This is a genomic window from Pseudoflavonifractor hominis, assembly GCF_014288125.1.
Classification (GTDB): Bacteria; Bacillota; Clostridia; order Oscillospirales; family Oscillospiraceae; genus Pseudoflavonifractor_A; species Pseudoflavonifractor_A gallinarum.
The window spans coordinates 114,156-171,388 of record NZ_JACOPR010000006.1; the positions used below are offsets into that span (position 1 = coordinate 114,156).

Consider the following 57,233-nt stretch of genomic DNA (forward strand, 5'->3'; position numbering starts at 1 on the left):
GCCGCCGCCAGTAACGCCGTCCGTCCAAACCACAACGCCGCTGCGCTGGGCAGTCACTTTTTCCGCCTTAATGGTCACAGAGCCTTTGATGGCCTGGGCGGAAGTGATGGTGAGCTGGTTGCCATCCACAGAGAAATTCAGGCCGGTGGTGCTGCTGGAGAAGGTGTAGTCACCCAGCACACCGTTGGTATCCGTGAGAGTGAGGGAATACTGCTGGCCATCCCATTTCAGCTCATAGGAACCGGCGTCTACGGTGCTGCTGAAAAAGCTGGGAAGCATAGTATGGCGCTTGACCGCGCTCTCAATGGCGGAATACTGGCTGAAAATCTCGCTGTACAGGGGATGGTCGGCGCTGATATATTCCGTCACGTTATTTTTGCCCTGGGCGTTGGCGTCCACATGGTTAAACTGGCTGTCGCGCTCACCCACGACAGTTTCCCAAACAAGAAGCTGGGTAGCGATATATCCCGCGATCTTGCTGGCGTCCTCCGGGTTCCCACTCATCCATGAGGTGCTGGCGTTGCCCTGCCAGCCATAGGTCATAATCCGCCCGATATATTCTTTGATGGTATCCGGCGGGATGGTGGGGTTCAGGTTGGACGGGTAGTTATCCCAGAAATCTTCGCCCCGGCCCGTGTACTGGTCGCCGGTATTCACACCGACGCCCGGCTCAATACAGTAGATGGCCCTGCCATTGAAGGCGTCCTGGGTGTGGACGGAAAAGCTGTCGTTCTCTCCGGTGGACCAGCCGCCCAGGAAATTCAGGGCGGGATGGCCCCATCCGGCCTTGTTGGGGTCGCTGGCACGGGGCAGGTCGATCATATACGTCGTCATGGTTTCGCCTGCGGCAAAAGCCGTGGTTCCTGTCCCTACGAACACGCCCAGGCACATGAGCAGGGCCATGAACAGGGACAGAGGCTTTCTCAATGCTTTCATCGTGTTACCTCCTTGAAATGGCCGCAAAAAAAGCACATCGCTCTGGATGTGCTGCTTACGGCTGGATTCTGTTTACGTTCTAAAAAAGAGAGGTGCGCCAGGCGTTCTCCACCTCATCCGTTCTATCTGCCAAACCTGTGGATTCTTGAAAGAACCAGCCTCCCCAAATATCTTCTTTTTTAGGCTGTTTAGGTGGTACGAGGGGGTGAGGTGTGGAGAGGGGGAACAGCGAAAACGCCAGTTCCCTGCAAATGGGCGCACTGCTCCCTTGGTAGTGGACTATCTCTCTAAACTGCGCTGGCGCTTGCGGTAGACTTCCAGCGCCTTAACAATGGTGTCCTCGATCTTCTGCGTGGGCGTCCCCGGCGCAAAAAACCGGCTGATTTTTTCCTTTGGGATTTTGAACTGTTCTTTTTGATTGGGCTTTTCCTCCTTCATAATGGAAACAAGGGCGTCTTTGGCCAGCCGTTCCCCTCCAGTCTTGGCTTCGGACATCTGGCGCATTTTGATGGCCTGGGCGTGGGACGGGGTACAGTCCATCTCGTCCATGATAGCGAACAAGTCGGCCTGTTCATCTTTTCGCAGGTAAGACAGCTCCACCGCAGGACGTAGGGCAATCTGAAGCATTTCCTGGTCTTTCAGGACCGAGTTGTCTACCAGCTCCAGAATTTCCGGGATAAGGTGGGTAAGGCGGATATATCGCTGAATTTGCCTTGCGCTATCTGGTACATCCTTAGCAAGCAACTCGTCCGAACGAATACCTATTAAATCTGCGCCCACTGGGCGCGAATTATCTTTGGGTGGCCGCCCAGCCTGTCTTTTCATAGCGTCCAGCTTCATCTTGTAGGCAAACGCCTTCTCCGAGGGCAGAATCTGCTCCCGCTGCAAGTTGGAGTCCACCATGATAATCGTGGCTTCATCATCGGTGAGCTGTCGCACAATACAGGGGATTTCCGCAAGCCCCGCTAAATCCGCCGCCTTTTTCCTGCGGTGTCCGGCCACCATTTCATAGCCGCCCGACCGTTTGGGACGCACCAGGGCAGGGACCAAAACGCCGTACTGCTTCACGCTTTCCGTCATTTCCTGCATGGCTGCGTCCATGCGAACCTTAAACGGGTGATTCGGGAAGTCGCTGATTTCCGAGGGCGAAAGATTGACAACTTTTTCAAGCCTTGCCTCAGCCCGTTCTTCCTCCGTGGAAAACAAATCATCGACTGAGGGAAGATTGAAGTTTAGCCCGTTGCTTTTCGCCATCCGCCAGCACCTCCTTTGAAAAATCCGCGTAAGCCTGGGCCACCTTGCTCCCCTTGTCGTAGGCGTAAATACTCTTGCCTGCGGCGCTGATCTCTGCGGCTTTGATGGCTACGGGAATCTCGGAACGATAAATTTTCAACACGCTCCCGTAACTCTGCCGCAGGGTATCCGCCGTCTGTCTGGCAAGGTTTGTGCGCCCATCCACCAGCGTGAGCAACACCCCGTCCACCTTCAGGGTCGGGTTGATCTGCCGTTTCACTTTATTGATGGTTTTCATAAGCTGGGTCATACCCTTGGCGGGGAGATAGTGGGCCTGCACCGGGATAATCACGCTGTCCGCCGCAGCCAGGGCGTTGATCGTAATCATACCCAGGGACGGCATACAGTCAATGAGAACTACGTCATAGTGCTTCTTGGCTTCATTGATATAGGTTCTCAGCGTAAACTCCCGGCTCATGGCGTTGACCAGGCTCATTTCCAGTGCGGACAGCTCAATGTTGGCGGGCATAAGGTCTACGCCCTCGCTGTGATGCAAAATGCCCTCATCCGTGGTGAATGGCTCATCCCGGATCACCTTTTCCATGACGGTGGCCAGGGTGGTGGGCAGGCTGTCTTGGTCTTGCCAGCCCAGGCAGGTGGTGAGGTCGCCCTGGGGGTCTGCGTCAATAAGCAGCACCTTTTTCCCCAGACGGGCTAAACCAATGCCCAGGTTCACCGTCGTGGTGGTTTTGCCTGTGCCGCCTTTCTGGTTGGCCAGCGCGATCACGCGGCCATCCCTGGGGCGGCTTCTCTGTTCCGGCATTTTCATGTCCTCCTTCTTCATAGATTTAGCCGCCCGTTGGCAAGACGGACGGCTATGTATGGGGGAACTCCGAAAGATGGGCATGAAAAAAGCCGCTTACTCTTGCTGAAAAGAATAAGCGGCTCATTAAGCTGCGATATGTAATTTTACATCTTCTTCACCGGGGAGCACATGGCTTTGAGCAGAAGTTCATCCAGGCAGCCGGTGTCCTGGTTTTCACGGAGCATAGTATTGCGCAGGTGGTTGAGGCTCTGAATCACAATACTGTTCTCGGCTGGGGTGAGGTATATCTTGAATTTCCGTTTTTTCATAGGGCGTTCCTCCTTTACGCTTTCATTATATGTAGAAAGAACGCTACACCGCAAATGTGCGAGTTCATCCACTTAAAACGTAACAGCGGCAACCCAGAAGGACAAGATAAACTGGATTCGGTTTGGTCAAATCCTGACAAATCAGGACATCCCCTTCAAAAGAAAAACCTTTCACACAGGCCGTCATGGGATCGAAAAAATGAAGGGGAAAATGCCCTCTAAAACACCCCGATTTCGGCTCGCAGTTGCCCCATTTTTTAATCATAACGGGGTCAAAAAGGGTCTGTTGCCCCATTATTAATCAAGAAAAACCGGGTCAGGCGAGGTCAAATCCTTCCAAAATCGGACAAAGGACAACAGACTTTTTGGAAAGGAAAAAGCCCGGAAAACCGCATGGTTCCGGGCTTTTTGAGCATTTTTGAATTGGTTTGTCGGGCCTGTTATCTCTTGGAGAACTGGGGCGCGCGACGAGCGGCTTTGAGGCCGTACTTCTTGCGCTCCTTCATGCGAGGATCGCGGGTGAGGAAACCGGCGCTCTTCAGAGCAGCGCGGAACTCGGGGTTCATCTCCAGCAGAGCGCGGGAGACGCCGTGACGGATGGCGCCGGCCTGGCCGGTCACGCCGCCGCCGGTGACGGTAGCAACGATGTCCACCTTGCCCAGGGTGTCGGTGGTAGCCAGAGGCTGACGGACCAGGAGCTTCAGGGTCTCCAGGCCGAAGTACTCGTCGATGTCACGGCCGTTGATGGTGATGGAGCCGGTGCCGTTGGGGAACAGGTGCACACGGGCCACGGAGGACTTACGGCGGCCGGTGCCGTACAGGTAAGGCTTCTTGCTCTTATACATTCTCGTTTACCTCCTGCTTAGTTGAAAGCCCAGGGCTCGGGCTTCTGAGCGGTCTGCTGGTGCTCCGCGCCGCGGTAGATGTGCAGGCGGGTCAGGCTGTCCTTGGTCACGATGTTGCGGGGCATCATGCCGCGGATGGCCAGCTTCATGGCCAGCTCAGGCTTGTCCTGCATCAGCAGGCGGTACTTGGTCTCCTTGAGGCCGCCGGGATAACCGGAGTGAGTACGGTAGTACTTCTGCTCCAGCTTCTTGCCGGTCAGGATGGCCTTCTCGGCGTTGATGATGACCACGAAATCACCGCAGTCGGCGTGGGGGGTGTACTCGGGCTTGTGCTTGCCGCGCAGCAGGGTGGCAGCGGCGGCAGCGGTCTTACCCAGGGGCTTACCGGCCGCGTCGAGGATATACCACTTGCGGACGATGTTTCCCTTGTTGGCCATAAAAGTGGACATGGTGAAACCTCCAATTTGCTTTCAAGTTCTATGATGAAATTTGGCTTTACAGAACACATGCCCCGCGTGTAGAATAGAACCTACGAACGGAGCGTATTGCATTATATTACAGTGTTTGGCCGGTGTCAAGGCGTTTTTGGGTAGTTTTTATTTAAAAAGTAAAAAGCTCTTTTTTTCTCTTGAAAGCTCTTGAAATCTCTTGATTACTCACTTTCGATTTTTCTTTTAATGCGCGCGAAAAGTTCTGCATTTTCATCCGGGAGGGACATTATGAACAAAATCCTATCCTATGTCCGCCGCTGTGTGGAGGATTATGACATGATACAGCCGGGGGACAAGGTCGCGGTGGGTGTGTCGGGGGGAAAGGACTCCCTGGTGCTCTTGGCCGCCCTGGCCCGGCTGCGGGAATTCTACCCCAAGCCCTTTACCGTGGAGGCCATTACGCTGGACATGGGGACCGGCATGGACTTTGCGCCGGTGGCGGAATACTGCAAGCGGATCGATGTGCCCTATACCTGCATTCCGACGGAGATCGCCCATGTCATCTTTGATGTGCGGAAAGAAAAAAATCCCTGCTCCATGTGCGCCAAGATGCGCCGGGGGGCCCTTCACACCGCCCTGCTGGAGCGGGACATCCATAAGATCGCGCTGGGACACCACTTCGACGATGCGGTGGAGACCTTCTTCCTCTCTCTGTTCTATGAGGGGCGGCTGTCCTGCTTTCAGCCTGTGACCTGGCTGGACCGGACGGGGATCTCCCAGATCCGCCCCCTGCTCTACTGCGGGGAGGGGCATATCCGCCATGTGGCCCAGCGGGAGGGGCTCCCGGTGGTGCACAATCCCTGTCCCGCCAACGGCTTTACCAAGCGGCAGGAGGTCAAGGAGCTGGTGAAGGAGCTGGGGGAGCGCTATCCCAATCTGAAGAGCCGGGTATTCGGGGCCATGCAGCGGCTGCCCCTGCCCGAGTGGGGCCCGGTGGAGCACCGGAGAATGCCGCCGCTGGAGGAGGACGAGGACTGACATGCTGAAAGTGATCCACGGGGCGGATTTCCACCTGGACGCCCCTTTCCACGCGCTGCCGCCGGAGAAGGCGGCGGGCCGCCGGGCGGAGCAGCGGGAGCTGCTCTTCCGCCTGGCCGAGCTGGCCAACCGGGAGGGGGCCGATCTGGTCCTCCTGTCGGGGGATCTCTTTGACGGAGCGGAGATCTACGGGGAGACTCTGGAGGCCCTGGAGAAGGCCCTGGGCTCCATTCGGGGACAGGTATTCATTGCCCCCGGCAACCACGATTTCTGGTCGGCCCGCTCCCCCTACGCGGCGCTGGAATGGCCGGAGAATGTCCATATCTTCACCGAGCCGCACCTGGAGACCGTGGAGCTCCCGGAACTGGGATGTACGGTCTACGGTGCGGCCTTTACCGGGGCGCACCGAAGTGACCGGGTGCTGGAGGGATTCCATGCGCCGGAGGACGGGAAGATCCACCTGCTGGTCCTCCACGCCGACGGCACACCCAACAGTACCTACGGCCCCATTACTGAGGAAGATCTGGCCGGGAGCGGGCTGGACTATGCCGCGCTGGGGCACATCCATGCCCGGATCGGCCCCCGCCGCGCCGGAGCCACCGTCTGGGCCTATCCCGGCTGTCCGGAGGGACGGGGTTTTGACGAGCTGGGAGACAAGGGTGTCCTCTGCGGCAGCGTGGAGCAGGGGAATGTACAGATGGATTTTGTGCCGCTGTGTTCCCGACGCTATCTGATCCGGGAGGTGGATGTGACCGCCCGGATGCCGGAGGAGGCCCTGCGGGAGGCCCTTCCGGAGGGGGAGAGCCCGGACTTCTGCCGCATCCTCCTCACTGGAGAGCGGGGCATGGAGGGGCTGGACCTGGAGAAGCTGGAGGCCCTGGCCCGCCCCCACTATTACAGTGTTTCCGTCCGGGATAAGACCCGGATGCGCCAGGACCTGTGGGCCCGGGCAGAGGAGGATACCCTGACCGGGCTCTTCCTGCGCGCCATGCGCCGCCGGCTGGAGGAGGCCCATGACGAGGAGGCCCGGGCCGCTGTGGAGCGGGCAGCCCGCTTTGGCCTGGCCGCACTGGAGAATCGGGAGGAGCCGCAATGAAGATCAAACGAATGACAGCCACCTTTGGGCGGCTTCAGAACGAGACGCTGGAGCTGGGAGAGGGGCTCAACCTGATCCAGGCCCCCAACGAAGCGGGAAAATCCACCTGGTCGGCCTTTATCCGGGCCATGCTCTACGGTATCCCCACCAAGGAGCGGGACCGGCAGGGCTTCATTGCCGAGAAAAACCGCTATCAGCCCTGGAATGGCTCGGCCATGGAGGGGCGCATGGAGATCGAGTGGAACGGGCGTCTCATCACCCTTCTGCGCAGCCAGAACCGCACGGTGCCCTTTGGCAAGTTTGAGGCGGTGGACACCCGGACGGGGGAGCCCATTCCGGAGCTGACGGCGGAAAATGTGGGAGAGACCCTTATCGGGGCGCCCCGGGAGGTCTTTGAGCGCTCGGCCTTTGTGGGACAGGGAGCCACTGCGGTGGACGGCTCTCCGGCGCTGGAAAAGCGCATCTCCGCGCTGGTCTCCTCGGGAGAGGAGGATGTGTCGGGGGCCCAGGTGGAGCGGAAGCTCAAGGACTGGCTCAACCGGCGCAAGCACAACAAGACCGGCTGGATCCCCGAGCTGGAGCAGACCATCACAGAGTTGAACGAGGCCGCCGGGCGGCAGTCCAAGGCCCATCGCACCGCGGAGGAGGCCCTGCTGAGTCTGGACGGGCTCCGGCGGGAGCGGGACACCCTGGCGGTGGAGCTGGCCTATCACAAGGCGGCGGCGGAGCAAAAGAAACGTACTGCCTGGGAGCAGGCCCAGTCAGAGCTCTCTCAGGCCCGTGCGGAGGAGGAGAAGTACCGCGCGGAATTACGCAGGGACGGAATGACCCCCGACCGGGAGGTCCTGCGCCGGACCCAGGAGGAGCTCAACCTGCTGCGCAATGTGGAGCAGAAGCTCAAGCAGGCTGAGCGGGACTATGAGGCGGCCATCCAGGCCGCCAATCAGGCCCGGCAGGAGGCCTCCGACCCCCTCTTTGCGGGGATGTCGCCCCAGGAGGCATGGGACAAAGCCAATCTGGACGCCGACGAGGTGGATCTGGAGGAGCCGGCCTCCGGGGGAACCCTTGCGGCGGGGCTTCTGCTGCTGGCCGGAGCCCTTGCAACGGCTGCCGCAGGGGTATTGCTGACCCCCTTTGCCTTCCTGGGCACGGCGCTGCTGCTCGTGGGGGGGATCATTCTGCTGGTCCAGAATGTCCGGCTCAAGCGGCAGGCTGCCACCATCCAGGAGGAGCGGGAAGAGATCCTCACCTGGTACGGCGTGGAGGATTCGGAGGAAATCCTGGCCCTGGCGCGGGAATACCGTGCCGGGTGGGAGAGCGCCCATGAGGCGGAGCGGGAGCGGCAGAATGCCGAGCAGACGCTCATTGATCTGAAAAATGAGCGGGAGCGCCTGCGGGCCCAGGTCCTGCCGCTGGTGCAGGGATTTGCGCCTGGGGCGAAGGACGCCTTTACCCTCTCGGCGGCCATCTCCAAGGCCCTCTTCCTCCAGGAGAAGCTGGAACAGGCGGCCATCCGGCGGGAGGGTGCGGAAAAATTGGTCCAGCGCCTGCCCGCTCCCCAGGAGGTCCCGGAAGCGGTCCCCGATGTGGAGCCCCGATATGACGGCACCTATACCGCCGTGCGGCTGAGCGCGGTGGAGGGCGAGATCGGGCGGCTCAACAGCGTGCTGGCCATGGCCCAGGGAGAGCTCAAGACCCTGGGCGATCCTGCCCAGACCCAGGCAGATCTGGAGCGGGCCCAGGAGACGCTGGCCCTGCGCCGGCAGGAGTATGAGGCCATCACTCTGGCCCTGGAGGGACTGGAGGAGGCCAACCGCTCCATGCAGGCGCGCTTTGCCCCCGCCCTCAACGAGCGCGCCGGGGAGCTGATGGAACGCCTGACCGGCGGCCGCTATGACCGGGTGACCCTCACCCGGGAATTTGAGGCCATGGCGGAGGAGCGGGATGGGATGCTGCCCCGGCGGGTGCTCTCCCTCTCCCGGGGAACGGCCGATCAGCTCTACCTGGCGGTACGCCTGGCGGTGTGTGAGCTGGCGCTGCCCGATGCCAATGCCGCGCCCCTGGTGCTGGACGACGCGCTGGCCAACTTTGATGACGGCCGGATGAAGCTGGCCCTGGATGTGCTCCGCTCTCTGGGCAGAGAGCGGCAGATCCTTCTCTTTACCTGCCACAGCCGGGAGGGAAATTATCTCTCCGACGCCTACGACGTCCAGCATATTCCCTTGTCTTCGCGGGGCGAAGGGAGTAATCTGGTATGAACGGCGCAGAAGGAGGGGAGGCCATGATGAACCAGGCTGGCCAGGAGGAGGGGCTGACCAATGGTCAGGCACTTCGGCTGGACCTGTATTTCTGGCTCCAGGCGCTGGTCATGGCGCTCATTGCCCTGATTTTGGTCTTTACCTTTGTGGGCCGGGTCGTGGGCGTGGACGGCAGCTCCATGGAGCCCACCCTCCGGGACGGAGATATGGTCCTGCTCCAGAGTATCGGCTATCAGCCCCGGCAGCACGATGTGGTGGTGCTGACAAAGCCCTTTGGAAAGGTCAACGGTCCCATTGTCAAACGAGTCATTGCGGTGGGCGGACAGCATGTAGCCATCGACTACGATGCCGGTACGGTCACGGTGGACGGGGAGATCCTGGAGGAGCCCTATCTCAATGAGGCGATGGAGCGCCCGCCCGAGGGATCCCTGCGCACCATCACAGAGGTCACGGTCCCCGAGGGGAGTATTTTTGTGATGGGGGACAACCGCAATCACTCCGATGACAGCCGCAATGAGCTGCTGGGCGTAGTGGATGAGCGGTATGTTCTGGGGCGGGTTATCGCAGTGGTGCTGCCCCTGTCCGACTTCGGTCTATTGGAATAGAAATCAAAAAGATGCGCCCGTCGGCCTTGGCCGGCGGGCGCATCTTGGCGCATAGGGACAGGATCAGCAACATCAGCGGCGGAGGATCACATGGATGTAGCTGAGCTGCCGCTCAATCAGGGTCTGGTTATCCAGGGCGTCACCCATCTGGATCTTCTGGGTGAGCAGCTCCTTGAAGCAGTAGAGAATGATCTCATTCATGGACTCCCGCTCCTCCAGCGAGAGGGAGGCCCCCTCCAGAACGGGCTGGAGCATCTGCCAGTTGCGCTCCACCAGAGAGCCGCAGGTGAGCATCTCCAGCACGCTGTCATCCAGTTCGCCCAACTCCTCCGGGAAGACCTCGTAATAGGCGTGGATGATTTCGGTGAGCTCTCCGCTGTACTTTCCATAAAAGAGGTTATAATAGGCGTGGGGATGGCGGAATGCCGAGGCGCAGAAAAAGCGCCACATGAACAGAAAACGCTGGAAGGCATCCTGCTCGTCGGCCAGATAGCGGGCCAGGTTCCGGTTGTAATCCTCAAAATATTTCATTGAGGCGTAGACCGTCAGATGGTCCAGGTCCTTGAAGTAGTTGTAGAGCGTGGCGCTGTTGTAGCCCGCCCGCTTGGCTACCCGGCGCAGGGTGAGGGATTCCATACCCTCATTTTCCATTAACTCGCTGGCCGCATTGATAAAACAGGCGAAAATTTGATTGCGCTGTTCGGCCCGGTAAGGGGGTCTTGCCATGATAATGCCTCCTTAAAGTTCACCAGTGGCGCACAAAATTGCGCATGGTATCGTTCTGCCTTGATGGGATAGAAAATGAACTTATAAGTATGATTCCGGAGAGCGGAGCACTTTCCAATTCATTATACCGCGCCAATCAAATATAATCAAGATGATTATTCATTTATTTTTTTAATAACCGCGATTTAAAAGGGGTTTTTGCCATTGGGGGCAAAAAAATAGCTCTTGACTTTCTTGAAAAAGCATTATAAAATCACGCTGAAAGAATTGATCGTTTCAATAAAATGCGTGATGGGGAAAGAAACATTTTTAGGCATTTTACTTAAGTAGAGTGATGCCTTCTTGTGCGCCGTCCACACACGTTTATGTCCCGCAGGATCCAAAATGGAAGTTTGTAGGAGGCATCATACCATGGATAAGATTTATGACGTGATCGTTCTGGGTGCCGGCCCCGCCGGCCTGGCCGCCGGTCTGTACGCCGGTCGCAGCCGTCTGAGCACTCTCATTATTGAGAAGGGCAAGGATGGCGGTCAGATCGCCATCACCGATGAGATTGAGAACTATCCCGGCCAGATGGTCGAGGGTGAGAGCGGCCCCAGCCTGATCGCCCGTATGACCGAGCAGGCCAAGAAGTTCGGCGCTGAGCGCGCCAACGACACCATTCTCAGCGTGGAGCTGGAGGGCGATGTGAAGGTCCTCAAGAGCGCCAAGAATGAGTATCGTGCCAAGGCCGTCATCGTGGCCACCGGCGCGTTCCCCAAGCCCATCGGCTGTGAGAACGAGGCCAAGTTTATCGGTAAGGGCATCTCCTTCTGCGCCACCTGTGACGCTGCCTTCTTTGAGGACTTTGAGGTCTTCGTGGTGGGCGGCGGCGACTCTGCCGTGGAAGAGGCCATGTACCTGACCAAGTTTGCCCGCAAGGTCACCATCATCCATCGCCGCGACGAGCTGCGTGCCGCCAAGAGCATCCAGGAGAAGGCCTTTGCCAATCCCAAGCTCCACTTCCTGTGGGACACCGTGGTGCAGTCCGTGGACGGCGACGAGCTGCTGAGCAAGATGGTCGTGAAGAACGTCAAGACCGGCGAGCTCACCACCATCGAGGCCGATCCCGAGGACGGCCTGTTCGGTGTGTTCGGCTTCATCGGCTACAACCCCAACTCCAAGCTGTTTGACGGCATCCTGGAGATGGAGAACGGCTACATCAAGACCGACGACAACATGCACACCAACATCCCCGGCGTCTTCGCCGCCGGCGACATCCGTGTCAAGAGCCTGCGCCAGGTGGTCACCGCCGCTGCGGACGGCGCTATCGCCGCCATGCAGGCTGAGAAGTTCATCAACGAGTAAATGAACGGCGCGGCAGCCGCCGCACCGAACAATGAAAGGGGTATATTACCATGCTGGAACTGACTAAGGAAACCTTCGAGGAAGAAGTGCTGAAGGCCGAGGGCAAGGTCCTCGTTGACTTTTACGGCGACGGCTGCGTGCCCTGCCAGGCTCTGATGCCCCACGTGCATGAGCTGGCCGAGCAGTATGGCGACAAGATCAAGTTCTGCGCCCTGAACACCACCAAGGCCCGCCGTCTGGCCATTGCCCAGAAGGTGCTGGGTCTGCCCGTGATCGCCATCTACGAGAACGGCGCTCAAATCGCTTCCTGCGTGAAGGAAGAGGCTACTCCCGAGGCTGTCAAGGCCATGGTCGAGGCCAACATCTAATTTTCTTGTGTAGTATGGGCATCCGCCCTTGCTATAAATCTACAAAGGAAGGAGAGAAACACCATGGGAATGCTGGAAGGCAAGAAGGCCATCATCATTGGTGACCGCGACGGTATCCCCGGTCCTGCCATCGCCGAGTGCGTGAAGACCGCCGGTGCTGAGGTCGTGTTCAGCTCCACCGAGTGCTTTGTGTGAACCAGCGCTGGTGCAATGGATCTGGAGAATCAGAAGCGGGTTAAGGACTTCTCCGAGGAATTCGGCCCCGAGAACGTTATCGTTATTCTGGGCGCTTCCGAGGCGGAGGCCTCCGGTCTGGCGGCTGAGACCGTCACCGCAGGCGACCCCACTTTCGCCGGTCCGTTGACTGGAGTCTCGTTGGGACTCAAGGTTTATCATGTGTGCGAGCCCGAGATCAAAGATGAAGTTGATCCCGCCGTATACGATGAGCAGGTCAGCATGATGGAAATGGTTCTGGACGTGGATGAGATCATCAATGAGATGAAGTCCATCCGTGATCAGTACTGCAAGTACTAATTGCGCTGTGAACACAAAAGTGGTGGTAGGACGCGGCGCGCCCTGTCACCACTTTTGTCGTTATTCCGGCAGTTTCCGGGTATCTCTTATCCCGAAACGCAAACGACGTATCCCCGCGCGAAACGATGCGCATTATTACAGCCATAGATGGAAAGGCGGTTATTCACATGAACAGTGTTGTCAAGGGAACCGGCTATATCCTGGTTCATACTCCCGACATGGTGATCCACAACGGCACCACCCAGACCACCGAGCGCGTGGTCAATCCTGAGAGCGAGTACCTCAAGGAGCTGCCCAGCCACCTGCGCAGCTTCCAGGATGTGCTGGCCTACTGGCCCAACCAGACCTATATCGGCAATGTGACCCCCGCTCAGCTGGCTGAGCAGGGCACCTCCTGGGTGGACATGAAGTGCTCCGTTACCGATCGCCACGGCAAGTACGGCGAGATCATGCCCCAGGCCGAGTTCCTGCTGCTGATGCAGATCTGTGACTGCTTTGACGTGGTCAAGCTGGAGAAGGCTTTTGTGGCCGAGCACAAGGCTGCCATCGCCGAGCATCCCCTCTTTGACGAGGAGATGGTGGGCCGCCTGAACGAGGGCGTGGAGATCAGCGAGATTGAGCATCTGGTGAACGAGGAGCACGCTGAGGGCCTGTACCACAACAACAAGCTGGTGGGATGTGTCAAGCGCGCCCACGACATCGACGTGAACCTGTCCGCCCATGTCATGCACGAGAACCTGGTGTCCAAGGCCTCCAGCGTGCTGGCTCTGCTGCATGCCGTGAAGAACGCCGGCATCGACAAGTCCGAGGTCGAGTACGTCATCGACTGCTGTGAGGAGGCCTGCGGCGACATGAACCAGCGCGGTGGCGGCAACTTTGCCAAGGCGGCTGCTGAGATCGCCGGCCTGCCCAACGCCACCGGTTCCGATACCCGCGGCTTCTGCGCCGGTCCTGCTCACGCCATTGTGGAGGCCGCCTCTCTGGTCAAGGCCGGCACCTACAAGACCGTTATCGTCACCGCCGGCGGCTGCACCGCTAAGCTGGGCATGAACGGTAAGGACCACGTCAAGAAGGGCCTGCCCATCCTGGAGGACATGCTGGGCGGCTTCGCCGTGGTCATCTCCCAGAACGACGGCGTGAACCCCGAGATCGACCTGTCCATCCTGGGCCGCCACACCGTGGGCACCGGTTCCGCTCCTCAGGCCGTCATCGGCTCTCTGGTGGCCGATCCTCTGGCCCGCGCCGGTCTGAAGATCACCGACATCGACAAGTACTCCCCCGAGATGCAGAACCCCGACATCACCAAGCCCGCCGGCGCCGGTGATGTGCCTCTGGCCAACTACAAGATGATCGCCGCTCTGGCGGTCAAGAACGGCGACCTGGACAAGAAGGCCATGCCCGAGTTCCTGACCAAGCACGGTCTGGTGGGCTGGGCTCCCACCCAGGGCCACATCCCCTCCGGCGTGCCCTTCATCGGCCCCGCCCGCGACGAGATGCTCGCCGGCGAGCTGAACACCGCCATGATCATCGGCAAGGGCTCCCTGTTCCTGGGCCGCATGACCAACCTCTTCGACGGCGTGTCCTTCGTCATCCGCAAAAACAGCGGTGAAGTGGAAGAGGGCGGCGTCTCCACCGAGAAGGTGAAGAAGCTCATCGCCGAGTCCTTCCGTCAGTTCGCCGCCACTCTGGCTGTGGACGACGAGTAAGGAGGGAGACGCAATGGCTGACAAGACGAAAAAGCTGATTGCCGACACCTTCCTGGCCATCGCCGAGGGCCTGGAGACCGGCACGTTCGGCGCCAAGCCCAAGATCGCCGTCACCGCCATGGGCAGTGAGCACGGCGAAGAGACCGTGATGGAGGGCGCCGTCAAGGCCGCCCGCGCCGGCGCCGATGTGTATTTCATCGGAACCATCACCCATCCTGAGGTCACCACCGTTCCCGTGGCCGACGAGGACGAGGCCCACAAGAAGATGGAAGAGCTGCTGGAGACCGGCGCCGTGGACGGCGCTGTGACCATGCACTATCCCTTCCCCATCGGTGTGTCCACCGTGGGCCGCGCCGTCACCCCCGGCAAGGGCCATGAGATGTTCATCGCCAACACCACCGGCACCTCCTCCACCGACCGGATCGAGGGCATGATCAAGAATGCCATCTATGGCATCATCGCTGCCAAGGCCTGCGGCGTGGCTGACCCCACCGTGGGTATCCTGAACGTGGACGGCGCCCGTCAGACCGAGGGTGCCCTCAAGACCCTGAAGGAGAACGGCTACCCCATCACCTTTGCCGAGTCTGCCCGTGCTGATGGCGGCTGCGTGATGCGCGGCAACGACGTGCTCATGGGTTCCGCCGACGTGATGGTCACCGACTCCCTCACCGGCAACATCCTCTCCAAGATGCTCTCCTCCGCCTGCACCGGCGGCAGCTACGAGGCCGTGGGCTACGGCTACGGCCCCGGCATCGGCAAGGGCTATGACCGTCTGGTCATGATTATCTCCCGTGCCTCCGGCGCTCCCGTGATCGCCGGAGCCATCAACTACGCCGCCCAGCTGGTGCGGGGCAAGGTGTTCGAGGTGGCTGCCGCTGAGTTCGCCGCCGCCGAGAAGGCCGGCCTGGAGAAGCTCCTGGCTGAGCGCAAGGCCGCTGCCAACAAGTCCGCCGCTCCCGCGGAGGACGTTGTGGCTCCTCCCAAGGAGATCGTCACCGCCCAGATCCCCGGCATCGAGGTCATGGACCTAGAGGATGCTGTGAAGGCTCTGTGGAAGGAGAAGATCTACGCCGAGGACGGCATGGGCTGCACTGGTCCCATCGTCCGCGTGTCCGAGGCCAACAAGGACCGCGCCGTGGAGATCCTCAAGGCCGCCGGCTTCGTGTCCTGAATTTAATTGCATAGTTTATTCACAGATTGAGGGATTCCAACCGACCCCTGGGCGTAAATGCCTAGGGGTCGGTTTTTGTTTCTAAGAAATGAAAAAACTGTGTAAAATACGTGAAAAGATTCTGAAACTATTCTTGAAAAGGTGAAAATGGGGTGCTATACTGCCAATTGCAGTTGCAAAATAAGCTGTATATTTGAGAAAAGAAGGAAGTAATCTGGACATGAATATGAGCAAAAAGGTCCTGGCCGGCGTCCTGACCGGCTCTCTTCTGATGGGGGCGGCCCCTCTGGCCCTGGCCTCTCCCTACAATGACTCCAGCGTGACCGGCGGCAGCGAGGCCTGGAACGCATGGGTCGCCCAGTGGGACGCCGTCGCCACCGATTACACCAAGGTCTCCCTGACCCCCGGCGCCGATGAGACCGAGCTGAACTTCGCCTGGTACAGCAAGGTGGAGGACGGCAAAGCCGCCACTCCCGTGGTCCATTTTGGCACCGACAAGGAGAATCTGAAGACCTTTACCGGTACGGCGGATGCGGTGGACACCGCGCTCACCGACGGCGTGGCCTACCAGTACAACCATGTCACCGTCACCGGGCTTCAGGCCAACAGCACCTATTACTACACCGTGGAGCGCAATGGCGTCCAGTCCGACGTGGTTACCTATCAGACCCAGGACTTCTCCACCTTGAAGATTCTCTATGTGGGCGATCCCCAGGTGGGCGCCTCCAAGGGTCAGACCCAGGGAGATGTGACGCTCACTGCCGACTCCGGTGTGGGTAATTTGGCGGCCCGCAATGACAGCTTTGCCTGGGACCGTACCCTGGATATTGCCACTGCCCAGAACCCTGACCTCAACTTCATCATCTCCGCCGGCGACCAGGTCAACAAGACCGGTAAGGCCAAGGAGGAGGAGTACGCCGGCTACCTGAGCGCCAGCGCTCTGGCCAGCCTGCCTGTGGCGACCACCATCGGCAACCATGATTCTCTGAACGCCGACTATATGTACCATTTCAATAACCCCAACACCACGGAGTATGGTAAGACGCAGGCCGGCGGCGACTACTACTATTCTTACGGTGCGGGTCTGTTCATCGTCCTCAACACCAATAACTACAACGTGGCCGAGCACGAGAAGGCCATCCAGGAGGCGATCGCCTCTAACCCTGATGCCAAGTGGCGCATCGTGACCATCCACCAGGACATCTATGGCTCCGGCCTGGATCACTCCGACACGGATGGCATGATCCTGCGCACCCAGCTGACCCCCATCTTCGATGAGTACGACATCGACGTGGTGCTCCAGGGCCATGACCATACCTACAGCCGTACCAAGATGCTCTACGGTGACGGTCAGACCCATGGCACTTACGAGTTCCGTCTGAACGACGAGGGCACCGACTACGATTGGGACAACGCCTACAACACCCAGACTGACGAGAAGATCCCCCTGTACCCCGAGGAGGGTGACACCACCGGTACCGCCGCTCACGATGCCTTCCAGGCCGACAATGGCTGCTATACCATTGAGAGCACCAGCGGCAACACCGTGACGAACCCCAAGGGAATCCTCTACATGACCGCGAACTCGGCCTCTGGCTCGAAGTTCTATGAGCTCATTGCCTCCCAGCAGGACTATGTGGCCGAGCGTAGCCAGAACTGGCTGCCCAGCTATTCCGTCATTTCCCTGAGTGAGGACACCTTCACCATCGATACTTACCAGATCACCAACGACGGCAAGACGGAGAAGATCGACGATACCTTCACCATCCGCAAGACTGCGGACGGCGTGTCCGCCGCCACTCTGGATGTGGAGGGAGAGACCTACTACCGCCTGCGCGACGTGGCTGCCTCTGTTTCCGGCACCGACAACCAGTTTGATGTACAGTGGGACAACGGCGTGGTCGTCAATACCGGTAAGGCCTACACCGGCGCTGTGCCCACCGGGACCCCCGCTTCCGGCGCTGCTTCTGCGCTGAATATTACGGTGGACGGCAAGGCCGTCTCCACCAACGCCGTGCTGGCCGAGGGCAACTACTACGTGTCTGCGTCCTTCCTGGCGACTCTGGGTGTAAACCTGTAAAAAACGCCAAGCCCTGAACCAACCGACAGACAGCGGCCTCCGCGCCTGGTGCGCGGAGGCCGCTGTGCTACAAGAACGGAGTTTTGCCATGAAACAGAGAACCTTTTCCCACTTCCTGCTCCGCTGGGGCGTGCCACTTCTCCTTTTGGCAGTCTTTGTGGCTTTTGTTGTATCGATCAACCGGGTAGACAAAGTGCCGCTGGTCTCCCGGGAGGGCCAGACCTTTGAGAAGGGTGTGGTCACCCAGATTCTCCAGGATAATCTCATGCCTGACGGCAGCCGGGTGGGCGAACAGCGTGTGATGGTGCGCATGACGACCGGCGTCCGGGCTGGACAGGAGCTGGAGACAACCAGTTCTTCCGGCTATCTCTTCGGCGCGGGTTGCACCGTAGGTATGAAAGTGGTGGTCCTGCAGAGTGTGGCAGGGGAGTCCACCATTACCAGTGTGTACAGCCAGGATCGCGAGGGGGTCCTGTACCTCTTTGCCGCCCTCTATCTGGTGGTGCTGGTGCTGGTTGGCGGGAAACAGGGCCTCAAGGGCGCTCTGGGGCTGATTTTCACCTTTTTGTGTATCCTCTTTTTCTACTTGCCCCTGGTATACAGAGGATATTCCCCCTTCTGGGTGTCGGTGGGGCTGTGCGTGGTGACCACCGTGGTGACCATGTATCTGATCGGAGGACCCACCAAAAAAACACTGGTAGCCACCGGTGGTACGGTAGCCGGGGTGGTCATCGCAGGGGTGGCGGCCACATGCTTCAGCTGGGCCAGCGGCATCAGCGGCTGGAACGTGTCCGACATTGAGAGTCTCCTTACCCTCTGGAATGTGAACGGCATTCAAGTGGGAGGGCTTCTCTTCTCGGGGCTTCTCATTTCCAGTTTGGGGGCGGTAATGGATGTGGCTATGTCTATTGCCAGTGCGATTTCCGAGATCCATCAACAAAATCCCTCCCTGTCCAAACGGGCACTTTTTAAGGCTGGGATGCATGTGGGGCGGGATATGATGGGCACGGACTCCAACACGTTGATTTTGGCCTTTGCGGGCGGCAGCGTATCGATGCTGCTGCTGGACTATGCCTATGATCTGCCCTATCAGCAAATCATAAATTCCAACAACATTGGAATCGCTATCATGCAGGGCCTTTCTGGCAGCTTTGGCATCGTACTGAGCGTACCAGTGACGGTGTGTCTGGCAGTGCTCCTCTATACTTGGAAAGAAGAAAAGAGCGGAACGGAGCAGCCGTAAAACAGATCTGATTATATCCCCCGCCCATGTTGGGCGGGGGATATATTTTGGCAGTAGAAAAGGCGGTAACATTAAAAAAATCCCTTAAGAAGGACCCGGGAAAGAATGCAATCGCCTGGGTCCCCTTAAGGGATTTTATTTATATTCAGCTTATAATACGGGCCTGATCCAACCGCTGCCGAACCGGCAGAGGTGATGGATGTTTAGACGGTCTGGGCCTTGATCAGGTTGGTGGAGCCGCTCTTGCCGATGGGCACGCCGGCGGTGATGACCACGGTGTCGCCCTTCTGCACGGCGTCCTCCTTCACGGCCACTTCCACGGCCATGGAGAAGAGGCGGTCGGTGGAGTCCACGTCGCCGGTCAGGTAGGAGTGCACGCCCCAGGAGATGGACAGCTGGCGGCGGGTGCGCTCATTGGGGCACATGGCCAGGATGGGGCAGGCCGGACGGTAGCGGGAGATCACCCGGGCGGTATGGCCGGACTGGGTAGGAGTCAGGATGGCAGTGGCGTCCAGATCCATGGCGGTCAGGCAGCAGGAGTGGGTGATGGCGTCGTTGATGCCCTGAATGCCGGTGAGCACATGGCGCTGACGGAAGCGGTTCCAGTAGTTGATGGAGCCCTCGGCAGCGGTGACGGTGTCGATCATGGTCTGGAGGGCCTCCACGGGGTATTTACCGGAGGCGGTCTCACCGGAGAGCATCACGCAGGAGGTGCCGTCAAACACGGCGTTGGCCACGTCGGAGACCTCGGCGCGGGTGGGACGGGGATTGCGAATCATGGAATCCAGCATCTGGGTGGCAGTGATGACGGGCTTGCCCTGGCGGATGGTGGCCTTGATCATCTTCTTCTGGAGGATGGGCACCTCGTGGGCGGGGATCTCCACGCCCAGGTCGCCGCGGGCCACCATGATGCCGTCGGAGGCCGCAATGATCTCCTCCAGGTTGTCCACGCCCTCCCGGTTCTCAATCTTGGAGATGATGCGCACGTGCTCGCCGCCGTACTCCTTCAGGCAGGCACGGATGTCCTCCACGTCGCTGGCCTTCCGCACAAAGGAGGCGGCCACAAAGTCAAAGTCGTTCTCAGCGGCGAACTTCAGGTCGGACTTGTCCTTTTCGGTGAGAGAGGGGAGCAGGATGCTCACATTGGGGATGTTGATGCTCTTGTTGTTGGACAGCGGGCCGCCGTTTTCCACGGTGCAGACGATGTCGTGGCCCTCCACCTTCTCCACCAGCAGCTCGATGAGGCCGTCGTCCACCAGAATGCGGCAGCCGGGGCCCACTTCGTTGTGCAGGTTGGTGTAGGTGACAGAGACACGCTCGGCATTGCCCACGATCTCATCGGTGGTAAGGGTAAAGGTCTGGCCGCGCTCCAGCTGCACGGGATACTGCTCAAAGCTCTTGATGCGGATCTCAGGGCCCTTGGTGTCCAAAATGGTGGCCACGGGGACGCACATCTCGTCCCGGACATGCTTGAGCATATTCAGCTGGGCCAGGTGGCTCTCGTGGGTGCCGTGGGAGAAGTTGAACCGGGCGGCATTCATGCCGGTCTCGATCAGCTTGCGGATCATCTCCGCATTGGAAACGGCGGGGCCGAGGGTGCAGATCACTTTGGTCTTTCTCAAAGCAGTTACCTCCAAACCATGTAAATGGCAGTTCAATTCCAAAAAAACAGTCTATCCATTCTTACTTATCTTGATTATACCTTAGAATACGCGCGCGTGAGAAGCGTCAAAAATCACAAGAAACGGGGGGCGGACGCAGAATACTCCCCACGGCGTGACAAAAGAGAGGGAAAATGTTCCTTAAGTTTCTCCTTGCTGAAATATGAAGAGATCTTGGTTGCCGATAGAGCTCACGCAGTAGAGGGTCAGGACCAGATCTGGGTCGATTTCACGCAGCGTATCCAGCAGATCCCCGTCAAAATAGCGCAGATCAATGGTGGTCAGCTCCGAACAGGAGAGGGCCAGGAAGGGGGCCAGGGCGCAGGAGAAGGACTCCCGCAGCAAAACGATCTTCTTTCCGTCCGGGTTGAGGTGGTTGGTCATAGTGGCGATGCCGTAATCCCCGCCGGAGTAGAGGGTGTAGGGATTGCCGCCAAACCAGTCCCGCTCCGCCACGCGCTCGGGGAACAGGAGGGACTGGGAAAAAGTGCCGGTCCGTTCCTGGGCGAAGGAGGGAGAGGCATAGGTAAAGTTTGTCTCAAAGCGCGGGATATATTCCGTAATATCGTCGGTACCCGCGTAAAGTGTGCCGGTTCGCTTTCCCTGGCTGCCTAAAAAGTAATCCTCATAGACCTTAGTTTCATAATTGGCGGGGTCGGTGTACTCGCTCGGGGTATGGATGCCGTAGTCCTGAGCGAGAATGCCGGTCAGCTCCTGCCAGGCCAGGAAGGCGCCCTCGGGCTTCCAGTGGTGATCGGTGCGGAAGAAGAGGGAGGCATAGTCCTCCTGCTGTGCAAAGAGCGGGCGCAGGTCCCAGGTATCCGTGCCATGGGCCTGGAGACCGGCGAGCAGGCGGTCGGCGTTGTCGTTGGCGTAATCGTAGATACCGGGGGGCAGGAGCGCCTCCTCCTGTCCGTCCTGGATCTTCTGAGGGGCGGCCACATAGAGCAGAGGGATGTCCCACTGCGCCAGGGCGACGTGAAGGTCATTGACAGCCTGGATTTGGGGAGAGACATCCAGCGGCTGAGCATCCGGATAGGAGAAATTCAGCGTTCCGTTGGAGAGCCGGACCACCCGGGCCGCCTGGTTCACATCCTCCAGCATCCGCCGTCCGGACAGACGCTGAAAGCCGCCGTAGAGCTGGATAAAGCCGTGGCTTTGGTCCAGGTCCTCATTGAGGGCGGACTCGGCCTGTTCCACAAATTCCAGCACATAGCCCGGGTCCCGGCGGAGTTTGCCCAATTCCTCGCGCAGGGAGCTCTGGCCGGAGAGAAAGAGAAAGGCAATGTAGCACAGTCCCATGGCCAGCAGGAGAAAGAAGAGGACGGCAGTGATGGTCTCTTTCCGGTGTTTCATAGCGCGTCCTCCTTAGAAGTTGGAATAGATAAAGGGATTATAGGTTCCCTTGACAATGAAGCTGGCCGAAATCACCAGCAGCAGAAGCAGGGCCGCAGAGCAGCACAGATCCCGTGCCAGTGCGGCGCCGCCCTTCCAGTGGGCGGTCCGCGCCCCCAGCCAGGGGAGCAACGGGGCACAGCCCAGGACGGCCGCCAGAAGAATGGGGAGGTTGTCCGTGAGGAAGAGGGAGGCGTAGCCGTCCCACACACCGGCCGCGGGCGTAAACATGGCGTGGAGATAGGGCAGAGCCACGCTCAGCTGTTCTGCCCGGAAAAAGACCCAACCCAGATTGACCAGGAAGAAAGTAAAGAGCCACTGAGTCCACTTGGGCCAGCCGCGGCCCAGGCCGCAGAATTTCTCCAGAAATTGGAGGGCAAAATAGTACAGACCCCACAGCAGGAAGGTCCACGCGGCCCCGTGCCAGATCCCGGTGAGGAGCCACACCACAAAGAGATTGCGGATGTGCTTCCAGCGCCGGTCCACCCGGCTTCCGCCCAGAGGGAAGTAGACATAATCCCGGAACCAGGTGGACAGGGAGATGTGCCACCGATGCCAGAACTCGGTGACCGAGCGGGAGATGTAGGGGTAGTTGAAGTTTTCGAGGAAATGGAAGCCGAACATACGCCCCATGCCGATGGCCATATCGGAGTAGCCCGAGAAATCGTAGTAGATCTGGAGGGTGTAGCAGAGGGAGCCCAGCCAGGCCATCCCGGTGGAGAGGGCGTGGGGGGAGAGGCCGTAGGCAAAGTCGGCTACCACCGCCAACTGGTTTGCCAGGATGACCTTCTTGCCCAGGCCCACCAGGAAGCGGCATACCCCGGCGGAGCAGTCCTCCCAGGTCTCCCGGCGGCTGTCGATCTCTTCCGCCACCGTCTCGTACTTGACGATGGGACCGGCGATGAGCTGGGGGAAGAAGGAGATGTACAGGGCCACTTTCAGCGGATTGCGCTGGACCTGGCCCCGATCCCGGTTCACATCCAGCACATAGCTCATGGCCTGGAAGGTGAAAAAGGAGATGCCGAGGGGGAGCTCGATCACCGGGACGGTGAGGGAGAGCCCCAGCCGTCCCAGCTCGCCCAGCACAAAGGTGAGGTACTTGAAGACAAACATCAGTCCCAGGTTGGAGGCCACCGAGAGGACCACCGATACACGGGTGGACTTTCCACGGCTCTTTTGGGCGTGGACCCACAGGCCGAAGGCATAGTTGACCAGGATAGAGGCCATCATCACCAGGACGAACCAGGGCTCACCCCAGGCGTAGAAGAGAAGGGAGCCCACCAGCAGCAGCAGATTCTGGGCAGGGCGGCTCCACCGGCCCAGCAGGCGGCAGGGACCGTAGTAGCCCAGCAGCATCAGAGGCAGGAAGAGGAAGAGAAAGATGGAACTGGAAAACAGCACGCTTCAGGACTCCTTTTCAGCGAAAATCTCAGGTGATGAACCGCCCCACTGCCGGGATCTTGGACAGGAGCCAGGCCAACACAGCGGCACAGAGGAACACCAGCAGGGACAGCGCGGGCACGGCGGCCACCGGAGCAAAGGAGAGGGTGGAGATGCCGAGGTGGCGCAGCAGCATGATAAACAGATCGTGGCACAGGTAGATACCGAAGGTAATGGCGGAGAGCCCTGCCATCTGCTGGCGGCGGGAGCGCTCGTCACTCATGCCCAGGAGATAGCGGAAGAGCACAAAGACCGCCACGGCCATGGCGCACACCGTGGGAGAGAAATAGCTGTACAGGGTAAAATCCGAACTTCCGCTCCGGAGGGAGAGCCACTCGGTGCCCCATACGGTGACCGCGCCGCCCAGCAGACCCAGCAAATAGAGCAGCAGCTCCGTAATACGGCCCAGGGTGTAGGTTTTCAGATAGTAGCCTAGCACATAGTAGCCCGTGTAGCCCAGTACCAATTCCAGCTGCAGCTTGTCCATCCAGGTGGAGAGGGTCGCGCTGGGACGGATGCGCAGCAGGGTGGGCAGGAGCATGGCAAAGACAAAGACCAGCAGGAAGAAGAAGTGGAAGTCCGAGCGGGAGGCCCCCCGCACGAAGGCGCGCAGGAAGGGGGTGACCAGGTAGAGCCCCACGATCATGGGGAGGAACCAGAGATGATAGTGCAGCTTGCCCCACACCAGCTCCCGCAGGATTTGCATGAGTGCAGAGAGGGTGAGGGGCGTCCCGTTCAGGAACAGGGCAAAGAGCCCATATACCACGCTCCACACCACCAGTGCCACCACGATGCGCAGGATCTGCCGGAAGAAGAGGGAGCGGTAGGAGAGAGACTTCTTGGGATCCAGCAAAAACATCCCGGAGAGCATGACAAAAACCGGGACACACCAGCGGGTCAGGCCATCGTAGACGTTAAAGACCCGCCAGGCGCCGGAGGCCACCGGCACCTCGGAGATCCACCCGCCGGAGAGATGGAGGATCACCACCGCCAGGGTGGCGGCCACACGCAGCAGGTCGGCGTAGACCAGCCGCCCGCCCTCGCCCCGGGCCATGGCTCAGCTCCGCTGGGGGACGATCTCGATCCAGTACCCATCCGGGTCCTCGATGAAATATACCCCCATATCGCGGTTTTCAAAGCAGATGCAGCCCATATCCCAATGGCGCTGGTACATGCCGTCGAAATCGTCGGTGGTAAAGGCCAGATGGAACTCACACTCGCCCAGGTCGTAGGGCTCAGTCCGGCCCTTGACCTCGGTCAGCTCCAGGGTGAAGGAAGAGGAGCCGTCGCCCAGAAAGAGCAGACGGAAGGAACCGTCGGGGCCCTCTTTGGTACGGACGGGACGGAGATCCAGCGCCTTCTCATAGAAGTCCAGAGAGCGGCCCAGATCGAGCACATTGAAGTTGAAGTGGTTGAACTGAAGCATGGGAAACACCTCTTTGCAAAAGTGAAACTGCCCGCTCCCGATGGAGAAAGCGGGCAGTTTATCATATCATATGGGACGCTTCCGCGCAAGGGAAGGGGGGTTATGCCCGGTCCCGACTGCGCATGAATTCGGCCACCCGGCGTCCCGTGGGGGTGGCGGCCAGGCCGCCCTCGCCGGTCTCCCGCAGGGAGGAGGGGAGACTGGCGCCCACGGCGCCCATGGCGTCGATGACCTCATCGCAGGGGATCTGGCTGACCAGACCGGAGAGGGCCATCTCCGCGCAGGAGAGGGCGTTGACCGCGCCCATCACATTGCGCTTGACACAGGGGACCTCCACCAGACCGGCCACGGGATCACAGGCCAGCCCCAGGGTGTTGGCCAGTGCCATGGCACAGGCGTGGGCCATCTGCTCGGGAGAACCGCCCATCAGATAGACGATGGCGGCGGCGGCCATGCCGGAGGCGGAGCCCACCTCGGCCTGACACCCGCCCTCCGCGCCGGAGATGGAGGCGCGGCTGGCGATAACCTGTCCAAAGCCGGCGGCCACATACAGCGCCTCGATAAACCGGTCGTCGGGCAGGTCATAGCGCCGCTTCATGGGCAGAAGGACGGCCGGGAGCACGCCGCAGGAGCCGGCGGTGGGGGCGGCCACGATGCGGCGCATACAGGCGTTGCACTCCCCCATCTTGAGGGCGGTGGCGATGATATCGCGCAGGAAGGGGCTGCACAGGCCCGGGCCATCCCCGTCCAGCCGGGCGCCCTCGCCGCCCACCAGTCCGCTGGCGGAGCGGCGCTCGGGGTCATAGTCCTGCTCGGCGGCCTGCATGGCCTTCCAAAGGGAGGCCATCTTTGCCTTGGAGGACCAGGCCTTGACACTGCGGTCGGCCACATCGTCCTCCAGAATAACCTGCCAGAGGGGCTTTTCCTCCTTCATGGCGATCAGAAGCATGGAATCCACGGAAGTAAACATACTTATTCTCCTCCTCCGCCCACATCCAGGTAGGTCACGCTCTTAATGCCGGGGTAGGCACGGATGCGCTCCACGGTGGCGGGTGTGATGGGTTCATCGCTCTCGATGGTAATAATGGCGTCGCTCCCCCGGGCATTGCGGTAGAGCTGCATGGAGGCAATATTGACGTTGTAGGCCGAGAGGGTATTGCTCACGGCGGCCACCTCGCCTACGCGGTCCTCATTGCGGATAATGAGGGTATTTTTTTCGCCGGAAAAGACGGTGCGGATGCCGTCCACGGAGGAGACCTGAATGCGCCCGCCCCCCAGAGAGGCGGCCACCACCGCGATGCGGTGCAGATCCTGGTCCATGGCACGGATCTGTACAGAATTGGGGTGGGCGTCCTTGAGCACCCCGTGCCGGAAATGGAAGGAAAGACCCGCCTCTTCCGCCAGCTCAAAGCTCTGGGGGATGCGGGGATCGTCGGGCTCCATCCCCAGCAGGCCGGCGATCAGGGCGCGGTCGGTACCGTGACCGCTGCCGGTTGCGGCAAAGGAGCCGTGAAGGGTCAGCTCCGCGCCGATGGGCGCGCTGCCCAGCAGCTTGCGGGCGATCAGGCCGATCCGCACGGCGCCCGCTGTGTGAGAACTGGAGGGCCCCACCATGATGGGTCCCATGATGTCAAAGATCGTCATACCGTCAAAGTGCCTCCTTAGTTTTGGGACGGAGCGTGCCGCCCGACTTCATGCGGGCTGGGTCAGTCCGCTTTTTTATTGATAAATTCCGGCCGGAACTTACTATACACGATTTTTTGTTCCTTATACAGGCCGTAATAACCGGAGAGGGTGTAGGAGATCGCGATGCAAACGGCAAAGAGCCCCATGCTCTGGCCGGTGAACATGGCGCTGCTCCCCTCGCCGAAGAGCTCCAGGGCCATGAGCAGAGAGGTAATGGGGCAGTTGGTCACGCCGCAGAACACACAGACCATACCCAGTCCCGCGCCAAAGGAGGGGGAGAGGCCCAGCAGCGGCGCCACCGTACAGCCGAAGGTGGCGCCGGTGAAGAAGACCGGTACGATTTCTCCGCCCTTGAAGCCGGCTCCCAGGGTCAGCGCGGTGAAGAGCATTTTCAGCAGAAAGGCCTCCGGGCGGGCGTGGCCCTCCACAGCAGCATGGATGATGCTCTCGCCCGCACCGTTATAGTCGAAGGTGAAGGGGTTCCACAGCCAGACCAGCAGCGTGAGGGCAATGACCAGAAAGCCGCCCACCGCCGCCCGCAAAAAGGAATTTGGAAAAAACCGCTGGTAGAGGTGGGGAACCGTATGCATGATGCGGCAAAAGAGAATGGAGAGCAGGGCAAACAGTACGCCCAGGACGATTACCTGAAGAAGTGCCACCGGACTCAGGTCGGGGATGCCGGTCAGTGGGAAGGCGGTGGCCGGAACGTGGAAGAGCTTGGCCACCCACAGGCCCATGATGGAAGAGACTGCACAGGGGACGATGGCCGCGTAATAGAGCACCCCCACGCTGACCACCTCCATGGCAAACATGGCCGCTGTGATGGGGGTGCCGAACAGGGCGGAGAAAGCCGCAGCCATGCCGCACATGGTGATGATACGGCTGTCCTTGTCATCCAGCTTCATCCACTGGCCCACCTTGGAGGAGATGGAGCCGCCGATCTGGAGGATGGCGCCCTCCCGGCCGGAGGAGCCGCCCACCAGGTGGGTGAGGATGGTGGAGAAAAAGACCAGCGGCGCGGTACGCAGACGAAGGGGGACATTTTCCCGTACCGCCACCAGCACAAAGTTGGTGCCCTGGTCCTTTTCCAGGCCGCACAGGCGGTAGAGGGCCACAATACAGATGCCCCCCAGCGGCAGCAATCCGATCAGCCATAGGTGGGTGGTGCGGGCAGACGTCGCCCAGAAAAAGGCATGGTAGAAAGCGGCGCTCACACAGCCTACGATCAGTCCGATCAGGCCGGAAAAGATCAGCCATTTCAGCACACTTGCCGGTTCCGCCACCAGAGCGGAGAGCCGGTTCTTCCAGTCTTCCATGAAACAGACTCCTTTCCTGCGCGGGTGCAGGGAGGCTTCAAATTTGCCGGAATGTGATGCTATACCGCACAGTCTGTCAGTTGCCCTCATTATAACATAGGAGCGGGAGGAAGAAAAAGTTTTTTGCGGTTTTTCGTGGAAATATTCCTCTATTGTGCTATAATGGTACCGATTGAATAGACTGCAGCATAGGTTGCCCACGTGTGAAAGGGCCTATGATTCGATAAAGAGATGTCCTTTCCGAAAGGGGGAGGACCGCAGTCTGTGCAGAGCGTAGCATTTCCGATTCGAGGGAAAATGCTGCGCCGGTCTGATTTGAGAGAAAGAGGAGGAATCATCCTTGCAGCCGCCTATATGGATCAGTTTGTTGCTGGGAACTCTTTTGGCGGAAATACCCTTATCGGCCTGTTCCGCCGCACTGGATGAAGTCAGCTCAGAGAGCCTTCGCCGTCAGGCGGAGGAGGGAGAGCCACGGGCGGTCCGGGTGCTGCGGTGCCTGACCCACCCCACCGTTTTTCTGCGGGGCGTGGCGCTGTGGCGGATGCTGTGTATGGGAACGGCAGGGGCCGCGGCCTGGAATCTGAGCGCAATCTTCTGTACAGGAGAGACCATGTGGGCGGCACAGGCCAAACGGGCAGCCGTTTTGCTGGTGGTGCTGCTGGGCTTTTATGTACTGACCTGGCTGACGCCGAGACGGGTCGCGCTGCACGATCCGCTGGGGGTATTGCGCACGCTCTGCCCCTGTCTGCTGCCCTTTGTGACGGCGGTGCGTCCCATTACCGGAGGGCTGGCCTGGGTGGTGCGGCAGATCCTGCGCCGCTTCGGCATTGACCCGGCGGCGGAGGGCGGAGCCATCTCGGAGGAGAATATCCGCCTTCTGATGGACATTGGAGAGGAACGGGGAGCCATTGACTCCACCGAAAAGGAAATGATCGAAAACGTCTTCGATTTCAACGACCTCACCGCGGAGGACGTAATGATCCACCGCACCGAGATCGTGAGCCTCTGGGTGGAGGACACGGACGAGGAGATCCTGCATACCATCGAGGAGAGCGGACTCTCCCGCTTCCCGGTCTATGACGAGGACCTGGACGATGTGATCGGCATTCTGTACAGCCGGGACTATTTCCTCAACAGCCGGAAGGAGCACCCCCTCCCCCTGCGGGAGCTGCTGCGCAAGGCCTATTTTGTGCCCGGTTCTGTGGCGGCAGGCAATCTCTTCCGGGATATGCAGAGCAAGAAGATCCACATGGCCATGGTGGTGGATGAATACGGCGGCACCTCCGGCCTCATCACCATGGAAGACCTCCTGGAGGAGATCGTGGGCAAGATCTATGACGAATTCGACCCCCAGGACGAGCAGGAGATCATCCGCCTGGAGGAAAATCTGTGGCGGGTGGCCGGTTCGGCCGAGCTGGATGACCTGGCGGAGGCACTGGATGTGGAATTTCCGCCGGATGAGGAGGCGGAGACGCTGGGCGGCCTGGTCTTTGCCCAGCTGTCGGTCATTCCGGAGGACGGCAGCTGCCCCGTGGTGGATACCGTGGGACTGCACATTCAGGTGGAACGGCTCTCGGAGCGCCGGGTGGAGTGGGCATTGGTCTCCAAACTGCCCCCGGAGGATACCGAGGAAGAGGAAAAATAGGATTGCAAAAAAGAGAGCCCCGGATGTTTTCCACATCCGGGGCCTTTTTTGTGCAAAACTTTAGTTCTTCAGGCTCTGCATGGGGGCGGGAATACGGCCGCCGCGCGCCACAAAGGCATGGCTGGAGAAGGGGTGCACCGGCATGACCGGAGCGGAGCCCAGCAGTCCGCCGAACTCCACCATGTCGCCCACCTTCTTGCCGGGGGCGGGGATGATGCGCACCGCAGTGGTCTTGGAGTTGACCATGCCGATGGCGGCCTCGTCGGCGATGATGGCGGAAATGGTGTCGGCGCTGGTGTCGCCGGGCACGGCGATCATGTCCAGACCCACCGAGCAGACGCAGGTCATGGCCTCCAGCTTATCGAGAGTGAGCGCGCCGCTCTGGGCGGCCGCGATCATACCCTCGTCCTCGGATACGGGGATAAAGGCGCCGGACAGGCCGCCCACGTGGGAGGAGGCCATGACGCCGCCCTTTTTCACCGCGTCGTTGAGGAGGGCCAGAGCGGCGGTGGTGCCGTGAGTGCCGCAGGCTTCCAGGCCCATCTCCTCCAGAATACGGGCCACGCTGTCGCCGATGGCAGGTGTGGGAGCCAGAGAGAGGTCCACGATACCGAAGGGGACACCCAGACGGCGGCTGGCCTCCTGGGCCACCAGCTGGCCCATGCGGGTGATGCGGAAAGCGGTCTTTTTGATGGTCTCGGCCACCTCATCAAAGGGCATACCCTTGACCGACTGAAGGGCGTGATGGACCACGCCGGGGCCGGAGACGCCCACGTTGATGACACAGTCGCCCTCGCCCACGCCGTGGAAGGCGCCGGCCATAAAGGGGTTATCCTCCACCGCGTTGCAGAAGACCACCAGCTTGGCGCAGCCGAAACCGGCCTGGTCGGCGGTGAGCTCGGCGCACTCCTTGATGATCCGGCCCATGACGCCCACGGCGTTCATGTTGATGCCGGCCTTGGTGGAGCCCACGTTGACCGAGGAGCAGACATACTGCGTGCGGGCCAGAGCCTCGGGGATGGAGGCGATGAGCTTCCGGTCGGCGGGGGTAGCGCCCTTCTGAACCAGGGCGGAGAAGCCGCCGATGAAGTTAACGCCGGTGGCCTTGGCCGCGTCATCCATGGCCACCGCGAAGGGAACGTAGTCCTTGGCCTCGGAGGCCCCGGCCACCAGGGCCATGGGCGTGACCGAGATGCGCTTGTTTACAATTGGGATGCCATATTCCCGCTCGATGTCCTCGCCGGTGGAGACCAGACGGTCGGCATAGCGGGTGATTTTATCATAGATCTTCCGGCAGGCGATCTTGGGATCGGAGTCGGCGCAGTCCAGGAGGGAGATTCCCATGGTGATGGTGCGCACATCCAGGTGCTGCTGGTCGATCATGTGGATGGTATCCAGGATTTCGTTGGTATTGATCATGTGCCCGGCTCCCTTCTTAAATGCGGTGCATGGCGTTGAAGATGTCCTCGCGCTGGATGTGGATGGACAGGTTGTGCTCCTTGCCCTGGCCCTCCATCAGAGCAACCAGCTCCGCAAAGGGAAGGTCGATCTGGGCGCAGTCCACCAGCATGACCATGGTGAAGTACTCCCGCATGATGGTCTGGCTGATATCCAGAACGCTGACCTTGTGCTCCGCCAGGAGAGCGGTGACAAAAGACAGAATGCCCACGTCATCTTTTCCCAAAACAGTTACAATTGCGCGCATAATTTGTTTCCTCCTCAATATCTCACGCGGTCTGCGCTTTACTCTATGTCGGATCATAAGCCCATGTGAACTACGCTCTCTTTCCGGCTTCTCCAAGTAAGGAAAACAGGGAAAGGGTTTGACGGAAAAGTGTTCGGCTGTGGCGGTCACTTTCCGAAAAAAGGCTTACAGCGGGATTATTATAGCATAGCATAATTTTGCTTGTAAACTGCATTTTCTACGAAAAACATGAAAAAATAAAGAAAAAATGGTGCGCACGGGAGAAATCCATGCGCACCGCTCATGTGTCTTTCTATGGATTACATTTCGGAAATGACCAGGGAGCCCAGCTCTCTGCGAAAATCGGCGCACTGGGCGTCGCTGCCATGAAACTCCACCGTAGCAGGCTGGTCCCGGTCGATGGAAAACAGGCCCATAATGGACTTGGCATTGACCACATAGCGGCCGGAACAGACATCGATCTCACACTCATGCTGATTGGCCAGATTACAGAAACGCTTTACGTCGTCCAGTGAGGGCAGGTTGATCTGAAAACGACTCACTTGTCTCATCTCCCCAATAAAATTACGGCGGCGCGGATGCAGACTCCCGCGCCTTTTTTCTTTACGCTGGGGCATCCATGCCGTATAATAAAAAGATACGGGAATCCCCGCGTGTGCTGTCGAGCTGATATTAGGATATTATACGTACTTTACGCCCAAATGACAAGATAAAATATGAAAAGATAAAGCGAAGGAGATACCATGAAGATCGCCATTTATACCTTGGGCTGCAAGGTCAATCAATATGAGACCCAGGCGATGGAGGCTGAGCTCTCCGGCAGAGGGCATACCCTGGTCCCGTTTGAGGGACATGCGGACGCCTATATCATCAATACCTGTTCCGTCACGGCGGTGAGCGACAAAAAGTCCCGCCAGATCATCCGCCGGGCCCGGAAGGAAAATCCGGATGCCGTGATCGGGGTCTGCGGCTGTTATGCCCAGACCAATCCCGAGGCGGTCCGTGCGCTGGAGGTGGACCTGATCTCGGGTACCGCCGGACGCATGGCTTTTCTGGACGATCTGGAGGAGCTGCTGGAGGACCGCCGGGCCGCCCGGATGGCGGGGGAAGAGCCCCGGGTGACGGTGGACAATGCCCTGCGCCGGCGCGCCTTTGAGGTCCTGCCCGCCGGCGGGCTGGAGGGGCGCACCCGCGCCATGCTGAAGGTGGAGGACGGCTGCGTCAACTTCTGCACTTACTGTATCATTCCCTATGCCCGTGGCCCCATCCGTTCCCTCTCCATCCCGGAGGCGGAGGAGCAGTGCCGCCGCCTGGGGGCGGAGGGATACCAGGAGGTGGTTCTCACCGGCATTGAGATATCCTCCTGGGGTGCCGAGTGGAAGGACGGTCCCACCCTCATTGATCTGGTGGAGGCGGTCTGCCGTGCGCTGCCCGAGGGCACACGGGTGCGTCTGGGCAGTCTGGAGCCCCGCACCATTACGGAAGAATTCTGCCGCCGGGCCTCTGTCCTGCCCAATCTGTGTCCCCATTTCCACCTGTCCATGCAGAGCGGCTGCGACAGTGTGCTCCGGCGGATGAACCGGAAATATGATACCGCACGGTATTATGAGAGCGTACAATTACTCCGGGAATACTTTGACCGCCCCGGCATCACCACTGATCTCATTGTAGGCTTTCCCGGGGAGACCGAGGAAGAGTTTGCGCAGACCCTGGCCTTTGTGGAGAAGTGCGCCTTTTCCGCCATGCACATCTTCCCCTACTCCCGCCGCTCCGGGACGCCGGCGGCCGCCATGCCCGACCAGGTGCCCAATGCGGTCAAGGAGGAGCGGGCTCACCGGGCCGGGGAGCTGGCCCGCCGTCTGGAGGCGGCCTATCTGGAGCAGTGGGTAGGGAAGACTCTCCCCGTGCTCTTTGAGGAGGAGCGGGACGGGCTCTGGCGGGGCCACGCCCCCAACTATGTGGAGGTCTTCGCCCCAGGAGAGGGACTCCACAATGTAGAAAAAGAGGTTAAAATTACGAAATGGAGTGAAAATCATCTGATAGGAGTGGTGTAAAATGAAACGGCGCGCCCTGTCTCTCAGCCTGTCCCTTCTGCTGCTGGCCGGATGTACTCCTGCCCCGGAGCCATCCCCGACCCCTGTGCCCACCGTCAGCCAAAGTCCGGAGCCGGTCTCTTTTGATGCATTTTTAGCCGGGGTGAATGAGGCACGGCGCTCTGCCCTGGAGGGTGGAGAGCCCATGGACATCTCGGCCTGGACATCGGACTTCCGGGAACAGAATGACACCTTTACCGAAGCGGAGATGGAGCGGCTGCTCACCCCTCACAATCTGGAGAAGGCCCTCACAATGGAGACGGCCCGGGAGGACATCGAGACCTTTTTCACCCTCCTGCGCACCACATACGGTGCGTATGACTATTTCGGCGGGGATGAGGTCTTTGGCCCGCTGGAAGAACAGGCCATCGCGGCGCTGGAGAGCGGGAAAGAAGAGGGAGACATCCTGTATTCCAAGGAGATCCGGGACATCCTCTATGACACGGTGAGTCCGGTCATCCGGGACGGACACTTTATGATTGGTGAAAAGCACCTCATTGAAGAGGTCCGGCAGGAGCCCTACTATGTCCCGGATCAGTACATTGCCGACCCAGAGGCGGAGGGACTGGACCCGGCCTATGTGAAGCCTACGATTGGTCCGGACGGCGCCATCACCTACGGCTTTTTTGCTCTGAGCCATGATGGGAGCGATCTGCCCGAGACGCTGGGCGGGTATACCCTGGACTGGCAGCCCTGCGGCATTGCCGAGCTGGAGGAACCGGAGCCCTTTATGTTTGCTGAGCGGGCATATGAGGGCCTGCCCATGCTGGTATCCCGACAGATGTTTTCCAATGAAAATTTGCCGGAGAGCGAAGCGGAGCTGGAGCGGTTTGCGTCCTGCGGCGGGGAATATGCCGACGCGCCGGTGCTGCTCTTTGATGTGCGGCGGAATCCCGGCGGAAGCGACCGGTGGATCATGGATTGGTTTGAGGGGTGGACCGGCCAGCCGTGCGCTTCCAGATGGGTTTTTGGACAACGGTACAGCCAGCTCTCCTGTAAGGCGTTCTCCTATCCGGAAGAACAGATGGGGAATTGGCGTGTCGCTCAGGAGGAGGGGACCTGGGTACCCCGGGAGGGGGTCACCTTCCTGCTCACAGATAAGGGAACGGCCTCCTCCGGTGAGACGGTGGTGGAATTTCTGCACTCCGTGGAGAATGTGCTGGTGGTAGGGGCCCCGTCGTCAGGATGTGCACTGGTACCAAACAACTGGCATTTCTATCTCCCCAATACCGGGATCGAGGTGTATTTCGGCACCGGGCTGAACTTCTGTGAAACGATGGAGAACCGGGATGGCACGGGGTATCTCCCCGACCTGTGGGTGAACCCCACGGAGGTCCCGGCGGCGGTGGCCCGCCTGTGTGCCTATTACGGCTTGAACCCACAGTAAAAAATATCCCGCGGAGCCGATCGGCTCCGCGGGATATTTTGCTTGATTCAATACCGTTCCGGCCAACCCAGCGCCCGGCAGCACACATTGATCCAGTTCACCAGGCGCTCCCGGGGGAGCAGATAGTTGATGAGCAGGGACATGGCCACACCTGCGCCGGTGTCCACCATGCGGTTGAGGGCGTAGCTCACATAGGTGTCCACCGGGGTGTTGAAGAGTACGATGCACAGCACCACGCCGCCGGGCTGCACCGCCCCCACCCAGAACACCTGGGCCAAAATAATCAGGATCACGACGCCCACAAAGAGGAGGGGGACCAGCAGGAGGCGGTTGCTTCCATCCGGGACAAAGATAATGTAGATCCGAAAGAGTCCCATTCCCAGAAAGCCGCCGATGATGGTGCCGAAGAGGCGGTTGCCGCCGTGCAGCTTGGAATGGTCCATGTTGGCGCCCATACCGAAGATGGCACCGATGCAGGCAAAGGTGGGGTTCCGGTTGATGAAATAGTAGATCAGGGCACAAAGCGAGGCAGAGAGGGCGGTCTTGAGATTGCGCAGACCCACGTGGGGAAGTGGGACGGGGGGCTTGTTCATGACAGACACTCCTGTGGAGAACACGGTGGTTCTCATATTTTGTTGACAAGACAAGAATACCATAGAACGGAATGGGATTCCATATTACAGGAGAAAACTATGCAGTTTTTTGCATAAAGTTGTATAGACAAGAGAGCTGGTAGGATGTTGTGGACTGTGCTATAATAGCGGGAAATGAGAGTGAGGAGGAACACTATGAGCCGAGCCGACGAACTGTTTATCCAAAATTGCAAAGAGATTCTGGCCCATGGAGTCTGGGACACCGACCAGAATGTCCGGCCCCGCTGGGAGGACGGAACGCCTGCCCATACCATCAAAGCATTCGGGATCGTCAACCGCTATGATCTGCGGGAGGAATTTCCCGTCCAGACCATCCGGAAGATGGCCTTCCGCAATGCGCTGGATGAGCTGCTCTGGATCTGGCAGAAGAAATCCAATCAGATTCAGGACCTGAACAGCCACATCTGGGATGCCTGGGCCGATGAGAGCGGTTCGATCGGAAAAGCCTACGGCTATCAGCTGGGCGTAAAGCACCGCTATCCTGAGGGGGAGTTTGACCAGGTGGACCGGGTGCTCTATGACCTGAAGCACAACCCCGCCTCCCGGCGCATTCTGACCAATCTCTATAACCATGCGGACCTGCATGAGATGCACCTGTATCCCTGCGCCTGGTCCATGACCTTCAATGTGAGCGGGCGCACCCTCAACGCCATTTTGAACCAGCGCAGCCAGGACATGCTCACCGCCAACGGCTGGAATGTGATGCAGTATGCCGCCCTGGTCCACATGCTGGCCCAGGTGTCCGGCCTGGAGGCCGGGGAGCTCATCCATGTCATCGCGGACGCCCACATCTACGACCGCCATGTGCCCATTGTGGAGGAGTTGCTGGAACGAAAGCCCTATGACGCCCCCAAGCTGTGGATCGACCCGGCAGTGGAGGATTTTTATGCCTTCACACCGGAGAGCCTGCGCCTGGAGGGATATCAGGCCCATCCGCTGGCCGGGAAGATCCCGGTGGCGGTATAACCAATCCGAAAGACGAAAGTGGGGAGAGCCATGTACGCCATCGTAGCAGTGGATGAAAACTGGGGGATCGGCCGGGACGGGGACCAGCTGGTCTACCTCTCGGAGGACCTGAAACGCTTTAAGGCCCTGACCATGGGTCATGCGGTGATCCTGGGCCGCAAGACCCTGGCCACCTTTCCAGGAGGGAGGCCTCTGCCCAAGCGGCGGAATCTGATCCTCTCCCGGAATCGCGCCTTTTGCTGTGAAGGGGCAGAGGTCTTTTCCAGTCTGGAGGACCTGTGCGCCGCCGCGCCGGAGGATGCCTTTGTGATCGGCGGAGGGAGCGTGTACCAAGCCCTCCTGGAGAAGTGCGACACCGTCTATGTAACCAAGATCCAGGCGGCCTTTCCTGCGGATACCTTTTTCCCGAACCTGGACCGCCTGCCGGAGTGGCATGTGTCCGAAGAGGGGGAGATGCTGGAGCAGGACGGCATCCGCTACCACTATGTGACCTATCGGAGGAGATAAGCATGTATCTGGACGACATCCGGGCCTACCGTCCGGAAAATGCCCAGGAGGAGGCCGACCAGCGCATGATGCTGGAGTATGCCAGGCTCTTCCCAGGGCGGCTTCTGACCCGGGAAAATGAGGTGGCCCATATCACCAGCTCCGGCTTTGTGGTCAACGCCGACGGCTCCAAGGTCCTGATGGCCCACCACAATATCTATCGGGTCTGGGCCTGGACCGGCGGCCATGCGGACGGGGAGGAGGATCTGCTCTCCGTGGCCCTGCGGGAGGCCCGGGAGGAGACCGGCGTAACCCATGTACTCCCCCTCTCCTCTGACATCATGTCTCTGGACATCCTGCCGGTATGGGGGCATGTGAAGCGGGGGCGGTATGTGCCGGCCCATCAGCACCTCAACGTGACCTATCTGCTGGTGGCCGACGAGGGGGATGCCCTCACCGTCCGGGAGGGAGAAAACACCCGGGTGGGCTGGCTTCCGGCGGCCGACCTGCTCTCCTATACCAATGAGTGGCAGATGGACGGGGTGTATACCAAGCTCCTCCGCCGGGCCCAGGCCCTGTTGGCACGGTAAGGCGCGGAAAAATGGATTGCCTTTTTCCACAAAATAGGCTAGGAATAGACCGGGTGGTGGTGTATAATATGGACAGCACCCATGTCTGCAAAGGAGGCAATCTGATATGATTCAACTTGATGTGTCCAACGCCACCGGCTTTCTTCCGGAGGACTGGCTGACATCCCGTACCGAGCGGCTGGAGCAGGCCCGCGGCTGGCTGGAGAACGGCAGCGGAGCCGGCGGCTCGTTTACCGGATGGGTCCACCTGCCCCGGGATTATGATAAAGAGGAGTTTGCCCGCATCCGCTGCGCGGCGAAAAAAATCCAGTCCGACTCCCAGGCCCTGGTGGTCGTGGGAATCGGCGGCTCCTATCTGGGCGCCCGCGCGGTGATCGAACTGCTCAAATCGCCCAACTATAACCTGAAGAAAAAAGACACGCCCGACATCTTCTTTGCCGGAAACGGGCTGTCCACCGACGCGCTGCTGGAGATCATTGACCTGGTCAAAGACCGGGATTTTTCTGTCAATGTGATCTCCAAGTCGGGCACGACCACCGAGCCCGCCGTGGCCTTCCGGATCTTTAAGAATCTGCTGGAGGAGAAGTACGGGAAGGAAGAGGCCCGCCGGCGCATCTATGCCACCACCGACGCCCACAAGGGAGCCCTCAAGGGACTGGCTGACTCGGAGGGGTATGAGACCTTTGTGGTACCCGACGCGGTGGGCGGACGCTACTCGGTCCTCACGGCTGTGGGCCTTCTGCCCATCGCGGTGGCCGGTATCGATCTGGAGAAGCTGATGGAGGGCGCGGCCCAGGCGATGGAGGCCCTCTCCGTGCCGGGGATGGACAACCCTGCTTGGCAGTATGCCGCCGCCCGCCACGCTCTGTACACCCTGGGCAAGCGCACCGAGATCCTGGTGGGCTATGAGCCCGCCTTCCGCTTCTTTGCCGAGTGGTGGAAGCAGCTCTACGGCGAGAGCGAGGGCAAGGACGGCAAGGGACTCTTCCCCGCCAGCGTGGAGTTTACCGCCGACCTCCACTCCATGGGACAGTATATCCAGCAGGGCGAGCGGCTGATGTTTGAGAGCGTGGTCCGGTTTGCCGAGTCGCTGGGGAGCTTCACGATCCCCCATGATCCGGACAATGTGGACGGCCTGAACTTCCTCTCGGGCAAGCCCCTGTCCTTTGTGGCGGAACAGGCCATGCGGGGAACCCTCCTGGCCCATGTGGACGGCGGCGTGCCCAACCTGGTCATCCAGGCCGCCCGCCGGGATGAGCACACCGTGGGCGAGCTGATCTACTTCTTTGAGTATTCCTGCGGACTGTCCGGCTATCTGCTGGAGGTCAATCCCTTTGACCAGCCGGGCGTGGAGGCATATAAGAAGAATATGTACGCTCTCCTGGGGAAACCGGGTTATGAGGCCCAAAAGGCGGAGCTGGAGGCGCGGCTGGGCCATTAAGCGTGTTCTTAGAGTGAAAAGGGACTGTTGTGGTGATAAGTACCCAAAGCAGGCGGAACCTTTCTTTGAAATTTAAGCAAACTTCTGTAAATCAGTTGCAATCTAATCTTTGATATGGTAACATGATACAAAGACCGGGGGAGTCCCGGTGGACAAATAAGGAGTGATAATTATGGTGAGAGTGATCATGGGTGTCAAGGGCACCGGTAAGACCAAGCAGATGATCGACCTCATTAATTCTGCCGTTCACAGCGAGCACGGCAATGTGGTATGCATTGAGCGCGGCGGTAAACTGACATATGACATCCATTCCAAGATTCGTCTGGTGGAGTCCAGCAACTACGACATGGGTACCTTCGAGTTTATGAAGGGCTTCATCAGCGGCCTGTATGCCGGTAACTATGACATTACCCATGTGTTCATCGACAGCCTGACCAAGATCGTCAATGCCGATGTCACCGATCATACTCTGGAGGAGTTCCTGGATTGGCTCAATTCCTTCTCCGAGAAGAACAACATCAAGTTCACCGTGACCATCAGCGCTGACCGCGAGCTGGCCAGCGAGGGCGTACAGAAGTACTTCTAATTTGGATGATATGGACGGCGGGACCGCATGTGCGGTCCCGCCGTTTTGCATCTTTTCGGGGCTCGCAAAAAAAGATAAAAAAATTTTTTCAGAGTGTGCGATAAAAACAGGGAGCTGTGCGTTATATGGGTGAAGAGACCAAAAGAGATCCACATACAAACTTGATTTTATATTAGAAGGGAAGGATCAGTTATGATGAAGCAGAATCGCTGGAAGAAGAGTGTCGCCGCTCTGACGATGGCAGGTGTTTTGGCTCTGGGTATGGCGGCGGGGGCCGCGGTGGTCCGGCAGAAGATCACGGCGGAGCTCCGGCCCGACATCACGGTAAAGGTCAACGGAAAGGTGCAGGATCTGGACAAGGACGCCATCAGCTACAATGGCAGCACCTATCTGCCGGTGCGTGCCATCGGTGAGGCGGTCGGCATGGATGTGAACTGGGACAGCAGCACCCAAACGGTTTCTCTGGATGGGGCCAGCAACTGGGACGATGTGGACGCCTACATCACCCTGGCAAACGCCAAGACCATCGCCCTGGAGGATGCGGGACTGAGCGCCAGCAAGGTCACCTTTACCAAGGCGGAGAGCGGATGGGATGACGGACGCCCGGTCTACGATGTGGAGTTTACCTATAACGGGAAGAGCTATGACTATGAGATCTGCGCCTGGACCGGCAATATCATCTCCCGCGACGGCCAGTCCTGGAACGATAATTGGGATGATAACTGGGGCAACGGGAATGGCAACGGCAACTATATCGGCATGGCCCGAGCCAAGACCATCGCTCTGGAGGATGCGGGGCTGAGCGCCAGCAAGGTCACCTTTACCAAGACTCAGGGGGACTGGGATGATGGCCGGAAGGTCTATGACATCGAATTTGTCTCCGGCAGCACCAAGTATGAGTATGAGATTGCCGCAGCCACCGGAACGGTTCTGAAGCGGGAGCATGAGAGCTGGAGCGGGGGAACCAGCAGCAGCACGGCCATTGGCGTGGAGAAGGCCAAGACCATTGCGCTGAACGACGCGGGGCTGAGCGCCAGCCAGGTCACCTTTACCAAGGCGCAGACCGACTGGGATGACGGCCGGATGGAGTATGATGTGGAGTTCCGCAGCGGCGGTATCGAGTATGAGTACGAGATCGACGCCTATTCCGGCGCGATCCTGAGCCGGGATGTGGACCGGGATTGAATCCCATGTGGAAATGATCGGAAAACTCTGCTATACTGAGCCCATAAGCTGTAACGGGGGGATGGCCGGCGGCCATCCCCTTTTTGTTAGGGCAAAGGGGGAATGAAGCGTGTTTCTGATGATGGAGGGCGCGTGGGAGGCGGGGCGCCGATTGGCCGCTACCGACTGTGAGGCTCTGCTCCGGCGGATCGGGCAGGGCGATGCGGAGGCCTTTGAGCACTTTTACCGCGCCACAGATCGGGCGATCTATGCCTATGCGCTCTCTCTGACCCGAAACCACCATGATGCGCAGGATATTATGATGGAGGCCTATCTCAAAGTGCGTTCGGCCGCCCATCTCTACCGGCCGGGCGGAAAACCCATGGCCTGGGTCTTTACCATTGTCAAAAATCTGGTGCGGGATCAGCAGCGGCGTACCGGCCGGGAAGAGCTGATGGGGGACTGCCCCGAAGGGGAGCTGGCCATTCCGGAGAGCGACCGGAGCGATGAGGCCATGGTCCTGCGCCAGGCCATGCGTGTGCTGAGTGCAGAGGAGCGGGAGATTGTACTTCTCCACGCGGTATCCGGACTCAAGCACCGGGAGATTGCCGGAATGCTGGAGCGACCCCTTTCCACGGTCCTGTCCAGGTATCACCGGGCGCTGGGAAAGCTGCGCGCCGCGCTGCTGGAATGCGAGGAGGTGTGAGGATGAGAAGAGAATGGAACGACCGTGAGGTAGAACAGCTGCTGCGCCGCGCCGTGGACCGAAGCGTCCCCGATGTGTTTGAGCAGGTCTCTTCTGAGGAGGTCCCTCCGCTGCTGAATGAGGACCACATCGTCCCCTCACCGGTGCGCCGCCGCAGGCGGTGGCCCATTTTTGCGGCGGCCTGTCTGCTGTTGTTCCTTGCAGGGGCATTTTATCTGTGGATGAGTACGGCGGCCATCATCTCGATTGGAGAAGAGCCGGAGATCGAGATGGCAGTCAACCGGTTTCAGCGGGTCCTCCGGGTGGACGGAATAGCGGATGACGCAGTCCTGGGCCAGATGACCCTGGAGGGCGCGGAGGTGGAAGACGCGCTGGAGAGCGTGTTTACTGCGCTGGCCCGACAGGGACTGTTGACCGGTGGACTGGAGACCCCGGTATCGGTAGACGGCGGGAGCTGGCGCTACAACCGGGAGCTGCTGGATCTGGCCCAGGAAGAGCTTCAGGAGGCGTGGGAGGAGTACGGCGGAATACAGCCGCCCGCTCCGAGTGGGGATGATATGGAGCCGGATCTGCCCTCTCCCGAACCCACACAGCCTGTGCCCTCCGCTGCGCAGCCATCTTCCCCCGGGACGGCTGTGACGGCGGTGCCCAGCACCTCTCCGACGGCCGTTGACATGGCCCAGGCCCGGGCTGCTGCACTGGCCTATGTGGGTCTGAGCGAGGCGGACGTCGTCATAGAGAAGGAACAGCAGGACTGGGACGATGGGCAAATGTACTATGAGCTGGAATTCCACAGTGCCGACACCGCATATGAGTGCGTCGTGAACGCCGCCGGCCAGGTGGTCCAGTGTGAACAGGAGCCGCTGCACGGCGGGGGCGGTGCGATGGAGCGAAACGGACAGAGCGCTTCCATCAATGCCCGTCAGGCGGCCGAGGCGGCATTGGCCCATGCGGGCGTCAGCGCCGCCCAGGTGGAGGACTGGAGCAGCGAGCGGGAGGAAGACAACGGCGTAGTCTATTATGAGGTGGAATTTCAGTGCGGCGCCGTAGAGTATAAATATCACATTGACGCACAGAGCGGAGCGGTGCTGTCCTATGAACAGGAGAGCTGACCGCCTGTTGGAAGAGAAAAAGAGGCCCCCGGCACGTAATCGTGCCGGGGGCCTCCGTCTGTTTTTGAGAAGGGGTTATTTTGCCTTGGCCAGGATCACGCGGATCTGACCGCCGTCAACGGCCGGTTTATCATAGTAGCCAGTGAGGGTATAATCCCCGTTGTTCACCCGGGAGAGACTGGAGTAGTAATAGCTGTCATTGCGGATCTCGTAGACGGCCACCTGCTCAGAGACCGGGTATTTCTGATTGGCAGAGGAGATGGCGGTGGTAGAGGAGACCGAGTCCAGCGCGACCTCGCTCAGGTTCCGGACACGGTCGGGGTCCTGAACGGAGCCGATGACCTGGCAGGCTCCCTTGTGTACGCCGTAGACCGTATTGGTGGTGACAAGAGGAATGGAAGTTCCGGCCAGATCCAGGGTGTAGTTGCCCATCAGAGTCATGCCGGCGTTGATCTCCTTGGCGGAGGTAAGTACGCCGTAGGAATGCATATCTCCGGTGACATCTTCCAGGATAAGACGATCAATCTCGCCCTGTTCATTGGTGGAATAGAAGCGTACCGCGTCGCTCTTGAGCTTCACGCCGCTCAGACGGTTGGGATAGACCCGGATGGCGGTGGTATCGTCGTAGGTATCCAGGATCTCCACATTGTCAGCCAGGGTATAGTCCCCCAGCTTGGTGGCGTCGGAATTAAAGGAGCCGGAGAGACTGGAGCTGGAGAGACGCTTGACCTGGATGGAGTCTCCGCTTCCGGTCACCCGTACCAGGTCGCCCTCGTCCCAGTATTTATCCCGGGTGGGATAGGTAGCGGTGGCGCCGGAGGTGGTGACCAGAGTGATGGAGTAGCTGGTATAGGAGTCGCCGTTTTCGTCCACGTAGGAGCTGTTCTGTACCGCGGTGACCATGCCGACCACATCGGAAGATTCGCCCAAAACGCCGGAGGAACGGATGGCGGCAACGCCGCCGTCCCGGCCCAGCAGCAGGGTAACGGCATCACCGGTACGGAACTGGCCCAGATCGCTGACGGAGTAGACCGCGTCGCTGCTCTCCAGAGGATACTCAGTTCCGGCTACCGTGACCGAGGTGGGACGGGAAGCAGAGGGAGAGACCCGCTCCAGCGTACCGGTTACCTTCTTGCTGTATGCCCAGAGCTGGTTCATGGAGTCAGACCAGTAGACCACATCCAGAGGCTGGATGGCCTGAGAGGAGGCGAGCTTTCCGTCCCGGTACACGGTGACGGAGGAGAGAGAGAAGGGAAGCTTGGAGGTCCAGCTGCCCTCTGCCACCACGGGGCCTTCCATGGCCGAGTTGACCAGAGCGACCCGGTCCAGCGTGCCGTTCTGATCCACCAGATTGAGGCCGGGCTCCAGCGTGTTGAGGTAGTAGCTCCCCTGTTTGGTCTTGGCAGTCATGAGATTGTAGAAGAGATAGAGGGCGTCTTCCCGGGTCATGGGGCTGTTTTGGGTGGCGGTGACCCCCTCATCCAGGCCCAGATTGTGATAGGCGGCCATCTGGCCGGCGGGATAGGCGCCGGTAAAGTCCTCTGTGGTGTAGCCCAGCAGGGGCAGGACCATGGTCACACCCTCGGCCAGGGTGATGTTGGCCGAGGGGTGGAAGGTACCGTCCAGATAGCCCGAGACATACCCGGCCGATGCGGCGGCCTGTACATAGGGGGCGGCCCAGTGAGTTCGGGGCACGTCGGGATAGGGAGAGACACTGGCAGCCTCTCCGGCGCTGTCCCGGTAGGGAGAGGCGGCGATCACCATTTTGGTGAACTCCGCCCGGGTGACATAGCGGTCCAGGTGAAGGTCGCCGTTTTCATCCCCCACCAGAATGTCCAGGGCGGAGAGGACCTGGCCCGCCTCCTCCTCAGAGGGGATGGCGGCCAGGGAGGCGGGCATCAGACCCGCCACAAGCGCAGCGGACACAAGTCCGGCGAGAAGCGGTTTTTTCATATAAAAACTCCTTTTTCTCCGACGGGAGGGTATGGGATTACTCATACCGCAGCGCGTCGATGGGATTGAGGCGGGCGGCCTTGTTGGCGGGGAGGTAGCCAAACAGAATACCGATGCCCACCGAGACGCCAAAGGATACGGCGATACCGCCGATGGTGGGGACTGCAACAAAGCCGTTGTTGGTGGTGTTGAGGGCAAACGCGATGACGTTTGTCAGGACGTTGGCCATGATAATGCCCAGGACGATACCGATGGCCCCGCCAATGGCGGAGGTGGTACCCGCTTCAATGATAAACTGGCTGCGGATGTCCTTGCCCTTGGCGCCCAGGGATTTGCGGATGCCGATCTCCCGGGTGCGCTCCGTGACCGAGACCAGCATGATGTTCATAATGCCGATGCCGCCCACCAGCAGAGAAATGGCGGCGATGAGGATCAGGATCATCATGAGGGTATTGACCATGGAGTCCATGGCGTCCATCATCTCGGCCGAGGTCATGACAAAATAGTAGTCCGAGCTCTGGAAGGTCTGATAGAGGCGGTTTTCGATGATGCCCTTGGCCGCGGAGGCGGTGTCGCGGGTGGTGCTGGTAAACATATAGAAGTTGGCGTCCGCCATGCCGTTGAGCCGGAGCGCGCTGGTATAGGGGATGTAGATAATATCGTCTCCGCTGCCCTCACTCAGATCGGCCACGGTGTCCAGCACACCGACCACCGTATAGGACATGCCGCCGATGGAGATGGTCTGTCCCAGCGGATCGCCGGAGAAGGCGTTTTGCGCCAGATAGGCGCCAATCACACAGACGTTTTGAAACCGGTCCACATCCACGAATTTGAGAAAGCGGCCGGTGGCGAGGGTCTCACCGCGCATGGTGGAGCCCTGCTCGCCCAGGAAGGACTCGCCCACGCCATAGAGGCTGGTGCGCTCATACTCTTCCGTGCCCTGGCGCACCTTGGCCTGGGCGGTGACGTAGGGGGTGACGCCGGAGATGTAGTCGGGATACTTTTCGGCCAGAGCATACATGTCTTCCGGCTCGATGGTACGGGAAGAGCCCATGCCGCGGCCGTAAATCTGGACCTGGACCAGGTTGGAGCCCATGCTCTCAAACTGATCGTTCATATAGTTCTGCATGCCGTTGCCCAGGCTGGTAATGATGATCACGGCGGCTACGCCGATGATAATGCCCAGCATGGTGAGCAGGGCCCGCATTTTGCTGGTAGCCAGGGATTTGACCGCCAGACGGAAGGATTGGGAAATGTTCATGCCTGCCCCTCCTCACTGTGGAACACACCGGGGGGGATGTCCTCCTCCTCTTCGCCGGAGAGGGTGGGCTGGACGACCGCGCGGGGATCGCTGGCATCTCCATCGTAGATGATCTGTCCGTCCTGAAGGCGGACGATGCGCTTTGCCTTGACGGCGATGGAGTTGTCGTGGGTGATGAGGACCACCGTGTCCCCCTCTTCATTGAGCTTGCGGAGAAACCCCAGGACCTCCCGGCCGGTACGGGAATCCAGGGCGCCGGTGGGCTCGTCGGCCAGGATCACCGAGGGATTCCCCGCCAGAGCCCGGGCGATGGAGACACGCTGCTGCTGTCCGCCGGAGAGCTGATTGGGGAGGTTTTTGCGCTTGTCGGCCAGCCCCACCCGCTCCAGGGAGCGGATGGCCCGCTCATGCCGCTCGTCGGCCGGGATGCCGGCGTAGAGCAGGGGGAGTTCCACGTTTTCCTGCACATTGAGCTTGGGGATCAGATTGTACTGCTGAAAGATGAATCCAAGCATCTTGTTGCGGATCTCAGCCTGCTGGTCGTCGTCCATGGTCGATACGTCCACGCCGCCCAGATGATAGGTCCCGGAGGTTGGCACATCCAGACAGCCGATGATATTCATGGCCGTGGATTTGCCGGAACCGGACTGACCGACGATGGCCACAAACTCTCCCTCGTCGATGGTGAGGTTGATGCCGTCCAGTGCGTGGACGGTCTCGGTACCCATCTGATAGATTTTATAGACATCCTTGAGTTCGATGAGATGTTCCAAGGCTTAGCCTCCCATCATCATTGCCATGGTGCTGGAGGACTCGTTCTTTTTCAGGACAATATCGCCCTCCTGCAGGCCGTCCAGGATCTCGATGTACTCGTCGTTGTTCCGGCCCAGGGTGACCTTTCGGGTCTCAATGGTGCCGGGGGAGATCATGGTGCCGTTTTCGTCATACACGGCGTCGGGACCGGGGAGCTTGACGGAGCCGCCGTCTGCGCGGTCCACCGTGTCGATGGGGACGCACAGGGCCTGGCCCGACCGCTCCACGATGATCTTGGCCGAGACATTCATGCCGGGGTAGAGCCCCTCCGGATTATCCACCTGGACCGTGACCGGATAGGTGGTGACTCCGTTGGCGGTGGTGCCGTTGATGTTGATTTTGTCGACCCGTCCGGTAAAGGTCTTGCCGTCCAGAGCCTCGGAGGTGATCTCCACCTCCTGGCCCACCTGGATCTTGCTGATATCCAGCTCGTCGATGGGCAGGTCGAAGGTGAGGGCGCTCAGGTCATAGATGACAGCCGGATAGCTGACACCGGTGGTTCCTGTATTTCCACCGGAGGTGGTGGAGGTGCCGTCGATGTTGTCCCCTACATCCAGATTCTTTTCGATGACCGTGCCGTCGATGGTGGAGGTGATGGTGTAATTCTCCAGGCTGTCCTGGGCGCTTTGCAGGGTCAGCTTGGCATTCTCCACATTCAGGCGGGCATTTTCGATCTGGGTGGTGATGGAGTCGGCATCGAAGGAGCCGATGGTCTGACCGTCGGTGACCGAGTCCCCCTCTTTGACGGGGAGAGAGGCCAGTTCACCGCTGGTCTTGGCGACCACGGTCTTTTTGGCGGCATACTCAAAGGGACCGGAGGCGGCACAGGAGAGGGTGCCAACGGTGGCGGTTCCCGTGGAGGAATCGGTGATGATGCCGGGGTTGGTCACCGAGATAGTGACCGTGCGGGTCAGGGTGCCGCCGGTACCCACCTCCTCCAGCGGAGAGATGTCGGTGACCGTGCCGGTGATGGGCTGGGCCGTGCCGTCCACGACCACCGTGGCGCTCTGTCCCAGAGAGAGCGCGGCGGCATCCGCGGAGTGGAAGGGGACCTTGAGCTTCATGGTGGAGCGGTCCAGAATGTCGGCCACCTGCTGTCCGGCGGTCACATTGTCGCCCTCGTCCACGTAGAGCTTGGAGATGATGCCGCTGGCATTTGCGGTGAGCTTGGCATCCTTGGCACTGTTTTTCAGATTGTCGTACGTAAGCTGGGCCTGCTGAACGGCCAGTCGGGCCTGTTCAATGGAGGTCTCCACATCGCTGGCATCGATACGGAAGAGGACATCCCCCTTGTGGACGGTGTCGCCCTCTTCGAAGGGGGCCTCCAGGATCTCGCCCCGGACCAGCGTAGTTACTTTATAGGAGTGGATGGGGGAGATGGTACCGGTACCCGACACGGTGACCGTCAGGTCCTGCATAGAGACTGTTTCGGGAAGGTAGCTGCCGGCCATGGCCATCTGTGTGCCGCCCATGCAGCTTTTCAAGAGAAAAGCCACAATGGCCACGATGACCACCAGCACAATGAGGCGCTTGACCCATTTGCGCTTTTTCTTGGGCGGTTTGAACTTGGGGGCATGTTCCTTTTTGGCGGGTGCGGCGGGTTCCGCCACAGCCGTGCCCTGGGTGAGTTGGGTTTGTTCCATACGTATCTCCTTTTCCTAAAGTGGCTACGGCAGCTCCGGTTTGGAGACCATGCCGCGCTGAAGAATATCAAAAATGCGGACCAGACGCGCCCGGGCAGGGGCGGGGTCCTCCATCTGAATCCCGGAGAGGATGGCTGAACCGGTGACGGCACACAGCAGATGAAAGCTCTCACGCAGATCTTCTTCATGCCGCAAATCCAAACAGGTCGGATCGATCTGGTCCAGAAGACGGAGCAGCGGCGGCTCCGGAAGATCGGAGCGGAGAATGAGATCAGGATTCATGGGATGGTTGAGCTGCAGGATGCGCACCACCTCTTCAAACGCGCGGTCCCGCTGGGGCAGGCGGTAATAGGCCTGCAGCTGGTCAAAAAGATCCAGCAGGGCGGGAAAGGGGTTTCCGCCCCGGCTGCGCAGCGCGGAAAGGGCGGGCGCCTCCAGCTGATGGGCATAGAGATCCAGAAGATAAAAAAATAACTCCCCCTTGTCGCGAAAATACATGTAAAAACTTCCGCGGGAAATGTCGGCCTCCTGAATGATCCGGTTAATGGAGGCATCGGCAAAAGGGACCCGTGCAAACTCCTTTCGGGCGGCGCAAAGCAGTTTCTCCTGCTTTTCCGGCGGCAGGCGGAAAAAGGTGCTGCTGGGCAATCATCGACCACTCCTTCCTGCATGATATGACAACTTGTCATATATCATCATAGAGGACCGTATGACATCTGTCAATCAAAGGGCAGCGGAGTTTAAAGAATCTTAACATTCACCGGAACAAGAATACACCTTTCACCCGGTGAAAAGTCAAGAGAAAAGGGACAGTGGTATGATACCGCAGAAAAAGCTAAGTCCCGACTAAAAAAGGATGAAGATTTTATTAAAAAATGGCAGGCATATCGGGCGGGGCAGGATGATTGACGGACGGAGAAAATGCGGCTACAATGGCCTTACCAACATTCATAGGAGAAACGGAGTGTGTACTATGCAGTCGATCTTTGACCGGGCAGTAGACCGGAGAGGGAGCGGGAGTGTCAAATGGGACCGGGCGGACAAGAATTTTGGAGGAACGGATCTCCTGCCCATGTGGATTGCCGACATGGACTTTCCGTCACCCCCGGGGGTCCTCGCGGCACTCCGGCAGCGGGTGGAACAGGGGATTTTTGGATACAGTGTGCTGACGGGAGCGTACTATGAGGCGGTGATCGACTGGATGGCCCGCCGTCACCAGTGCGAGGTAAAGCGGGAGTGGATCGTGTTCGCACCGGGTGTGGTCTCCGCATTGAATTTCGCCGTACAGGCTGTGACGGAGCCGGGGGACGAGGTGATGATCTCCACGCCGGTATATGCCCCCTTCTACCGGGCGGTGGAGGAGTGGGGACGGGTGGTAAACCGGTGCCCGCTCAAGCGCTCAGACGGGCGGTATACCTTTGACTTTGAGGAGATGGAGCGGCGCATCACCCCCCGGACCCGGGCGCTGATGCTCTGCTCTCCTCACAATCCGGTGGGCCGGGTCTGGACACGGGAGGAACTGGAAGCGCTGGGCCGGTTCTGCCTGCGGCACGATCTGATGGTCATTGCCGATGAGATCCACAGCGACCTGGTATTCCAGCCCCATACCGTGTTCTGGAATGCGCTGCCCGAAATGGCCCAGAGGACCATCCTCTGCACAGCACCCAGCAAGACCTTCAATCTGGCGGGGATCCAGGCCTCCAATATCATCATCCCCAATGAGGAACTGCGGCGGAGATACCGCTCGGTGGCGGAGCGCCATCACGCCCTCTCGCCAAACGCCTTTGCAGAGGCGGCGGTCGTGGGTGCCTATCGGGACTCGGAGGCATGGCTGGATGAGCTGCTGGTCTATCTGAAAGGAAATGTGGATTATTTTTGCGCCGAGGTGGCCCGCAGTTTGCCGAAGCTGCGGGTGCTGCCTCCGGAGGGGACCTATCTGGCCTGGGTGGACTGCTCCGGCCTGGGCCTTTCGCCAGAGGAGCGGCAGCGCTTTTTGGTAGAGAAGTGTAAAGTGGCGTTTAACGACGGGAGCAGCTTCGGACCGGAAGGCGCAGACTTTGTGCGTGTCAATCTGGCCTGTCCCCGCTCTACCGTGGAGGAGTGTCTGCAGCGGCTGCGGACAGGCGGTTGTTGAATCGTTGCTTTGAGACCCGGGCGGTACAGTTCTGGCTGTGCCGCCCGGACTGCTTTTTCGAGGCTGCAAGGACCAAAAACAGCAAATGTCCGCGAGAGATGGACTATCATGCGCGCAAAGAACAAATATTAAACTCGCCGTTTTGGAAATTAAATTGTTCAAAACGCATAATTATGTGGAATTTTTCAAATAGGGCCGGTCTGCAATTGACTTTCTTGGTAAAATAATCTACAATCTTTTAAGTTGAGAAGTTTGTGAACTTTAGCGTTTGGATTCGAGAGGAAGACAAGCGATAGACGATAACGGAAGAAAGCAGGTGGAGATCATTAAGCCCGAAGATAAGCAGATTCTGGACCGCATCCTGCAGGCGCATGGATATCGGAAGGATCAGGTGATCGGAGTGCTCCAGCAGGTCCAGCAGGAGTACCACTATCTACCCGAGGAGGCCCTCACCTATGTGGCACGGGGCCTGAAGCTCAGCGAGGCCCGGGTATACGGCGTAGCGACCTTCTATGAGAATTTTTCCCTGGAGCCCAAGGGAAAGTATGTCATCAAGGTGTGTGACGGCACGGCCTGCCATGTGCGCCACTCGGTCCCGGTGCTGGAGGCCTTCCGGGAGGAGCTGGGGCTGAGCGCCGAGCGGCGCACCACCCCGGACATGCTCTTCACGGTGGAGACCGTGTCCTGTCTGGGGGCCTGCGGACTGGCGCCGGCCTGTACGGTCAACGATCAGGTCCATCCGGCCATGACGCCGGACAAGGCCCGGGCCCTCATTGCCCGTCTGAGAGAGGAGGAGCAGAATGGAACGGATCAGTAACCGCAAACAGCTCATTGCCCTGCGGGAGCGCTGCGCCGGTCTTCTGCGCAGCCAGCGCAAGCAGGTGCTCATCTGCGCGGGTACCGGATGTGTGGCCGGCGGCTCCCTCCAGGTGTTTGAGCGCCTGAAGACCCTCATGGAGGAGCGGGAGATCCCCTGTACCGTCACGCTGGACCATGGTCCCCATGAGCATCCCGTGGGTATGAAGAAGAGCGGCTGTCACGGCTTTTGTGAGTGCGGCCCGCTGCTGCGCATCGAGCCCATGGGTCTTTTGTACATCAAGGTCAAGGTGGAAGACTGTGAGGAGATCCTGGAGAAGAGCATCCTCCGGGACGAGGTCATCGACCGGCTGATCTACCATGACGCTGAGGGCAACGCCTTTGCGCGGCAGGATGACATTCCCTTCTACCGCCAGCAGACCCGCGTGGCGCTGGAGCACTGCGGACACATCAATGCCGAGTCCATCCAGGAGTACATCGCCGAAGGGGGCTACTGCGCGCTGGAGAAGGCCCTCTTTGAGATGACGCCCGAGCAGATCGTGGAGGAGATCAGTGCGTCCAGCCTGCGGGGCCGGGGCGGCGGCGGCTTCCCCACCGGAAAGAAGTGGCGGCAGGTGCTGGAGCAGAAGTCCGACATCAAGTATGTGGTCTGCAACGGCGACGAGGGTGACCCGGGCGCCTTCATGGACCGCTCCATGATGGAGGGCGATCCCCACCGGGTCATTGAGGGTATGATCGTGGCCGGTATTGCCACCGGAGCACACCACGGCTATATCTATGTCCGGGCGGAATATCCGCTGGCGGTGGCCCGTCTTCAGAAGGCCATTGCCCAGGCGGAGGAGCTGGGCCTGCTGGGTGAGCACATCCTGGGCTCGGATTTCTCCTTTGACCTGAAGATCAGCCAGGGCGCGGGCGCCTTTGTCTGCGGCGAGGGCAGTGCCCTGACCGCGTCCATTGAGGGCAAGCGCGGCATGCCCCGAGTCAAGCCTCCCCGCACGGTGGAGAAGGGACTCTTTGAAAAGCCCACTGTCCTCAACAATGTAGAGACCTTCTGCAACGTTCCCCCCATCCTCAACCGGGGCGCGGCCTGGTATCAGACCATCGGACCGGAGAAGAACCACGGCACCAAGGCCTTTGCCCTGACCGGAAATGTGTGCAACACCGGACTCATCGAGGTCCCCATGGGCACCACCCTGCGCCAGATCATCTTTGATATCGGCGGCGGTGTAAAGGACGGCAGCTTCAAGGCGGTGCAGATCGGCGGCCCCTCCGGCGGCTGCCTGTGCTTCAACAGCGCGGAAGAGCACCTGGATATGCCTCTGGACTTTGACTCCCTGAAAAAGGTGGGCGCCATGATCGGCTCCGGCGGCCTGGTGGTCATGAACGACAAGAGCTGCATGGTGGAAGTGGCCCGCTTCTTTATGAACTTTACCCAGAACGAATCCTGCGGTAAGTGCGTCCCCTGCCGTGAGGGCACCAAGCGGATGCTGGAGCTGCTCAACGACATTGTGGAGGGAAGAGGCACGGAGGAGCACATCCATCTGCTGGAACAGCTGGCGGATACCATCTCTGCCACCGCCCTGTGCGGTCTGGGCAAGACGGCGGCCGGCCCGGTGGTGAGTACGCTCAAATACTTCCGGGACGAGTACATGGCCCATGTGGTGGATCATACCTGCCCGGCCGGTCAGTGCAAGGCGCTGCTCTCCTACACGATCGACCCGGAGCTGTGTAAGGGCTGTACCAAGTGCAGCCGCAACTGCCCGGTGGGCGCCATCTCCGGTACGGTGAAGAAGCCCCATGTCATCGACCAGAGCAAGTGTATCAAGTGCGGCGCGTGCATGGAAAACTGCAGCTTCCATGCCATATCCCGGGGTTGAGGAGGATGCAGATGTCTAAGTATATGTTTATTGACGGGATCCGGGTAGAATTTGACCAGGAACCCAATATTCTCACTCTGGTGCGCAAGGCGGGAATCGAGCTGCCCACCTTCTGCTATTATTCCGACCTCTCCATCTACGGCGCGTGCCGGATGTGCATGGTGGAGGACGAGCGGGGCGGCATGGTGGCTGCCTGCTCCACCCCGCCCAAGCAGGGTATGAGCATCCGCACCCATACCCCTAAGCTCTACAAGCACCGCCGCATGATCCTGGAGCTGCTGCTCTCCGCCCACTGCCGGGACTGCACCCTGTGTGAAAAGAGCGGCAAGTGCAGCCTTCAGAAGCTGGCCCGCCGCTTTGGTCTGCGGGACATCCGGTTCCGTCCCCTGGAGGAGCAGAAGCCCCTGGACAACTCCTCCCGGGCCATTGTGCGGGACCCCTCCAAGTGTATCCTGTGCGGCGACTGTGTCCGGATGTGCAACGAGACCCAGCATGTGGGCGCCATTGATTTTGCCCACCGGGGTGCCCGGATGACGGTCTCCACCGCCTTTGAGCGCCCGCTGGCCGAGACCAACTGCGTGGACTGCGGGCAGTGCGCCGCGGTCTGCCCCACCGGCGCGATCACCGTCAAGAGCAGCGCGGACGGGGTGTGGAGCGCCATCCACGATCCCGGTGTGCGCACCGTAGTCCAGATCGCCCCCGCCGTCCGTGTGGCGCTGGGCGAGGAGTTCCGGCTGGGCGCCGGAGTAGATGTGATGGGCCGGATCATCGCGGCCCTCCACCGCATGGGCTTCGATCAGGTCTTTGATACCGCCGTAGGCGCCGATCTGACCATTATGGAAGAGGCCGGTGAACTCAAAAAGCGCCTGGAGGAGGTGGAAAAGGAGTATCCGCTCTTTACCTCCTGCTGCCCGGCCTGGGTCCGGTATGCCGAGACGGCCCATCCGGAGCTGGTTCCCCATCTCTCCACCTGTAAGTCTCCCATGGAGATGTTCGGTGCGGTCCTCCGGGAGCACTACCGCCTGGAGGATGAGAGGGACGGGAAAAAGACGGTCTCGGTGGCCATCATGCCCTGTACCGCCAAAAAGGCGGAGGCGGCCCGGGAGGAGTACATCCGGGATGGACGCCCCGACGTGGACTATGTTCTCACCACCACCGAGCTGGTGCAGATGATCGAAGAGGCGGGCATCGAATTTGACGAGCTGGACATCGAGGCTCCCGACATGCCCTTCTTCCTCTCCTCCGGAGCCGGCGTCATCTTCGGCGCCACCGGCGGCGTGACTGAGGCGGCGCTGCGCCGTCTCTCCGAGGACAAGAGCCCCCGTGCCCTGCGGGAATTTGAGTACGCAGGCGTGCGCGGCATGCAGGGCGTCAAGACCTGTGAGGTCCCCTATGGCGAGCGGACGCTGCGCATTGCCGTGGTCAGCGGACTGGGCAATGCCGACCAGCTCATCGAGCGGATCGAGGCAGGGGAGGAGCATTTTGACTTCGTGGAGGTCATGGCCTGCCCCGGCGGCTGTGTGGCCGGTGCCGGTCAGCCCTTTGGACACCGGGGCCAGGTGGACCTGCGCTCCCAGGGACTCTACAAGGCGGACAAGGCCTCGGTGATGAAGCGCAGTGAGGAAAATCCCCTGATCCGCTCCCTTTACGACGATATCCTCAAAAATCGGGTCCACCAGATGCTCCACGTCCACCGGGGACAGAACTGAGGCTGGGTGAGCCGCGTTCTACCATTTTGTGGATAACTCTGTGTGCTGCAGAAAACGCTCTGCGAATTCATTCTTTGACATGGTGCGCCGTTCGGCGCACCATGTTTTTTCTCTCTGGGGCGGGCAGGAACGCCGGAGAAGGGGGGAGCATACCCTGAACATGGGTGACCGCCAGATCGGGCACCACAGGCATCTGTATGCCTGATTTTCTTCAGGAGGTCACGTTTATGCCCGAAATCAAGCAGGATCTGCTGGGATTGCAATATAGTCAGCCCTTTGCCGTGGAGGGAATACAGGAGGCGGACATCAATCTGAATCTGTCCCCCGCGGCCGGTTCCTTTGCCACCCTCTACGGTCAGGTAACCGACGGGACGGTGCCCGTCCCGGGTGCTACGGTAAAGATCTTTGATGATAAAGGGGTTCCCTTCAAGCACACCATGACCGATGACAACGGTGAGTACACGATGGACGGGATCCCCGCGGGGACCTACACGGTGGCGGCGGTCAAGCAGGGCTACCGCCTCAGTCCTGCGGTCGGGGTAACGCTTGCCGTGGGAGACACCACGGAGGTCGCACTGGTCTGTGCGCTGGATGCCACGCTGGCGCTGGGTGCCATTGCGGGCGTGGTCCAGGTGATGGAGGAGAGTATGGCCGTCCCGCTGAGCGGGGCAAAGGTCACGCTGAAAAACAGCGGGGATACGGCGATTGCCTCCACCTACACGGCAAAGGGCGGGGAGTTTGCCTTCTATGACGTGGCGGACGGCGTGTATACGCTGCTGGCCACGGCCGACGGCTATCTTCCCTCTGCCCCGATGATCGCGACCATTACCGGAGGGTCTATTGCCAACATCATCATGACCATGGTGGTGGATACCCGCACCTATAATGGCACGGTAAGCGGGGTGATCCGGGATCAGAGCGGAAATGCGGTGGCCGGGTGCTTTGTGGGTCTGTTTGCGGTAAGTGCCGGGGAAGAGCGGCTCGTTGCCACGACCAAGACGAATACAGAGGGGAAGTATCTCTTTGGCGGCGTTGGCGGCGGGCAGTATATGGTAAAAACGAAAAAGAGCCAGTAACCTGGAGCTGGACAGGGCATTCTTTTTGTCTGTGTGGGAAAGAGGAACGGTCGGAGGACGGATGCCTTCGGCCTACGCCGAAGCAAAGCTGGCTGCGGGTGAGTGCGCCGCTGGGAGCGGCCGGAGCCCTTCAGATCACCCTCCAGCGCTGTGGGAGCTGCACGTACTCCAGCCGCGAACCCCAGAGCAATGGGATGGCGGTATTTGACCATCTGCGGGCGGGCGCCTATGTGCTTCGCCTGTGGGAGAGAGGTCATGGGGCTTGGCTTTTTCTGCGGCTTGCTCCGGGGCAGGGACTGGTTCTGCGTGCCTCAGAGGATGCCGCTTCTTATGAATGGAATATGGAACGCTTTCCCGGCCAGGAGTGGGGTATGGGATAGAGGCGTACAGCACAAGACGCCGGGGTCCGTTTTGGACCCCGGCGTCTCAATATGTGGAAGGGTATGGAGAAGTACCTTAAAAATATGGCACTTCTTTCGAAACGGTATGTCTACAGACTGATTGCGGCGAAGAGTTATACCAGACCCTGGGCCATCATGGCGTTGGACACCTTGAGGAAGGCGGCCACGTTGGCGCCGGAGACAAAGTCGTCGGCGCTCTTGCCATACTCGGCAGCGGCGGAGGACATGTTCTGGTAGATGTTGGCCATGATGCTCTGGAGGCGCTGGTCCACTTCCTCGAAGGTCCAGGAGAGCCGCAGGCTGTTCTGGCTCATCTCAAGCGCGGAGACGGCCACGCCGCCGGCGTTGGCGGCCTTGCTGGGGACAAAGAGGATGCCGGCCTGCTCAAAGGCCTCCATGGCCTCCAGCGTGGAGGGCATGTTGGAGCCCTCACAGACCATCCAGCAGCCGTTCTGAATGAGCGCCTTGGCGGCGTCCAGATCGATCTCGTTCTGGGTGGCGCAGGGGAAGGCGATGTCGCAGGGGATGTTCCAGATGCCGCGGAAGCCCTCGTGATACTCAGCGCTGGGGCGAGCGGAGACATACTCCTTGATCCGGGCACGGCGGACCTCCTTGAGGTCCTGAATCACGGCGATGTCCACGCCGTCCTTATCATAGATGTAACCGTTGGAGTCGCACATGGCGATAACCGTGGCGCCCAGCTCCTGAGCCTTCTTGGCGGCATAGATGGCCACGTTGCCGGAACCGGAGACGATGACCTTCTTGCCCTCCAGGCTCTTGCCGCGATGGGTGAGGACCTGGTTGGCCAGATAGATGACGCCGAAGCCGGTGGCCTCGGTGCGGGCCAGAGAACCGCCGTAGGTCAGGCCCTTGCCGGTGAGCACGCCGCAGTACTGACCGGTGATGCGCTTGTACTGGCCGTAGAGATAGCCGATCTCACGGCCGCCCACGCCGATGTCGCCGGCGGGCACATCGCAGTCGGGGCCGATGTGACGGTAGAGCTCGGTCATAAAGCTCTGGCAGAAACGCATGACCTCGTTATCACTCTTGCCCTTGGGGTCAAAGTCACTGCCGCCCTTGCCGCCGCCGATGGGCAGGCCGGTGAGGGAGTTCTTGAAGATCTGCTCAAAGCCCAGGAACTTCATGATGCTCTGGTTGACGCTGGGATGGAAGCGCAGGCCGCCCTTGTAGGGACCGATGGCGCTGTTGAACTGCACCCGGAAGCCGCGGTTGATCTGATATTCGCCCTTGTCATCGACCCAGGGTACCCGGAAGGTGATGATGCGCTCAGGCTCCACCAGGCGCTCCAGCAGCTTGGCGTCGCGGTATTCGGGGTGCTGC

The 57,233-nt window shown here is 59.9% G+C and carries 53 protein-coding genes (2 of these 53 cut by a window edge); 27 read left to right on the plus strand and 26 right to left on the minus strand.

Annotated elements, in window-relative coordinates:
• From H8S34_RS10695 to rplM, 7 genes are all read right to left on the minus strand, one after another.
• A protein-coding gene (locus H8S34_RS10695) for a SpaA isopeptide-forming pilin-related protein (RefSeq protein WP_186963973.1) crosses the window boundary here: on the minus strand, positions 1–936 show its 5' portion. The gene continues 3,294 nt to the left of window position 1, outside the view; 936 of the gene's 4,230 nt are visible here — the first part of the coding sequence; its start codon is at positions 934–936; the stop codon falls past the left edge of the window.
• A 279-nt stretch (positions 937–1,215) separates the two neighbouring features.
• The gene (locus H8S34_RS10700) at positions 1,216–2,190 is read right to left on the minus strand and encodes a ParB/RepB/Spo0J family partition protein (protein WP_186963974.1); all 975 of its coding nucleotides are present in this window, start codon (positions 2,188–2,190) and stop codon (positions 1,216–1,218) included.
• Positions 2,144–2,992, minus strand: coding sequence for a ParA family protein (locus tag H8S34_RS10705; RefSeq protein ID WP_186963975.1), 849 nt, complete (start codon positions 2,990–2,992; stop codon positions 2,144–2,146). Before H8S34_RS10705 ends, H8S34_RS10700 begins: the two co-directional genes overlap by 47 nt.
• A gap of 146 nt (positions 2,993–3,138) precedes the next feature.
• Positions 3,139–3,303, minus strand: coding sequence for a hypothetical protein (locus H8S34_RS10710; protein ID WP_186963976.1), 165 nt, complete (start codon positions 3,301–3,303; stop codon positions 3,139–3,141).
• 64 nt (positions 3,304–3,367) lie between these two features.
• The gene (locus H8S34_RS10715; protein WP_186963977.1) at positions 3,368–3,568 is read right to left on the minus strand and encodes a hypothetical protein; all 201 of its coding nucleotides are present in this window, start codon (positions 3,566–3,568) and stop codon (positions 3,368–3,370) included.
• 175 nt (positions 3,569–3,743) lie between these two features.
• Positions 3,744–4,148 (minus strand): 30S ribosomal protein S9, encoded by a 405-nt coding sequence (gene rpsI / locus H8S34_RS10720; protein WP_101691503.1) that lies wholly within the window; start codon positions 4,146–4,148, stop codon positions 3,744–3,746.
• 17 nt (positions 4,149–4,165) lie between these two features.
• Positions 4,166–4,597, minus strand: a complete 432-nt coding sequence (rplM, locus tag H8S34_RS10725) for a 50S ribosomal protein L13 (protein ID WP_101691502.1) — start codon at positions 4,595–4,597, stop codon at positions 4,166–4,168.
• Between the two features lie 270 nt (positions 4,598–4,867).
• Between rplM and H8S34_RS10730 the strand changes: the two genes are divergently transcribed.
• From H8S34_RS10730 to lepB, 4 genes are read left to right on the plus strand one after another with little or no spacing between them, the layout of a single operon-like run.
• A complete protein-coding gene (locus tag H8S34_RS10730; RefSeq protein WP_186963978.1) occupies positions 4,868–5,617 on the plus strand; it encodes a tRNA lysidine(34) synthetase in 750 nt (249 codons plus the stop codon).
• Position 5,618: 1 nt separating this feature from the next.
• Positions 5,619–6,713 (plus strand): metallophosphoesterase family protein, encoded by a 1,095-nt coding sequence (locus H8S34_RS10735; RefSeq protein ID WP_101691500.1) that lies wholly within the window; start codon positions 5,619–5,621, stop codon positions 6,711–6,713.
• A complete protein-coding gene (locus tag H8S34_RS10740; protein WP_186963979.1) occupies positions 6,710–8,971 on the plus strand; it encodes an ATP-binding protein in 2,262 nt (753 codons plus the stop codon). Before H8S34_RS10735 ends, H8S34_RS10740 begins: the two co-directional genes overlap by 4 nt.
• Positions 8,968–9,576: a signal peptidase I gene (lepB, locus tag H8S34_RS10745; protein WP_243207993.1), complete on the plus strand. Its 609-nt coding sequence runs from the start codon at positions 8,968–8,970 to the stop codon at positions 9,574–9,576. Before H8S34_RS10740 ends, lepB begins: the two co-directional genes overlap by 4 nt.
• Positions 9,577–9,648: 72 nt before the next feature.
• Here lepB and H8S34_RS10750 read toward each other — a convergent pair whose 3' ends face one another.
• Positions 9,649–10,302, minus strand: a complete 654-nt coding sequence (locus tag H8S34_RS10750; protein ID WP_101691497.1) for a TetR/AcrR family transcriptional regulator — start codon at positions 10,300–10,302, stop codon at positions 9,649–9,651.
• A gap of 411 nt (positions 10,303–10,713) precedes the next feature.
• Here H8S34_RS10750 and trxB point away from each other — a divergent pair, with 411 nt between their 5' ends.
• The 7 genes from trxB (at position 10,714) to H8S34_RS10785 (ending at position 18,751) form a co-directional block, all read left to right on the plus strand.
• Entirely contained in the window at positions 10,714–11,649 is a 936-nt protein-coding gene (trxB, locus tag H8S34_RS10755) for a thioredoxin-disulfide reductase (protein ID WP_101691496.1), read from the plus strand.
• Positions 11,650–11,699: 50 nt separating this feature from the next.
• Positions 11,700–12,017: a thioredoxin TrxA gene (gene trxA, locus H8S34_RS10760; protein WP_101691495.1), complete on the plus strand. Its 318-nt coding sequence runs from the start codon at positions 11,700–11,702 to the stop codon at positions 12,015–12,017.
• 63 nt (positions 12,018–12,080) lie between these two features.
• The gene (grdA, locus tag H8S34_RS10765; protein ID WP_101691494.1) at positions 12,081–12,551 is read left to right on the plus strand and encodes a glycine/sarcosine/betaine reductase complex selenoprotein A; all 471 of its coding nucleotides are present in this window, start codon (positions 12,081–12,083) and stop codon (positions 12,549–12,551) included.
• A gap of 167 nt (positions 12,552–12,718) precedes the next feature.
• Positions 12,719–14,257, plus strand: a complete 1,539-nt coding sequence (gene grdC / locus H8S34_RS10770; RefSeq protein ID WP_101691493.1) for a glycine/sarcosine/betaine reductase complex component C subunit beta — start codon at positions 12,719–12,721, stop codon at positions 14,255–14,257.
• A gap of 13 nt (positions 14,258–14,270) precedes the next feature.
• Positions 14,271–15,428, plus strand: coding sequence for a glycine/sarcosine/betaine reductase complex component C subunit alpha (gene grdD, locus H8S34_RS10775; RefSeq protein ID WP_101691492.1), 1,158 nt, complete (start codon positions 14,271–14,273; stop codon positions 15,426–15,428).
• A gap of 220 nt (positions 15,429–15,648) precedes the next feature.
• Positions 15,649–17,508 carry a purple acid phosphatase family protein gene (locus H8S34_RS10780; protein WP_101691491.1) on the plus strand — a complete coding sequence of 620 codons (1,860 nt, stop codon included), beginning with the start codon at positions 15,649–15,651 and terminating at the stop codon, positions 17,506–17,508.
• A gap of 88 nt (positions 17,509–17,596) precedes the next feature.
• Positions 17,597–18,751: a YibE/F family protein gene (locus H8S34_RS10785; RefSeq protein ID WP_186963980.1), complete on the plus strand. Its 1,155-nt coding sequence runs from the start codon at positions 17,597–17,599 to the stop codon at positions 18,749–18,751.
• Positions 18,752–18,954: 203 nt separating this feature from the next.
• On the opposite strand, the gene pyk is transcribed toward H8S34_RS10785, so the two are convergent.
• The 8 genes from pyk to H8S34_RS10825 all read right to left on the minus strand — a co-directional run bounded on the left by pyk (position 18,955) and on the right by H8S34_RS10825 (position 27,675).
• Complete coding sequence (gene pyk, locus H8S34_RS10790; protein WP_101691489.1) at positions 18,955–20,373, minus strand: pyruvate kinase; 1,419 nt, start codon at positions 20,371–20,373, stop codon at positions 18,955–18,957.
• Between the two features lie 180 nt (positions 20,374–20,553).
• The gene (locus tag H8S34_RS10795) at positions 20,554–21,768 is read right to left on the minus strand and encodes an alginate O-acetyltransferase AlgX-related protein (protein WP_101691488.1); all 1,215 of its coding nucleotides are present in this window, start codon (positions 21,766–21,768) and stop codon (positions 20,554–20,556) included.
• Between the two features lie 12 nt (positions 21,769–21,780).
• On the minus strand, positions 21,781–23,208 hold the full coding sequence (locus H8S34_RS10800; RefSeq protein ID WP_186963981.1) for an MBOAT family O-acyltransferase: 1,428 nt from the start codon (positions 23,206–23,208) through the stop codon (positions 21,781–21,783).
• 28 nt (positions 23,209–23,236) lie between these two features.
• A complete protein-coding gene (locus H8S34_RS10805; protein WP_101691486.1) occupies positions 23,237–24,301 on the minus strand; it encodes an acyltransferase in 1,065 nt (354 codons plus the stop codon).
• Positions 24,302–24,304: 3 nt separating this feature from the next.
• The gene (locus tag H8S34_RS10810) at positions 24,305–24,673 is read right to left on the minus strand and encodes a VOC family protein (RefSeq protein ID WP_186963982.1); all 369 of its coding nucleotides are present in this window, start codon (positions 24,671–24,673) and stop codon (positions 24,305–24,307) included.
• Positions 24,674–24,773: 100 nt separating this feature from the next.
• On the minus strand, positions 24,774–25,643 hold the full coding sequence (gene sdaAA, locus H8S34_RS10815; RefSeq protein ID WP_101691484.1) for an L-serine ammonia-lyase, iron-sulfur-dependent, subunit alpha: 870 nt from the start codon (positions 25,641–25,643) through the stop codon (positions 24,774–24,776).
• A 2-nt stretch (positions 25,644–25,645) separates the two neighbouring features.
• A complete protein-coding gene (sdaAB, locus tag H8S34_RS10820; RefSeq protein ID WP_101691483.1) occupies positions 25,646–26,317 on the minus strand; it encodes an L-serine ammonia-lyase, iron-sulfur-dependent subunit beta in 672 nt (223 codons plus the stop codon).
• A 62-nt stretch (positions 26,318–26,379) separates the two neighbouring features.
• Entirely contained in the window at positions 26,380–27,675 is a 1,296-nt protein-coding gene (locus tag H8S34_RS10825; RefSeq protein ID WP_101691482.1) for a chloride channel protein, read from the minus strand.
• Between the two features lie 367 nt (positions 27,676–28,042).
• Here H8S34_RS10825 and H8S34_RS10830 point away from each other — a divergent pair, with 367 nt between their 5' ends.
• On the plus strand, positions 28,043–29,320 hold the full coding sequence (locus H8S34_RS10830) for a hemolysin family protein (RefSeq protein WP_186963983.1): 1,278 nt from the start codon (positions 28,043–28,045) through the stop codon (positions 29,318–29,320).
• Between the two features lie 60 nt (positions 29,321–29,380).
• Here the strand turns inward: H8S34_RS10830 and H8S34_RS10835 are convergent, their stop codons facing one another.
• The 3 genes from H8S34_RS10835 to H8S34_RS10845 all read right to left on the minus strand — a co-directional run bounded on the left by H8S34_RS10835 (position 29,381) and on the right by H8S34_RS10845 (position 31,567).
• Positions 29,381–30,739 carry a PFL family protein gene (locus tag H8S34_RS10835; protein ID WP_101691480.1) on the minus strand — a complete coding sequence of 453 codons (1,359 nt, stop codon included), beginning with the start codon at positions 30,737–30,739 and terminating at the stop codon, positions 29,381–29,383.
• 16 nt (positions 30,740–30,755) lie between these two features.
• A complete protein-coding gene (locus H8S34_RS10840) occupies positions 30,756–31,025 on the minus strand; it encodes an ACT domain-containing protein (RefSeq protein ID WP_101691479.1) in 270 nt (89 codons plus the stop codon).
• Positions 31,026–31,324: 299 nt separating this feature from the next.
• A complete protein-coding gene (locus H8S34_RS10845; RefSeq protein ID WP_101691478.1) occupies positions 31,325–31,567 on the minus strand; it encodes an HPr family phosphocarrier protein in 243 nt (80 codons plus the stop codon).
• A gap of 201 nt (positions 31,568–31,768) precedes the next feature.
• Here H8S34_RS10845 and mtaB point away from each other — a divergent pair, with 201 nt between their 5' ends.
• On the plus strand, positions 31,769–33,079 hold the full coding sequence (mtaB, locus tag H8S34_RS10850; RefSeq protein WP_101691477.1) for a tRNA (N(6)-L-threonylcarbamoyladenosine(37)-C(2))-methylthiotransferase MtaB: 1,311 nt from the start codon (positions 31,769–31,771) through the stop codon (positions 33,077–33,079).
• 1 nt (position 33,080) lies between these two features.
• Complete coding sequence (locus H8S34_RS10855; protein ID WP_186963984.1) at positions 33,081–34,505, plus strand: S41 family peptidase; 1,425 nt, start codon at positions 33,081–33,083, stop codon at positions 34,503–34,505.
• A 47-nt stretch (positions 34,506–34,552) separates the two neighbouring features.
• Here H8S34_RS10855 and H8S34_RS10860 read toward each other — a convergent pair whose 3' ends face one another.
• Entirely contained in the window at positions 34,553–35,098 is a 546-nt protein-coding gene (locus H8S34_RS10860; RefSeq protein ID WP_101691475.1) for an FUSC family protein, read from the minus strand.
• Positions 35,099–35,293: 195 nt separating this feature from the next.
• On the opposite strand from H8S34_RS10860, the gene thyA reads away from it, so the two are divergent.
• The 8 genes from thyA to H8S34_RS10900 all read left to right on the plus strand — a co-directional run bounded on the left by thyA (position 35,294) and on the right by H8S34_RS10900 (position 42,209).
• The gene (gene thyA, locus H8S34_RS10865) at positions 35,294–36,124 is read left to right on the plus strand and encodes a thymidylate synthase (protein ID WP_186963985.1); all 831 of its coding nucleotides are present in this window, start codon (positions 35,294–35,296) and stop codon (positions 36,122–36,124) included.
• Positions 36,125–36,154: 30 nt separating this feature from the next.
• Complete coding sequence (locus tag H8S34_RS10870; protein ID WP_186963986.1) at positions 36,155–36,631, plus strand: dihydrofolate reductase; 477 nt, start codon at positions 36,155–36,157, stop codon at positions 36,629–36,631.
• 2 nt (positions 36,632–36,633) lie between these two features.
• Positions 36,634–37,200: an NUDIX hydrolase gene (locus H8S34_RS10875; RefSeq protein WP_101691472.1), complete on the plus strand. Its 567-nt coding sequence runs from the start codon at positions 36,634–36,636 to the stop codon at positions 37,198–37,200.
• A 106-nt stretch (positions 37,201–37,306) separates the two neighbouring features.
• Positions 37,307–38,641, plus strand: coding sequence for a glucose-6-phosphate isomerase (locus H8S34_RS10880; RefSeq protein ID WP_101691471.1), 1,335 nt, complete (start codon positions 37,307–37,309; stop codon positions 38,639–38,641).
• Between the two features lie 172 nt (positions 38,642–38,813).
• On the plus strand, positions 38,814–39,227 hold the full coding sequence (locus tag H8S34_RS10885) for a hypothetical protein (RefSeq protein ID WP_101691470.1): 414 nt from the start codon (positions 38,814–38,816) through the stop codon (positions 39,225–39,227).
• Positions 39,228–39,419: 192 nt separating this feature from the next.
• Entirely contained in the window at positions 39,420–40,412 is a 993-nt protein-coding gene (locus H8S34_RS10890; RefSeq protein WP_186963987.1) for a PepSY domain-containing protein, read from the plus strand.
• Between the two features lie 118 nt (positions 40,413–40,530).
• A complete protein-coding gene (locus H8S34_RS10895) occupies positions 40,531–41,097 on the plus strand; it encodes an RNA polymerase sigma factor (RefSeq protein ID WP_101691591.1) in 567 nt (188 codons plus the stop codon).
• A gap of 2 nt (positions 41,098–41,099) precedes the next feature.
• A complete protein-coding gene (locus H8S34_RS10900; RefSeq protein WP_186963988.1) occupies positions 41,100–42,209 on the plus strand; it encodes a PepSY domain-containing protein in 1,110 nt (369 codons plus the stop codon).
• Between the two features lie 75 nt (positions 42,210–42,284).
• On the opposite strand, the gene H8S34_RS10905 is transcribed toward H8S34_RS10900, so the two are convergent.
• From H8S34_RS10905 to H8S34_RS10925, 5 genes are read right to left on the minus strand one after another with little or no spacing between them, the layout of a single operon-like run.
• Positions 42,285–44,162 (minus strand): S-layer homology domain-containing protein, encoded by a 1,878-nt coding sequence (locus tag H8S34_RS10905; protein ID WP_186963989.1) that lies wholly within the window; start codon positions 44,160–44,162, stop codon positions 42,285–42,287.
• 37 nt (positions 44,163–44,199) lie between these two features.
• Positions 44,200–45,423, minus strand: coding sequence for an ABC transporter permease (locus tag H8S34_RS10910; RefSeq protein WP_101691466.1), 1,224 nt, complete (start codon positions 45,421–45,423; stop codon positions 44,200–44,202).
• The gene (locus tag H8S34_RS10915) at positions 45,420–46,196 is read right to left on the minus strand and encodes an ABC transporter ATP-binding protein (RefSeq protein WP_101691465.1); all 777 of its coding nucleotides are present in this window, start codon (positions 46,194–46,196) and stop codon (positions 45,420–45,422) included. Before H8S34_RS10915 ends, H8S34_RS10910 begins: the two co-directional genes overlap by 4 nt.
• Positions 46,197–46,199: 3 nt before the next feature.
• Positions 46,200–47,879, minus strand: a complete 1,680-nt coding sequence (locus H8S34_RS10920) for an RND family efflux transporter (RefSeq protein ID WP_101691464.1) — start codon at positions 47,877–47,879, stop codon at positions 46,200–46,202.
• Positions 47,880–47,903: 24 nt separating this feature from the next.
• On the minus strand, positions 47,904–48,527 hold the full coding sequence (locus tag H8S34_RS10925; protein ID WP_101691463.1) for a TetR/AcrR family transcriptional regulator: 624 nt from the start codon (positions 48,525–48,527) through the stop codon (positions 47,904–47,906).
• 325 nt (positions 48,528–48,852) lie between these two features.
• Here H8S34_RS10925 and H8S34_RS10930 point away from each other — a divergent pair, with 325 nt between their 5' ends.
• The 5 genes from H8S34_RS10930 (at position 48,853) to H8S34_RS10950 (ending at position 55,491) form a co-directional block, all read left to right on the plus strand.
• On the plus strand, positions 48,853–50,013 hold the full coding sequence (locus H8S34_RS10930) for a MalY/PatB family protein (protein WP_186963990.1): 1,161 nt from the start codon (positions 48,853–48,855) through the stop codon (positions 50,011–50,013).
• A gap of 322 nt (positions 50,014–50,335) precedes the next feature.
• Positions 50,336–50,830, plus strand: a complete 495-nt coding sequence (locus H8S34_RS10935) for an NAD(P)H-dependent oxidoreductase subunit E (RefSeq protein ID WP_101691590.1) — start codon at positions 50,336–50,338, stop codon at positions 50,828–50,830.
• On the plus strand, positions 50,814–52,706 hold the full coding sequence (locus H8S34_RS10940; RefSeq protein WP_186963991.1) for an NADH-quinone oxidoreductase subunit NuoF: 1,893 nt from the start codon (positions 50,814–50,816) through the stop codon (positions 52,704–52,706). The genes H8S34_RS10935 and H8S34_RS10940 overlap by 17 nt, the downstream gene beginning before the upstream one ends.
• Before the next feature lie 11 nt (positions 52,707–52,717).
• Entirely contained in the window at positions 52,718–54,415 is a 1,698-nt protein-coding gene (locus tag H8S34_RS10945; protein ID WP_186963992.1) for a [FeFe] hydrogenase, group A, read from the plus strand.
• A gap of 227 nt (positions 54,416–54,642) precedes the next feature.
• Positions 54,643–55,491, plus strand: coding sequence for an MSCRAMM family protein (locus H8S34_RS10950; protein WP_186963993.1), 849 nt, complete (start codon positions 54,643–54,645; stop codon positions 55,489–55,491).
• A gap of 514 nt (positions 55,492–56,005) precedes the next feature.
• On the opposite strand, the gene gdhA is transcribed toward H8S34_RS10950, so the two are convergent.
• Positions 56,006–57,233 carry the 3' portion of an NADP-specific glutamate dehydrogenase gene (gene gdhA / locus H8S34_RS10955; protein ID WP_101691458.1) on the minus strand. It continues 110 nt past the right edge of the window, so only the last 1,228 of its 1,338 coding nucleotides appear in the window; the start codon falls outside the window, past its right edge; its stop codon occupies positions 56,006–56,008.

Excerpts from the sequence above, each read along its gene's own strand:
- H8S34_RS10700 (WP_186963974.1), bottom strand. The coding sequence starts at position 2,190 with ATGGCGAAAAGCAACGGGCTAAACTTCAATCTTCCCTCAGTCGATGAT.
- H8S34_RS10705 (WP_186963975.1), bottom strand. The coding sequence starts at position 2,992 with ATGCCGGAACAGAGAAGCCGCCCCAGGGATGGCCGCGTGATCGCGCTG.
- H8S34_RS10710 (WP_186963976.1), bottom strand. The coding sequence starts at position 3,303 with ATGAAAAAACGGAAATTCAAGATATACCTCACCCCAGCCGAGAACAGT.
- H8S34_RS10715 (WP_186963977.1), bottom strand. The coding sequence starts at position 3,568 with ATGATTAAAAAATGGGGCAACTGCGAGCCGAAATCGGGGTGTTTTAGA.
- rpsI (WP_101691503.1), bottom strand. The coding sequence starts at position 4,148 with ATGTATAAGAGCAAGAAGCCTTACCTGTACGGCACCGGCCGCCGTAAG.
- rplM (WP_101691502.1), bottom strand. The coding sequence starts at position 4,597 with ATGTCCACTTTTATGGCCAACAAGGGAAACATCGTCCGCAAGTGGTAT.
- H8S34_RS10730 (WP_186963978.1), top strand. The coding sequence starts at position 4,868 with ATGAACAAAATCCTATCCTATGTCCGCCGCTGTGTGGAGGATTATGAC.
- H8S34_RS10735 (WP_101691500.1), top strand. The coding sequence starts at position 5,619 with ATGCTGAAAGTGATCCACGGGGCGGATTTCCACCTGGACGCCCCTTTC.
- H8S34_RS10740 (WP_186963979.1), top strand. The coding sequence starts at position 6,710 with ATGAAGATCAAACGAATGACAGCCACCTTTGGGCGGCTTCAGAACGAG.
- lepB (WP_243207993.1), top strand. The coding sequence starts at position 8,968 with ATGAACGGCGCAGAAGGAGGGGAGGCCATGATGAACCAGGCTGGCCAG.
- H8S34_RS10750 (WP_101691497.1), bottom strand. The coding sequence starts at position 10,302 with ATGGCAAGACCCCCTTACCGGGCCGAACAGCGCAATCAAATTTTCGCC.
- trxB (WP_101691496.1), top strand. The coding sequence starts at position 10,714 with ATGGATAAGATTTATGACGTGATCGTTCTGGGTGCCGGCCCCGCCGGC.
- trxA (WP_101691495.1), top strand. The coding sequence starts at position 11,700 with ATGCTGGAACTGACTAAGGAAACCTTCGAGGAAGAAGTGCTGAAGGCC.
- grdC (WP_101691493.1), top strand. The coding sequence starts at position 12,719 with ATGAACAGTGTTGTCAAGGGAACCGGCTATATCCTGGTTCATACTCCC.
- grdD (WP_101691492.1), top strand. The coding sequence starts at position 14,271 with ATGGCTGACAAGACGAAAAAGCTGATTGCCGACACCTTCCTGGCCATC.
- H8S34_RS10780 (WP_101691491.1), top strand. The coding sequence starts at position 15,649 with ATGAATATGAGCAAAAAGGTCCTGGCCGGCGTCCTGACCGGCTCTCTT.
- H8S34_RS10785 (WP_186963980.1), top strand. The coding sequence starts at position 17,597 with ATGAAACAGAGAACCTTTTCCCACTTCCTGCTCCGCTGGGGCGTGCCA.
- H8S34_RS10795 (WP_101691488.1), bottom strand. The coding sequence starts at position 21,768 with ATGAAACACCGGAAAGAGACCATCACTGCCGTCCTCTTCTTTCTCCTG.
- H8S34_RS10805 (WP_101691486.1), bottom strand. The coding sequence starts at position 24,301 with ATGGCCCGGGGCGAGGGCGGGCGGCTGGTCTACGCCGACCTGCTGCGT.
- H8S34_RS10810 (WP_186963982.1), bottom strand. The coding sequence starts at position 24,673 with ATGCTTCAGTTCAACCACTTCAACTTCAATGTGCTCGATCTGGGCCGC.
- sdaAA (WP_101691484.1), bottom strand. The coding sequence starts at position 25,643 with ATGTTTACTTCCGTGGATTCCATGCTTCTGATCGCCATGAAGGAGGAA.
- sdaAB (WP_101691483.1), bottom strand. The coding sequence starts at position 26,317 with ATGACGATCTTTGACATCATGGGACCCATCATGGTGGGGCCCTCCAGT.
- H8S34_RS10825 (WP_101691482.1), bottom strand. The coding sequence starts at position 27,675 with ATGGAAGACTGGAAGAACCGGCTCTCCGCTCTGGTGGCGGAACCGGCA.
- H8S34_RS10835 (WP_101691480.1), bottom strand. The coding sequence starts at position 30,739 with ATGATCAATACCAACGAAATCCTGGATACCATCCACATGATCGACCAG.
- H8S34_RS10840 (WP_101691479.1), bottom strand. The coding sequence starts at position 31,025 with ATGCGCGCAATTGTAACTGTTTTGGGAAAAGATGACGTGGGCATTCTG.
- mtaB (WP_101691477.1), top strand. The coding sequence starts at position 31,769 with ATGAAGATCGCCATTTATACCTTGGGCTGCAAGGTCAATCAATATGAG.
- H8S34_RS10855 (WP_186963984.1), top strand. The coding sequence starts at position 33,081 with ATGAAACGGCGCGCCCTGTCTCTCAGCCTGTCCCTTCTGCTGCTGGCC.
- H8S34_RS10860 (WP_101691475.1), bottom strand. The coding sequence starts at position 35,098 with ATGAACAAGCCCCCCGTCCCACTTCCCCACGTGGGTCTGCGCAATCTC.
- thyA (WP_186963985.1), top strand. The coding sequence starts at position 35,294 with ATGAGCCGAGCCGACGAACTGTTTATCCAAAATTGCAAAGAGATTCTG.
- H8S34_RS10870 (WP_186963986.1), top strand. The coding sequence starts at position 36,155 with ATGTACGCCATCGTAGCAGTGGATGAAAACTGGGGGATCGGCCGGGAC.
- H8S34_RS10875 (WP_101691472.1), top strand. The coding sequence starts at position 36,634 with ATGTATCTGGACGACATCCGGGCCTACCGTCCGGAAAATGCCCAGGAG.
- H8S34_RS10880 (WP_101691471.1), top strand. The coding sequence starts at position 37,307 with ATGATTCAACTTGATGTGTCCAACGCCACCGGCTTTCTTCCGGAGGAC.
- H8S34_RS10885 (WP_101691470.1), top strand. The coding sequence starts at position 38,814 with ATGGTGAGAGTGATCATGGGTGTCAAGGGCACCGGTAAGACCAAGCAG.
- H8S34_RS10890 (WP_186963987.1), top strand. The coding sequence starts at position 39,420 with ATGATGAAGCAGAATCGCTGGAAGAAGAGTGTCGCCGCTCTGACGATG.
- H8S34_RS10895 (WP_101691591.1), top strand. The coding sequence starts at position 40,531 with ATGATGGAGGGCGCGTGGGAGGCGGGGCGCCGATTGGCCGCTACCGAC.
- H8S34_RS10900 (WP_186963988.1), top strand. The coding sequence starts at position 41,100 with ATGAGAAGAGAATGGAACGACCGTGAGGTAGAACAGCTGCTGCGCCGC.
- H8S34_RS10905 (WP_186963989.1), bottom strand. The coding sequence starts at position 44,162 with ATGAAAAAACCGCTTCTCGCCGGACTTGTGTCCGCTGCGCTTGTGGCG.
- H8S34_RS10910 (WP_101691466.1), bottom strand. The coding sequence starts at position 45,423 with ATGAACATTTCCCAATCCTTCCGTCTGGCGGTCAAATCCCTGGCTACC.
- H8S34_RS10920 (WP_101691464.1), bottom strand. The coding sequence starts at position 47,879 with ATGGAACAAACCCAACTCACCCAGGGCACGGCTGTGGCGGAACCCGCC.
- H8S34_RS10930 (WP_186963990.1), top strand. The coding sequence starts at position 48,853 with ATGCAGTCGATCTTTGACCGGGCAGTAGACCGGAGAGGGAGCGGGAGT.
- H8S34_RS10940 (WP_186963991.1), top strand. The coding sequence starts at position 50,814 with ATGGAACGGATCAGTAACCGCAAACAGCTCATTGCCCTGCGGGAGCGC.
- H8S34_RS10945 (WP_186963992.1), top strand. The coding sequence starts at position 52,718 with ATGTCTAAGTATATGTTTATTGACGGGATCCGGGTAGAATTTGACCAG.
- H8S34_RS10950 (WP_186963993.1), top strand. The coding sequence starts at position 54,643 with ATGCCCGAAATCAAGCAGGATCTGCTGGGATTGCAATATAGTCAGCCC.